This window comes from Parafrankia sp. Ea1.12, assembly GCF_900465275.1.
In the GTDB taxonomy this organism is placed as follows: domain Bacteria; phylum Actinomycetota; class Actinomycetes; order Frankiales; family Frankiaceae; genus Parafrankia; species Parafrankia soli.
Map to the genome: position 1 here is coordinate 1 of NZ_UBIZ01000188.1, position 55,543 is coordinate 55,543.

General features: G+C 73.8%; 48 protein-coding genes. 38 read left to right on the top strand and 10 right to left on the bottom strand.

Features of this window, described 5'->3' with window-relative positions; translation table 11 throughout:
* Together FMEAI12_RS06015 and FMEAI12_RS06020 are read right to left on the bottom strand one after the other, a co-directional pair.
* A partial coding sequence (locus FMEAI12_RS06015; RefSeq protein ID WP_146776644.1) for a serine/threonine-protein kinase occupies window positions 1–2,190 on the bottom strand: 2,190 nt, incomplete at its 3' end.
* Window positions 2,191–2,571: 381 nt separating this feature from the next.
* Window positions 2,572–3,384 carry an IclR family transcriptional regulator gene (locus FMEAI12_RS06020; protein ID WP_112105283.1) on the bottom strand — a complete coding sequence of 271 codons (813 nt, stop codon included), beginning with the start codon at window positions 3,382–3,384 and terminating at the stop codon, window positions 2,572–2,574.
* Window positions 3,385–3,550: 166 nt separating this feature from the next.
* Here FMEAI12_RS06020 and leuC point away from each other — a divergent pair, with 166 nt between their 5' ends.
* The 3 genes from leuC (at window position 3,551) to FMEAI12_RS06035 (ending at window position 6,456) form a co-directional block, all read left to right on the top strand.
* Window positions 3,551–4,948: a 3-isopropylmalate dehydratase large subunit gene (gene leuC, locus FMEAI12_RS06025; protein WP_112105284.1), complete on the top strand. Its 1,398-nt coding sequence runs from the start codon at window positions 3,551–3,553 to the stop codon at window positions 4,946–4,948.
* Between the two features lie 99 nt (window positions 4,949–5,047).
* Window positions 5,048–5,635, top strand: coding sequence for a 3-isopropylmalate dehydratase small subunit (gene leuD, locus FMEAI12_RS06030; RefSeq protein WP_020458749.1), 588 nt, complete (start codon window positions 5,048–5,050; stop codon window positions 5,633–5,635).
* 536 nt (window positions 5,636–6,171) lie between these two features.
* A complete protein-coding gene (locus FMEAI12_RS06035) occupies window positions 6,172–6,456 on the top strand; it encodes an HU family DNA-binding protein (protein WP_006541029.1) in 285 nt (94 codons plus the stop codon).
* Between the two features lie 118 nt (window positions 6,457–6,574).
* Here the strand turns inward: FMEAI12_RS06035 and FMEAI12_RS06040 are convergent, their stop codons facing one another.
* A complete protein-coding gene (locus tag FMEAI12_RS06040) occupies window positions 6,575–8,791 on the bottom strand; it encodes an RNA degradosome polyphosphate kinase (RefSeq protein ID WP_112105285.1) in 2,217 nt (738 codons plus the stop codon).
* Window positions 8,792–8,983: 192 nt separating this feature from the next.
* Between FMEAI12_RS06040 and FMEAI12_RS06045 the strand changes: the two genes are divergently transcribed.
* Window positions 8,984–9,970: a transglutaminase family protein gene (locus tag FMEAI12_RS06045; RefSeq protein ID WP_112105308.1), complete on the top strand. Its 987-nt coding sequence runs from the start codon at window positions 8,984–8,986 to the stop codon at window positions 9,968–9,970.
* A 552-nt stretch (window positions 9,971–10,522) separates the two neighbouring features.
* The gene (locus tag FMEAI12_RS06050; RefSeq protein WP_235013753.1) at window positions 10,523–13,096 is read left to right on the top strand and encodes a bifunctional diguanylate cyclase/phosphodiesterase; all 2,574 of its coding nucleotides are present in this window, start codon (window positions 10,523–10,525) and stop codon (window positions 13,094–13,096) included.
* Here the strand turns inward: FMEAI12_RS06050 and FMEAI12_RS06055 are convergent.
* Together FMEAI12_RS06055 and cofC are read right to left on the bottom strand one after the other, a co-directional pair.
* Entirely contained in the window at window positions 13,054–13,827 is a 774-nt protein-coding gene (locus FMEAI12_RS06055; protein WP_368672057.1) for a cyclase family protein, read from the bottom strand. The genes FMEAI12_RS06050 and FMEAI12_RS06055 overlap by 43 nt on opposite strands.
* A gap of 59 nt (window positions 13,828–13,886) precedes the next feature.
* Window positions 13,887–14,666, bottom strand: a complete 780-nt coding sequence (cofC, locus tag FMEAI12_RS06060) for a 2-phospho-L-lactate guanylyltransferase (protein WP_112105288.1) — start codon at window positions 14,664–14,666, stop codon at window positions 13,887–13,889.
* A gap of 160 nt (window positions 14,667–14,826) precedes the next feature.
* Here cofC and FMEAI12_RS06065 point away from each other — a divergent pair, with 160 nt between their 5' ends.
* The 4 genes from FMEAI12_RS06065 to FMEAI12_RS06080 all read left to right on the top strand — a co-directional run bounded on the left by FMEAI12_RS06065 (window position 14,827) and on the right by FMEAI12_RS06080 (window position 20,170).
* Entirely contained in the window at window positions 14,827–15,690 is an 864-nt protein-coding gene (locus FMEAI12_RS06065; RefSeq protein WP_071060635.1) for a 1-acyl-sn-glycerol-3-phosphate acyltransferase, read from the top strand.
* Window positions 15,687–16,691, top strand: a complete 1,005-nt coding sequence (locus FMEAI12_RS06070) for an NAD(P)H-dependent glycerol-3-phosphate dehydrogenase (protein WP_112105289.1) — start codon at window positions 15,687–15,689, stop codon at window positions 16,689–16,691. Before FMEAI12_RS06065 ends, FMEAI12_RS06070 begins: the two co-directional genes overlap by 4 nt.
* 157 nt (window positions 16,692–16,848) lie before the next feature.
* Entirely contained in the window at window positions 16,849–17,892 is a 1,044-nt protein-coding gene (locus tag FMEAI12_RS06075) for a hypothetical protein (protein WP_235013754.1), read from the top strand.
* 208 nt (window positions 17,893–18,100) lie between these two features.
* Window positions 18,101–20,170: a WD40 repeat domain-containing serine/threonine protein kinase gene (locus FMEAI12_RS06080; RefSeq protein ID WP_112105291.1), complete on the top strand. Its 2,070-nt coding sequence runs from the start codon at window positions 18,101–18,103 to the stop codon at window positions 20,168–20,170.
* Between the two features lie 13 nt (window positions 20,171–20,183).
* Here FMEAI12_RS06080 and murA read toward each other — a convergent pair whose 3' ends face one another.
* Together murA and thiD are read right to left on the bottom strand one after the other, a co-directional pair.
* Window positions 20,184–21,590 (bottom strand): UDP-N-acetylglucosamine 1-carboxyvinyltransferase, encoded by a 1,407-nt coding sequence (gene murA, locus FMEAI12_RS06085; RefSeq protein WP_071060631.1) that lies wholly within the window; start codon window positions 21,588–21,590, stop codon window positions 20,184–20,186.
* Between the two features lie 239 nt (window positions 21,591–21,829).
* Window positions 21,830–22,651, bottom strand: a complete 822-nt coding sequence (thiD, locus tag FMEAI12_RS06090) for a bifunctional hydroxymethylpyrimidine kinase/phosphomethylpyrimidine kinase (RefSeq protein ID WP_112105292.1) — start codon at window positions 22,649–22,651, stop codon at window positions 21,830–21,832.
* A gap of 211 nt (window positions 22,652–22,862) precedes the next feature.
* Between thiD and FMEAI12_RS06095 the strand changes: the two genes are divergently transcribed.
* Together FMEAI12_RS06095 and FMEAI12_RS06100 are read left to right on the top strand one after the other, a co-directional pair.
* On the top strand, window positions 22,863–23,096 hold the full coding sequence (locus tag FMEAI12_RS06095) for an Lrp/AsnC family transcriptional regulator (RefSeq protein WP_018504536.1): 234 nt from the start codon (window positions 22,863–22,865) through the stop codon (window positions 23,094–23,096).
* Window positions 23,097–23,188: 92 nt separating this feature from the next.
* Window positions 23,189–23,617, top strand: a complete 429-nt coding sequence (locus tag FMEAI12_RS06100) for a DUF3515 family protein (RefSeq protein ID WP_255565663.1) — start codon at window positions 23,189–23,191, stop codon at window positions 23,615–23,617.
* 102 nt (window positions 23,618–23,719) lie between these two features.
* On the opposite strand, the gene FMEAI12_RS06105 is transcribed toward FMEAI12_RS06100, so the two are convergent.
* Entirely contained in the window at window positions 23,720–24,823 is a 1,104-nt protein-coding gene (locus FMEAI12_RS06105) for a D-alanine--D-alanine ligase family protein (protein WP_112105309.1), read from the bottom strand.
* A gap of 127 nt (window positions 24,824–24,950) precedes the next feature.
* Window positions 24,951–25,139 (bottom strand): 50S ribosomal protein L28, encoded by a 189-nt coding sequence (gene rpmB / locus FMEAI12_RS06110; protein WP_006545176.1) that lies wholly within the window; start codon window positions 25,137–25,139, stop codon window positions 24,951–24,953.
* 270 nt (window positions 25,140–25,409) lie between these two features.
* Between rpmB and FMEAI12_RS06115 the strand changes: the two genes are divergently transcribed.
* From FMEAI12_RS06115 to FMEAI12_RS06255, 27 genes are all read left to right on the top strand, one after another.
* Window positions 25,410–27,749, top strand: a complete 2,340-nt coding sequence (locus FMEAI12_RS06115) for an ATP-dependent DNA helicase RecG (RefSeq protein WP_112105294.1) — start codon at window positions 25,410–25,412, stop codon at window positions 27,747–27,749.
* A gap of 7 nt (window positions 27,750–27,756) precedes the next feature.
* Window positions 27,757–28,314 carry a 16S rRNA (guanine(966)-N(2))-methyltransferase RsmD gene (gene rsmD, locus FMEAI12_RS06120; RefSeq protein ID WP_071060623.1) on the top strand — a complete coding sequence of 186 codons (558 nt, stop codon included), beginning with the start codon at window positions 27,757–27,759 and terminating at the stop codon, window positions 28,312–28,314.
* The gene (coaD, locus tag FMEAI12_RS06125; protein WP_020458767.1) at window positions 28,311–28,799 is read left to right on the top strand and encodes a pantetheine-phosphate adenylyltransferase; all 489 of its coding nucleotides are present in this window, start codon (window positions 28,311–28,313) and stop codon (window positions 28,797–28,799) included. The genes rsmD and coaD overlap by 4 nt, the downstream gene beginning before the upstream one ends.
* 223 nt (window positions 28,800–29,022) lie before the next feature.
* On the top strand, window positions 29,023–29,913 hold the full coding sequence (locus FMEAI12_RS06130; protein ID WP_112105295.1) for a hypothetical protein: 891 nt from the start codon (window positions 29,023–29,025) through the stop codon (window positions 29,911–29,913).
* A gap of 237 nt (window positions 29,914–30,150) precedes the next feature.
* A complete protein-coding gene (locus FMEAI12_RS06135; RefSeq protein WP_020458769.1) occupies window positions 30,151–30,735 on the top strand; it encodes a DUF177 domain-containing protein in 585 nt (194 codons plus the stop codon).
* Window positions 30,735–30,905, top strand: a complete 171-nt coding sequence (gene rpmF, locus FMEAI12_RS06140; protein ID WP_020458770.1) for a 50S ribosomal protein L32 — start codon at window positions 30,735–30,737, stop codon at window positions 30,903–30,905. The genes FMEAI12_RS06135 and rpmF overlap by 1 nt, the downstream gene beginning before the upstream one ends.
* Before the next feature lie 7 nt (window positions 30,906–30,912).
* Window positions 30,913–31,899, top strand: a complete 987-nt coding sequence (locus FMEAI12_RS06145) for a phosphate starvation-inducible protein PhoH (protein WP_112105296.1) — start codon at window positions 30,913–30,915, stop codon at window positions 31,897–31,899.
* A complete protein-coding gene (gene rnc, locus FMEAI12_RS06150) occupies window positions 31,896–32,894 on the top strand; it encodes a ribonuclease III (protein WP_112105297.1) in 999 nt (332 codons plus the stop codon). The genes FMEAI12_RS06145 and rnc overlap by 4 nt, the downstream gene beginning before the upstream one ends.
* 15 nt (window positions 32,895–32,909) lie before the next feature.
* On the top strand, window positions 32,910–33,839 hold the full coding sequence (mutM, locus tag FMEAI12_RS06155) for a bifunctional DNA-formamidopyrimidine glycosylase/DNA-(apurinic or apyrimidinic site) lyase (RefSeq protein ID WP_112105298.1): 930 nt from the start codon (window positions 32,910–32,912) through the stop codon (window positions 33,837–33,839).
* 287 nt (window positions 33,840–34,126) lie between these two features.
* Window positions 34,127–34,903 (top strand): DUF2786 domain-containing protein, encoded by a 777-nt coding sequence (locus FMEAI12_RS06165; RefSeq protein ID WP_112105300.1) that lies wholly within the window; start codon window positions 34,127–34,129, stop codon window positions 34,901–34,903.
* 517 nt (window positions 34,904–35,420) lie between these two features.
* Window positions 35,421–35,732, top strand: a complete 312-nt coding sequence (locus FMEAI12_RS06175; RefSeq protein WP_071060615.1) for an acylphosphatase — start codon at window positions 35,421–35,423, stop codon at window positions 35,730–35,732.
* 518 nt (window positions 35,733–36,250) lie between these two features.
* A complete protein-coding gene (locus FMEAI12_RS06180; RefSeq protein WP_018504552.1) occupies window positions 36,251–36,448 on the top strand; it encodes a hypothetical protein in 198 nt (65 codons plus the stop codon).
* Between the two features lie 544 nt (window positions 36,449–36,992).
* On the top strand, window positions 36,993–40,784 hold the full coding sequence (locus tag FMEAI12_RS06185) for a chromosome segregation SMC family protein (protein WP_112105301.1): 3,792 nt from the start codon (window positions 36,993–36,995) through the stop codon (window positions 40,782–40,784).
* Window positions 40,785–40,980: 196 nt separating this feature from the next.
* Window positions 40,981–42,276, top strand: a complete 1,296-nt coding sequence (gene ftsY, locus FMEAI12_RS06190; protein WP_071060611.1) for a signal recognition particle-docking protein FtsY — start codon at window positions 40,981–40,983, stop codon at window positions 42,274–42,276.
* A gap of 452 nt (window positions 42,277–42,728) precedes the next feature.
* Window positions 42,729–44,294 carry a signal recognition particle protein gene (gene ffh / locus FMEAI12_RS06195; protein ID WP_071060714.1) on the top strand — a complete coding sequence of 522 codons (1,566 nt, stop codon included), beginning with the start codon at window positions 42,729–42,731 and terminating at the stop codon, window positions 44,292–44,294.
* A 256-nt stretch (window positions 44,295–44,550) separates the two neighbouring features.
* Window positions 44,551–44,991 (top strand): 30S ribosomal protein S16, encoded by a 441-nt coding sequence (gene rpsP, locus FMEAI12_RS06200; protein WP_026240110.1) that lies wholly within the window; start codon window positions 44,551–44,553, stop codon window positions 44,989–44,991.
* Window positions 44,992–45,225 carry an RNA-binding protein gene (locus tag FMEAI12_RS06205; protein ID WP_006544182.1) on the top strand — a complete coding sequence of 78 codons (234 nt, stop codon included), beginning with the start codon at window positions 44,992–44,994 and terminating at the stop codon, window positions 45,223–45,225.
* Window positions 45,226–45,282: 57 nt separating this feature from the next.
* A complete protein-coding gene (gene rimM / locus FMEAI12_RS06210; protein ID WP_112105310.1) occupies window positions 45,283–45,975 on the top strand; it encodes a ribosome maturation factor RimM in 693 nt (230 codons plus the stop codon).
* Window positions 45,976–46,076: 101 nt separating this feature from the next.
* Window positions 46,077–46,928 (top strand): tRNA (guanosine(37)-N1)-methyltransferase TrmD, encoded by an 852-nt coding sequence (gene trmD / locus FMEAI12_RS06215; protein ID WP_112105302.1) that lies wholly within the window; start codon window positions 46,077–46,079, stop codon window positions 46,926–46,928.
* Between the two features lie 563 nt (window positions 46,929–47,491).
* Window positions 47,492–47,848, top strand: coding sequence for a 50S ribosomal protein L19 (gene rplS / locus FMEAI12_RS06220; RefSeq protein ID WP_020458783.1), 357 nt, complete (start codon window positions 47,492–47,494; stop codon window positions 47,846–47,848).
* 192 nt (window positions 47,849–48,040) lie between these two features.
* Window positions 48,041–49,342, top strand: a complete 1,302-nt coding sequence (lepB, locus tag FMEAI12_RS06225) for a signal peptidase I (RefSeq protein WP_112105303.1) — start codon at window positions 48,041–48,043, stop codon at window positions 49,340–49,342.
* 5 nt (window positions 49,343–49,347) lie between these two features.
* A complete protein-coding gene (locus FMEAI12_RS06230) occupies window positions 49,348–50,070 on the top strand; it encodes a ribonuclease HII (RefSeq protein WP_071060710.1) in 723 nt (240 codons plus the stop codon).
* Complete coding sequence (locus FMEAI12_RS06235; protein WP_011606858.1) at window positions 50,067–50,363, top strand: DUF2469 domain-containing protein; 297 nt, start codon at window positions 50,067–50,069, stop codon at window positions 50,361–50,363. The genes FMEAI12_RS06230 and FMEAI12_RS06235 overlap by 4 nt, the downstream gene beginning before the upstream one ends.
* A 197-nt stretch (window positions 50,364–50,560) precedes the next feature.
* Window positions 50,561–50,917 (top strand): YraN family protein, encoded by a 357-nt coding sequence (locus FMEAI12_RS06240; protein ID WP_112105304.1) that lies wholly within the window; start codon window positions 50,561–50,563, stop codon window positions 50,915–50,917.
* Window positions 50,917–52,509 carry a YifB family Mg chelatase-like AAA ATPase gene (locus tag FMEAI12_RS06245; RefSeq protein WP_112105305.1) on the top strand — a complete coding sequence of 531 codons (1,593 nt, stop codon included), beginning with the start codon at window positions 50,917–50,919 and terminating at the stop codon, window positions 52,507–52,509. The genes FMEAI12_RS06240 and FMEAI12_RS06245 overlap by 1 nt, the downstream gene beginning before the upstream one ends.
* Window positions 52,506–53,732 (top strand): DNA-processing protein DprA, encoded by a 1,227-nt coding sequence (gene dprA, locus FMEAI12_RS06250; protein ID WP_112105306.1) that lies wholly within the window; start codon window positions 52,506–52,508, stop codon window positions 53,730–53,732. Before FMEAI12_RS06245 ends, dprA begins: the two co-directional genes overlap by 4 nt.
* Window positions 53,733–53,914: 182 nt before the next feature.
* Entirely contained in the window at window positions 53,915–54,799 is an 885-nt protein-coding gene (locus FMEAI12_RS06255; protein WP_368672056.1) for a tyrosine recombinase XerC, read from the top strand.
* 128 nt (window positions 54,800–54,927) lie between these two features.
* Here the strand turns inward: FMEAI12_RS06255 and FMEAI12_RS06260 are convergent.
* Window positions 54,928–55,543: M23 family metallopeptidase (locus FMEAI12_RS06260; protein ID WP_112105311.1), on the bottom strand; the 616-nt coding region annotated here is incomplete at its 5' end.

The following is a 55,543-nucleotide window of genomic DNA, read 5'->3' on the forward strand; positions in this document are numbered from 1 at the left end:
GGGGGGCGGCTTCGCGCAGGTGGGCTCGAGCCAGACGCTGTCGCCCTTGCGCATCATGGTCCCGGCGGCGGGGTTCGTTCCCGCCGCGGTGGTGCCGGGACCGTTCTGGCAGCCGCCGTTGCCGTCCAGGACACCCAGGCCGGCGCCGATCAGCATGTTGCGGGCGGCGGCGAGCGTCTCCCCCGCGACGGCGGGGACCTCGACGCAGTTCGTTGCCTGGACCGTGAGCGTTACCTTCGTGGTGACCGGGACGACGCTGCCCGCGTTCGGGCCCTGGTCGAGCACGACGCCGCCGTTCTTGCCCTTCTGGCAGACCTCGGTCGCCGTGACGTTCGTGAAGCCCTTGCCCGTCAAGGTGTTGGTGGCCGCCGTCTGGCTCTGGCCCACCACGTTGGGGACCGTCGCTTCCTTGGCCGTCGGTGTCGGCGTCGGTGCGGCGCTGGCGTCCGGCGGGGCCGTGGTCTGACCCGGCTGGGTGGGGGTGGCCGGCCCGGGCGTGGCGCTCTGGCCAGGCTTCGGGGAGGTACTTGGATGCGGCGTCGTTCCTGCTATGGAGCTTGTGGGGACAGTGCCCGGGTCCATCCCCGGGGGCATCGGGGCGCCGCCGGGCAGCGTCGCGGTGATCGACGGGTCGGCGACGACCTGCGAGCCGCCGTCCGCGGTGAGCGCGCTCTCGCTGTCACCGGCCGCGGCCAGGGCCCAACCACCGGCGCCGGCGACCAGCGCGACGACCAGGCCGGCTCCGGCCGCGATGCGGCTGCGGCGGCGGCGGTCGCCGGCAGAACGCCCGCCTGGTCCGCCCGGTCCGCCCGACGAGCCCGAGCTGCCCGGGGCCGGCTGCTTGTTCGCCGGGATCGCGGAGATCACCGTGTTGCGGTCGGACGCGGAGCCCGTGGAGCGGGCCGGGACGCGGACCGCCGGCCGGCCACCGGTGTCGTCGTCGCTCCAGTCGGCGCGGACGGGTGGCATCCCGGCGATCTGGGTGTGCTCGGCGTCGTTCCAGTCCGGCCGGACGGGTGGCATCCCGGCGATCTGGGTGTGCTCGGCGTCGTTCCAGTCGCCGGTCGGGCCACCCGCACCCGCGACGCTGGTCGCCGCGACCGCGGCGCCGGCGCCGGCGAGGCGGCGCCCCGCCGCGGCCGGCTGGCGGCCGCGCTCGTCCTCCGCCCAGTCGGCGGCCGAGCCGATCCGGGTCTGCGCCGCGTCGAAGGCCGCTTCCCGTTTCCCGGGCGCGTCGCGGCGAGGTTCGGGGACGGCGCCGCGCCCACGCTGACCTGCGGACCGGTCGTCGAACTCGCGGTCCCGGTTGTCGGGACGGCGGTTGTCGAGGTCCAGCTGGTCGTCGGAGTCGAAGTCCGGGTCGTCGCGGTCGCGGTCGTTCTCGAGCGCCTCGATCAGGTCCTCCGCGGCGTCCGCGGCGGAGGCGGGCCGCTGGCGCGGCGACTTCGCGAGCATCGACGACAGGACGTCCCACAGAGCCGGCGGGACGCCCTGGATGGGCAGTGGCTGGTCCTCGCGGTGCGCCCGCACCATGTCGGCCGGGTGCGCCTCGTCGAAAGGCGGGCTGCCGGCGATGAGCTCGTAGAGCACGATCCCGGCGGCGTAGATGTCGACGGCCGGCGTCGGAGGGGCGTCGGTCGTCAGCTCCGGCGCCATGTAGAGCGGGGTGCCGATCGGGCCGGTCAGCGAGGCGCGGGTGGGGGTGTGCACCATCCGCGCCACGCCGAAGTCGGTCAGCCGGACGTAGGGGCGGCGCGGGTCCGAGGTGTCGATGAGGACGTTCTCGGGCTTGACGTCGCGGTGGATGATCCCGGCCGCGTGCACGCTGTCCAGCGCCCAGAGGAGCCCGACGACGAGGTTGACCGCCTCGGTCACCGGTCGTGGCCCGCTCTGGTCGAGGTGTGCCCGGAGGTCGATGCCCTCGACGAGGTCCATCACGATCGCCAGGGGCGTGTCGGGCTCTCTGATCAGGTCACGAACCCGCACCAGGTCAGGGCTGTCGAGCTCGACGAGCAGGTCCCACTCGCGCAGGAACCGGTCGACGATCTCGGGGTCATGAGCGAGCTCCGGCCGAAGTACCTTGATGGCGACGGGCTCTCCGTCGGGGACATGGGCCCCGCGCCAGACCTGGCCGGCCGTTCCCTGCCCGAGCAATTCGTGCAGGACGTACCGTGCACCCAGTTTGCGCACTGCGCCTTTCCCCCTTTGTGTGCCGTCCGGGAGCGGACGGCGCGAGCCTGTGACGCTGCCGCGGCGGGGGCTGCGGAAGCCTGAGGACTCCGGTGAACCCTCTCGCCTACCAGTGGCGAGAGCCCGTTGACGTAAAGTCCGACCGGGCCACCGGATCGACGCACAGCGACGGACGCCCCCTGTCCGGTCGGCATCCCACGGGCTGGCGGGCTGACCGGACTGCGCCATCACTGCTTGTGTGCAGAAACTGCTCAGTACGTCGATCCTGCTCTGTTGACAACACCAGAGGCTACGATGCCGGGCTCTCTCCGGGTGCGTCGGGGTGCCGGCGGGGCCGGCTGGTGCGGGAGCATTGTGTTTCCGGACATCGAATATCGGCTTTCACGGTGGAGCGGCGGTGGTTTTCGCTGTGCCCGGTGGGGTTCTTGGCGCATTCGTCGTGATCTGAGACACGATTCCCGTTTCGGGTGTGGGGATTCGGTCGGCACCCGTCGGAGCCTGGGGGCTGGACAGCTCCCGGGCCGCGGCGACCACCGCGGTACCGTGCCGCCGTCCCGGCGACCGGGTCAGCCGTTCGACCGGGCCGGACAGCGACAGCGCGGCGACCACGCCGGACGTGCCGTACACCGGGGCCGACACCGAGGCCAGGCCCGGCTCGCGCTCGCCGAGGCTCTCCGCCCAGCCACGCCGGCGCACCTTCGGCAGGACGTCCGCCGCGAACGCCGCGCGCGCCAGCAGTTCGGGCTCGGCCGCGTCGTCGAAGGCGAGCAGGACCTGCGCGCCGGAGCCCGCGGTCATCGGCAGGGCCGCGCCGACGGGCACGGTGTCGCGCAGCCCGGTGGACCGCTCGGAGGCGGCGACGCAGACCCGGACCGGCCCGCGCCGGACGTAGAGCTGGGTGCTCTCGCCGGTGGCCTCGCACAGGGCGGTGAGCACCCGGCCGGCCGCGTCGATCATCTCCCAGGGCAGGGGGGTCGGGCCGCCGGCGGCCAGTCGTGGGCCGGGCACGAACCGGCCGTCGGAGTCGCGGGTGAGCAGGCGGTGGGTCTCCAGGGCCAGGGCGAGCCGGTGGGCCGTCGCTCTGGTCAGGCCGGTGCGAACGACCAGGTCGGCGAGCCCGGCCGGCCCGTGCTCAACGGCGCTCAGGACCAGGGCGGCCTTGTCCAGCACGCCGACGCCGCTACTATGTTCCATAGTCTGATATTGCCATCTCATTCTCTGAGATGCACGACCGCGAGACGGTGACCGCGAGACGCATGCCCCGTGGGAGGCACGGCACGGCCATGGGGCGCGCGGTCCCGTCATGACAGCGAAGTCCGAGCAGCGTGGGCCCGCCCACGCGAGAGAGGGAGTGGGGCCAATGGGTCGCACACTCGCGGAGAAGGTCTGGGACGCACACGTCGTCCGCCGCGCGGACGGAGAGCCCGACCTGCTCTACATCGATCTGCACCTCGTCCACGAGGTCACCTCGCCGCAGGCGTTCGAGGCGCTGCGGCTGGCCGGGCGACCGGTCCGCCGTCCCGACCTGACGCTGGCGACCGAGGACCACAACGTCCCGACGACCGACACGCTGCTGCCGATCGCCGACCCGGTCTCGCGGGCGCAGGTCGACGCGCTGCGCAAGAACTGCGCCGAGTTCGGGGTCCGCCTGTTCCCGATGAACGACCCGGGCCAGGGCATCGTCCACGTGGTCGGCCCGCAGCTCGGCCTGTCCGAGCCGGGCATGACGATCGTCTGCGGCGACAGCCACACCTCGACGCACGGCGCCTTCGGGGCGCTCGCCTTCGGGATCGGCACCAGCCAGGTCGAGCACGTGCTGGCCACCCAGACGCTGCCGCAGCGCCGTCCGAAGACGATGGCGGTCACCGTCCAGGGTGAGCTGCCCGCCGGGGTCACCGCGAAGGATCTGATCCTCGCCGTGATCGCCCGGATCGGCACGGGTGGCGGCGCCGGCTACGTCATCGAGTACCGCGGCGAAGCCGTCCGCGGGCTGTCGATGGAGGGCCGGATGACGGTCTGCAACATGTCGATCGAGGCGGGCGCGCGCGCCGGGATGATCGCCCCGGACGAGACCACGTTCGAGTACCTCAAGGGACGTCCGAACGCCCCGACCGGGGCCGACTGGGACGCCGCGGTCGAGTACTGGCGCACCCTGGCCACCGACCCCGACGCCACGTTCGACCACGAGGTCGTCATCGACGGGCCCAGCCTGAGCCCGTACGTCACCTGGGGGACCAACCCGGGCCAGGCTGCGCCGTTGAGCTCGCCCGTGCCCGACCCGGCCGCCTACGCCGACCCGGCCGCGCGCGGCTCGGTGGAACGCGCCCTGGCCTACATGGATCTCGTGCCGGGCACCCCGCTGTCCGACGTCGCCGTCGACACCGTCTTCATCGGATCCTGCACCAACGGCCGGATCTCCGACCTGCGTGCCGCCGCCGACGTGCTGCGCGGGCGCCAGGTGGCGGACGGCCTTCGGGTCCTGGTCGTCCCCGGCTCGATGGCGGTCAAGGCCGAGGCGGAGGCGGAGGGCCTCGACGAGGTGTTCCGCGCCGCGGGCGCCGACTGGCGCAGCGCCGGCTGCTCGATGTGCCTGGGCATGAACCCGGACACCCTGCGGCCGGGGGAGCGCAGCGCGTCGACGTCCAACCGCAACTTCGAGGGCCGGCAGGGCCCCGGCGGGCGGACCCACCTCGTCTCGCCGGCGGTCGCCGCCGCCACCGCGGTGACCGGCCGCCTCACGGCGCCCGCCGACCTGTAGGGCGCCCCGGCCCGGTCGAACTCCGGGCTCCCGGACCCCGGGCCACCGGACTCCCAGACTTCCGAAACTTCCGAACGGACTCGAAGGGAACGTGCCGTCATGGAGGCGTTCACCATCCACACCGGTCGGGCGGTGCCGCTGCGGCGCAGCGACGTCGACACCGACCAGATCATCCCGAGCGAATGGCTCAAGCGCATCGAGCGGACGGGCTTCGGCGCCGGGCTGTTCTCCGAATGGCGGGCGGACCCGTCGTTCGTGCTGAACGACCCCGCCCACGCCGGTGCGTCGATCCTGCTCGCCGGCCCGGACTTCGGCACCGGCTCGTCGCGTGAGCACGCGGTCTGGGCGCTGCAGGACTACGGCTTCCGCGCGGTGCTCTCGCCCCGCTTCGCCGACATCTTCCGCGGCAACGCGCTGGGCAACGGCCTGCTCCCGGTGGTGCTGCCGGCCGACACGGTCGAGGCGCTGACCGCGGCGGTGGAGGCCGACCCGACCACGGAGATCACCGTCGACCTGGTGGCCCGGGAGGTCCGCGGCGCCGGTCAGGTCGCCGGCTTCGAGCTCGACGACTTCACCCGCTGGCGGCTGATGGAGGGCCTGGACGACGTCGGCCTGACGCTGCGCCACGAGCAGGACATCACCGTGTTCGAGGCCAGCCGGCCCGGGTGGCTCCCGACCACGGCCTGAGCCTCCCGCGTCACCTGAGGATTTTCCCCGGGCCGAGCTGGGACGTCCCCGCTCGGCCCGGGGATTTCCGGCCCACTGACGGGCTCCCGGGCCGCCCTCGCGGATGTTGCGTTGATCACGTTCCAACCCCTTGCGGCGCCCCAGGTGGTGGGTGGTCCGCGCGCCGCCGGCCGGCCTGCCGCCCGGTGTTCGTCGCAACGCTGAGGGTGATCTCACATCCGCATGGGGTAGTTCCATGGTGTGTTGCTGTGAGGACCTTCTCTGGCTGGCGTCTGCCGGCTACCAATTCGTGACTTTCGGCTTGAATTCGCCCCCGTCAAAAGTTACTGAAGGTGACCAAGCTGCAGGATGTGGCGGGCTCGTAGGACAGCGCGCAACCTGTAGCCACCCGACGCGAACCCGCTGACGTGCGGGTTTGTGTGACGCGACACGCTCATGGGAATTGCCCTCGACAGTGGAGATGCCTACGGTGCAGCGCAGTGTGATGCCCGATCTGCTCCCCACCCCGCACCGTGCGGGGGCGTCCGGAGGTTGTTGTGAACAAGTCCCAGTTGGTTGACCGCATCGCCCAGCAGATCGAGGGTGGGCGGTCGAACGCCACCAAGGCGGTCGACGCGGTGTTCGACGCGATCCAGGAGGCCGTGGCCGGCGGCGAGAAGGTCACGATCACCGGGTTCGGTGTGTTCGAGCGGGTGGAGCGCGCCGCGCGCACGGGCCGCAACCCCGCGACCGGCGAGCCCGTCCACGTCGCCGCGTCCGTGGTGCCGAAGTTCCGTCCCGGCTCGGAGTTCAAGGCCAGCGTCTCGGCCAGCAGCGACTGAGCGGCTGACGGCCGTGCCCTCACGCGGCCGCGCTCCGGAGCGAGCGTGGACACCCACGACGCTCCGGAGCGCGGCCGCGGCGGACGCAGAGCCCGCCGCCGCCCGTCTGCCCTGCTAGCTAGCGGCGCCCGCGCTCGTACGCCTGCGCCATCAGGTCGGCCTGGTAGTCCGAGAGACGCTCGTCGTCCGCCGAGGTCGTCTGGCGCTCCCAGCGGCCGTCCGCGGCCAGGGTCCAGGCCTCCACCTGGTCGGAGAAGGCGTGGTCGAGCATCCCCCGCACCGTGGCCTGCCGCTCGGTGTGCGGGACCCGCACCAGCGCCTCGATCCGGCGGTCCAGGTTGCGGTGCATCATGTCGGCGCTGCCGATCCAGAACTCGCCGACCGAGGCGAACTCCAGCACCCGGCTGTGCTCCAGGAACCGCCCGAGGATCGACCGGACGTGCACCGTCTCGGACAGCCCCGGCACCCCCGGCCGCAGCGCGCAGATGCCGCGCACCAGGCAGTGCACCGGCACCCCGTCGCGGGACGCCCGGTAGAGCGCGTCGATGATCTTCTCGTCCACCAGGCTGTTGACCTTGACCCGGATGCCGCACTCGCGGCCCTCCCGGGCGGCCGCGGCCTCGGCCTCGATCCGCTGGATGATGCCGTCCCGCATGTGCTGCGGGGCGACCAGCAGCGAGCGGTACTCGGTCTGCCGGCTGTAGCCGGTCAGCACGTTGAACAGGTCGGTCAGGTCGGCGCCGACGTCCGGGTCGGCGGTGAGCAGGCCCAGGTCCTCGTAGAGGCGCGCGGTCTTGGGGTTGTAGTTGCCGGTGCCGACGTGGCAGTAGCGGCGTAGCCCGCCGCGCTCCTGGCGCACCACCAGACAGATCTTGCAGTGCGTCTTGAGTCCGATCAGCCCGTAGACGACGTGGCAGCCCGCCCGCTCCAGCTCGCGCGCCCAGCGGATGTTCGCGCTCTCGTCGAACCTGGCCTTGATCTCCACCAGGACGACGACCTGCTTGCCGGCCTCGGCGGCCGCGACGAGCGCGTCGACGATCGGTGAGTCGCCGGAGGTCCGGTAGAGCGTCTGCTTGATCGCCAGGACGTTCGGGTCGGCCGCGGCCTGCTCGATGAACCGCTGCACCGAGGTCGTGAACGAGTCGTACGGGTGGTGGACGAGGACGTCCACCTCGCGCAGCACGCTGAAGAAGTCCGGCGGCTCGCCCTCGTCGGTGAGCAGCCGCGGATGCGTGATCGGCACCCGCGGCGGGTCCTTCAGCTCCGGCCGGTCGAGGTCGTAGAGGGCCCAGAGCACCGACATGTCGAGCGGGCCACGGACCCGGTGGACCTCGCGGTCGCTGATCTCCAGCTCGCGCATCAGCAGGCTGAGCAGGTCGTCGTCGATGTCGTCGTCGACCTCGAGGCGGACCGCCGGGCCGAACCGGCGCCGGGCCAGCTCGCGCTCCAGTGCCTGGAGCAGGTCCTCCGCCTCGTCCTCCTCGACCTCCAGGTCGGCGTTGCGGGTGACCCGGAACAGGTGCGAGTCGGCGACCTCCATCCCGGGGAAGAGCTGCCCGAGATGGGCGGCGATGACCTCCTCGAGCGGGACGAAGCACGCGGTGGTGTCGTCCTGGGCGCGCCGGGGGGCGGCCTCCGTGCCGGCCCGGTCCCCGGCCGGCTCGTCGACGTCCACCCGGATCAGCCGCGGGACGTTCTGCGGCACCTTGACCCGCGCGAAGCGCTGCGCGTCGCCGCCAGGCTCGCGCACCGCCACGGCCAGGTTCAGCGACAGGCCGCTGATGTAGGGGAACGGGTGCGCCGGGTCGACCGCCAGCGGGGTGAGCACCGGGAAGATCTGCTCGTGGAAGTAGTCCCGCAGCCGCTCCCGCTGCGGGTCGCCGAGCTCCTGCCACAGCTTGACCGTGATCCCCGCGTGCGCGAGGGAGGGCGCCACCTCGTCGGTGAAGCAGCGCGAGTGGCGGGCGGTGAGCTCGGCGGTGGTGCGGCTGATCAGGTCGAGCTGCTCGCGGGCGGTCAGCCCGTCGGCCGAGCGGACGGCCAGCCTCGTGGCGTGCCGGCGCATCAGGCCGGCCACCCGGACCATGTAGAACTCGTCGAGATTGCTCGCGAAGATGGCCAGGAACTTCGCCCGTTCCAGCAATGGGGTCGAGACGTCCTCGGCGAGTGCGAGGACACGGCTGTTGAAATCAAGCCAGGACTTCTCGCGGTTGATGTAGCGGTCCGGCGGGAGGTCCGAAGGGGTCGGCGTGCGGGGCGCCTCCAGGGGCTCCAGCAGCGCGCTTCGGGCCTTCCGCTGCGGCTGATCCGGGCGGGTCGCCACCAGCTCGCTCATGCTTGTCCATGCTGCCAGGCTTGAGTGAACGCGGCAGCCTCGAAGTATGACGATGTGAGGTAATCATGAGGATTGGTTGTGCCGTCCGGGCTGCTGAGATGTCCTGTGCCGCTGCCGTTCGGTGACAGTCGTGCCGCGATGTGGCATTTGTTAACGGACGGGAAACAGGCCAGAGTGACGATCGGTGGCGTGGTGGAGACTCCTGGGGCACCCGGTGGCCGGCTCACGCCCGCCGGGCCGGCGTCTGCCGTGCCCGACATCGCGGGCGCGCAGCGGGTCACCTACCGGGTGAGCCAGCGGTTCCGGTACACCTACGACGGCAGCGCGACGAACCTCGACCACCGGCTTGTCGCGGTGCCCCCGGCGCGGCACGGCGGCCAGTTCCGCCGGTCCGTCGACCTGCGGGTCTCCGCCCCGGAGGCGCGCACGACCTGGCAGCGCGGGCCGGACGGCCTTCAGATCGCCAACATCCGGATCGACGTCGTGCCGCCGACGCTGGACTTCGATGTCACCGTCGTCGTCGAGCGGATCGCCCGGGCCGGGTGGCCGACGCTGCCGGCGTCCGCGCTGAGCAGCCGGCGCCTGCTGACCGCCACCGCTCTCACCGCCCCCACCCCGGCGATGATCGACGCGGCGCGCTCGATGGCCGGGCCCGACCCGGTCGCCACGGCCCGCCGGGTGTGCGGATGGGTCCACGAGCGCATCGCCTACGTCTCGGGCAGCACCGACGTCGGGACGACCGCCGCCCAGGCGCTCGCCGGCGGGCGCGGCGTCTGCCAGGACCAGGCCCACGTGATGATCGCGATGTGCCGCGCGGCCGGTATCCCCGCCCGGTACGCACAGGGGCACATGCTGGGTGAGGGCGCCTCGCATGCCTGGGTGGAGGTGCTGGTGCCCGCGGCCCTCGCTCCGCCCGTCGGCGGGGCCTCGCCCGTCGGCGGGGCTGACGCGCTCGCCGGGGCGGGGGCGGTCGATCCGGGGCCGGCCGAGGCGTTCACCCCCGGCGGTGTCGGCGCGGCCGCGGTGGCCTTCGACCCCTGCCACGACCGGCTCGCCGACCTGCGGTACGTCACGGTGGCGGTCGGTCGCGACTACCAGGACGTCGCACCGACCTCGGGTCGCTACGTCGGCGCGGGCCGCGGCGTCCTGGTCGCCACCGCGCGGGTCGACGTCGTCTAGAGGGCCGAGCTACTTCCGACTCAGGACCAGCCCGCCCCGCCACCGCCACACCGACCGGCCGACCGGCACTACCACTGTCGCCGGCCCGGTCGGCGCCGGCGCGACTGCCGGCGCCGGCGCCGATGCCGGTGTCGCGGCGAACCGGCGCTCGTCCGGTTTGGCCGTCCGCGACGTCTCGTCTGACGCCATAGGGTGCCCGACGCGCCGCGCGCACCACAGGTGGACACTCTTTGTGTTTGCCTGATCACAAGATACGGTGACCCGAGGGGCTCTCCGACGAGCTGGTCTCTCGGCGTCGATTGATCGAACACGCACGAGCTGTCCTGGTTCGCGGGAGTTCCCGACGAGCGTGCCGCGGCCTGCGCCGCGGTCAGTGACCCCTCGCGAGTGATCAGGCCCAGCGGGTCCTGATCACCCGCGACGCACCGTCATCCGCGAAAGCCGTCATAACCCTCGGTCGCCGCCGGCTGACCCCACGGACGTCGGTGCGCAGAGAACCGGCCCAGGTGCCGGTGGGGCGGACCACCGGACCACAGGGGGAGGAGGGTGGGCGTGCCTCTACTGCTCGACGGCGTCGGGATCGCGGCGGGTCTCACCGCGGCCGCCGGCTGCGTGTGGACAGGCCGCCGGCTCGGGCGGGCCCACGGCAGATGGCTGATCTGGGTCGCCGCGGCGCTGGTGGCGTGGACGGCCAGCCAGTCGGCGTGGGTCGCCGACGGGCGTGACGGCCAGCGGCCCCGCCGGCCGTCCCTGGCGGACGTCGGCTACCTGGCGATGCCCGTCCTGGCACTCGCGGCGCTCGCCGCGACCCCGACCGCGCGGGCGCGCCGGCCGGTGAACCAGCCGGATCTGCCGCCCCTGCCGGCGGGTGTGCCGATCGCGGGCGGGCCGGGGACCTCAGGTGGCTTCGGCGGTTCCGGTGGCTTCGGTGGTTCCGACCGGGTCCGCCGGTCGCGGGCGGAGCGCACCGGTGACGGCGTCGCGGGCCTGGTGGACCGGCTGCTGCTTGCCTGCTCGGTGATTCTCGTCGGCTGGGGGCTCGGGGTGCGCCCCGCGCTCGCCGCCGCCGGCACGGACGGGTGGAGCCGTGCCGTGGCGGCCGTCTATCCCGCCGGGGCGGTGCTGCTCGTCGTCGCCGCGCTGCACGCCACGGCGTTCCGGCGGCCTCCGGACCGGGTCCGGATCCTCGCGGCCGCCGTGGGCCTGTTCCTGATCGTCGCCTCGACCTCATGGCTTCGCGGGCCGACCGACGCCGCCGCCTTCCCGGCGGTGGTCGGGGTCGTGCCGATCGCCGGCTGCGCGTTCGTTCTGCTGGCCGTGCTGCGCGCGGCCGGCGGCGCCCGGATCGGGACGGCGGGCTTCGTACTCCCGGCGGCCGCGCACGCCGCGGGTCCAGAGCACGCCGCGGGGCATGCGCACGCCATGGACTTCGGTCACGCCGCGCGGTTCGGCCATGCCGTCGGGTACGGACACGCCGTGTCGACACGCGCCGGCACCGGCGGCGGTCGCGGAGCCGGCGGCGCCGACGCGGGCGACGGGTCCGAGCGCTGGGGCTTTCTCCTGGTGCCCACGCTGGTCGCCGGCTGCGCGACGGCGACGGTGCTGGCCGGCCTCGCCGGCGGCCACCGCCTCGACGGCGTCGAGATCGGGCTGGCCGCGGTGGTAGTCGCCGGGATGGTGGCCGACCGCCTGGTGGCGGCCCGCGCGGGCCGGCGGCTCGCCCAGCGGGTCCACGCCGCCGAACGGGAGATCCACCACCGGGTCTTCCACGACCCGCTCACCGAGCTGGCGAACCGCGCGCTGTTCCAGCACCGGCTGCGCGGCGCCCTGACCGACCGCTGGCGCTCCGGCGACGACCGGTCCGGTGGCGGCATCGCCATCCTGTACTGCGATCTTGACGACTTCAGCGCCCTCAACGACAGCCTCGGCCCGGCGGCCGGTGACCATCTGCTGCGCACCGTCGCGCAGCGGCTGCGGCACTGCGTGCGCACCACCGACCTGGTCGCCCGGGTCGGCGCGGACGAGTTCGCGGTACTGCTGGCCGGCGGCGACGAGTCGCCCGAGGTGGTCGGGGAGCGGGTGCTGGCCGCGCTGCGCCACCCGATGGCGGTCGGCGGGCGGCCGCGCTCGATCCGCGCCAGTGTCGGGCTCGCCGTCGCCCGCCGCACCCACGAGACCGGGGAGTCGCTGCTTCGGCACGCCGAGACGGCCGTCCACGTGGCCAAGTGCTCGGGCAAGAACCGGCTGGTGACCTACCGGCCGGGGATGGCCTCGCCGGAGGCTGGCGCGCACCTGGCCGACGCGCTGGCCACGGCGCTGCGCCGCGGCGGGCGCTCGGCGGGCTTCGACGTCCACTACCAGCCGATCGTGCGGCTGCGGGACGGGCACCCGGTGGCGCTCGAGGCCCTCGCCCGCTGGACCGACCCCGGGCGCGGGCCCGTCCCGCCCGGCACGTTCGTCGCCGCCGCCGAGAACGGGGGGATGGTCGGCCTGCTCGACGACCTGGTGCTCACCCGGGCGTGCACCGAGGTCGCGCTGGCCTACCCGGCCGGCTCGCGGCTGCGGCTGCACGTGAACGTCTCGGCGAGCCGGATCACCGACACCAGGCTGCGCGACAGCGTCGCCCGGGTGCTCGCCGCAAGCCGGCTCGACCCCCGCCGGCTCGTCGTGGAGGTCACCGAGACCAGCCGGATCGCGGACCTCTCCGCCGCGGCCGACGTGCTCTCGGGCGTGCGGGACCTGGGGGTGGCGATCGCGCTGGACGACGTCGGCGCGGGCAACACGAGCCTGGCCGTCCTGCACCGGCTGCCGGTGGACGTCGTCAAGCTGGACCGCACGCTCATCGAGTCCCCGATGGACGGCAGCCGGGTCTCGAACCTGCGTCGCTCGATGATCGACGTCGCCCACGCGCTCGGGGCGGTCGTGGTCGCCGAGGGCATCGAGCGGGAGTCGCAGCTGGTGGAGCTGGACCGTCTCGGCTGCGAGCTCGGCCAGGGTTTTCTCTTCGCGCGGCCCGGGCCGCTGTCGGGTCTGCCGCCCATCGGCGGCGGTCCCGGCGGCGGTCCCGGTGACGGCGAGGACGGCTATGGCTCCGGCGGGGGGGAAGGTGGGTCCCAGAAGTGGTGAGGCCCGGTCCAGCGGCGCCTCGTGCCCTGGCGGTGGGGCGGGATGAGCCCGAACACGGTGGCGGCCGAGCCGGAGCCGGCGCGGTTGACGGCGCCACCCGCCAGCACCCAGGCCCCGATGGGCGGGAGCGCCTCGAGGTGCGCCAGGTTCTCCAGGGAGACGCGGTGCTCGCGGTAGAGCGCCCTGGAGACCGCGTACGTGTCGTCCGAGCCCGGGTCGGGGCCGAAGGTGTCCGACCCCAGGGCACCCCGCCGCCCGAGCCGGCCGGTCTCGATCAGCCAGCGCACGGCGGCCAGCCCGAAGCCGGGCTGATGGATGCCTCCGTGCCCGTCCAGGTTCGGGTAGGCGGGCGTGCCCCAGCGGCGGTCCCATCCCGTCCACGCGATCACGGCGGCACCGGCGGGGATGCGCCCGTGCCGGCGCTCGAACGCCGCCAGGTCCGCCAGGCTCACCTGGTAGTCGGGATTCTCGGCCGCCGCGGCGCGGACGTCGATCCGCACCGCGGGCAGGAACAGGTCCGCCGGGTGCAGCTCGTCGGCGAGCGCCCCCGCGGGGTCGAAGTGGCCGGGCGCGCCCCAGTGGGTGCCGGTGTGCTCGCCGCGGCGCACCAGCTGGAGGTAGTAGCCGTCCCGCTCGATGGTCGCCGCGGTGGTCAGGGTGAACTCGGGATCGCCGGGGAACACCGGCGTCGTCGCCGGGTCGTGCACGTGCGCCAGGCTGACGACGGTCACCGCGCCGAGGCCGTCCCCCGCACCCCCCGCGCGGGCGGTGCGGGCCCAACGGGGCCGGTTCACGCAGCGGTGCGCGGGGACGGGTCGGCCGCGAGCGCTCGGGCGGTGGCCGGGCCCAGCCCGAGGGCGCGGGCCGTGTTGAGATCGGCGACGGTGTCGACGTCCCGGCGCAGTCCGGGAACCGTGTCGGCGAGCAGGGCGGTGAGGTCGACGGCCCCCGAATCGAGGTGCGCCTCGAAGCTGCCGGGGCCGAACGAGGGACACAGCGAGGCACCGGGAGCGGCGCTGAGTAGCACCGTGCCGGTGCCGACCGCGTCCGCGAGCACGCCCCTACCGGACGGCGGCGCGGCCGCCAGCGCCCGTCGCAGCTCGGTCGGGCGCAGCGCGGGGAGGTCGGCGGAGACCGCGGCGACGGCGCATCCCGGGTGTATCCGGCGGGCGAGCACGGCGCCGTGCGCGAGCGCCGGGTTGAGCCCCCGGTTCGGCTCGTCCGCGGCCACCAGCAGCCGGCCCGTCCGCGTGAGGCCGTACATGCCGCCCACACCGGTCGTGCCGCCCACGCCACCCGCGCTGCCGCTCCCTGTGCTGTCAGTGCCGGCCGGGATCTCGGACCGGTCCCGCGCGAGCTCGGTGAGGGCGCGCCGCGCGCGGGGGTCGTCTGTGACGACGACGAGGCCCACGACGCCCTCGCCGGCGTCGAGCACCGCCCTCGCGGTGTCCAGAGCCATGGCCAGCGCGAGCGCGCCGCGGTCCGGCCGGTCGAGCCGGGACTTCGCGGCGGTCAGCGGCTTCAGCGGGACCAGGACGACCCAGGGCGGGGCGGTCTCGGTGGTCAGCACAGCGCCGACGATAGGACATCCGACCCGCCGCGGGCGGTCCCCGCGGCGTCCGGCATCCGCCCGCGAGGCGCCGGGCGACGGGCCCGCCGGCGGTGCCCGGGTCCTCCCGTCATGGCACGAACTCGACAGTCTTCCCGGCGCTGAGCAAGACTGCCCACTCATGGGACGACCATGGCGGGGCGGGTTCTGGATCGCGCTCGCCGCGGCCGTCATCCGTCCGCTGTCCTGCCTGCTGACCCGCCGGCGCTGGTCGGGGCAGGGGAACATCCCCGCGTCGGGGGGCGTCATCCTGGTCGCCAACCATCTCTCGACGGTGGACCCGCCCCTGCTCGCGCACTATGTGTACGCCGCCGGGCGCAGTCCCCGGTTCATGGCGAAGAGCGACCTGTGGGAGGTTCCGATCCTGCGGCGTGTGCTGGCGGGCGCCGGGCAGATCCCGGTCTACCGCCGGGATCCCAGCGCGGGCGGCGCGCTGCGTGACGCGGTCGCGGCGCTGCGCGCGGGGCGCGCGCTGGTCATCTACCCGGAGGGCGGCATCACCACCGATCCCGACTACTGGCCGATGCGCGCCCGCACGGGCGTGGCCCGGCTCGCTCTCGCGACGGGCGCGCCGGTGATCCCGGTGGCCCAGTGGGGCGCGCAGCGCATCTGGGGGCGCGACCGGCGGCCGCACCTGTTCGCCCGCCCGGAGATCCGCGTCCACGCGGGCCGTCCCGTCGACCTGAGCCGTTTCGCCGCCCGGTCCGGTGCGCCGACCGACCCGTCCGGTGTGGCTGACCCGTCCGGTGCGTGGCTGCTGCGTGCGGTGACCGACGTGGTGATGGCCGATCTCACCGCGGTGGTGGAGCTGGTCCGGGGCGAGCCGGCGCCGCCGCCGGCCGGTTCCGCGGTGCCGGCTGATCCTGTGCCGCCGGCCGGTTCCGCGGAACCGGGTCCGGAGATTCCCTGTCAGCCGGAGGCGGCGGCGTCGCCCGGGGCCCGCCCGCCCGACCCGGACGCGCCGCGGGCCGGGAGCGCGCGGTGAGGCGCGCGGCGGTCCTCACCGCCGGCTCCTGGGGGACGGTCTTCGCCAAGGTGCTGGCCGACGCGGGCGCGCGCGTCACGCTGTTCGCCCGAGACCGGGCGATCGCGGACGCGATCAACGGCCGGCACGTCAACCCTCGCTACCTGGCGGACGTCCGCCTGCCGGACCTGGTCCGCGCCACCTCGAGCCCGGAGCGGGCACTGTGCGAGGCCGACCTGGTGGTGCTCGCCGTCCCGTCGCAGGCGCTGCGCTCCTGCCTCGTCGAGTGGGCGCCACTGGTGGGGCCCGGCGCCGTCTACGTGAGCCTGATGAAGGGCATGGAGGCCGGGAGCAGCCGGCGGATGAGCGAGGTGATCGCGCAGGCAGCCGGGGTCGGCCCGGAGCGCATCGCGGTGGTGAGTGGCCCGAACCTGGCCCGCGAGATCGCCGTCGAGCACCCCGCGGCCACCGTGGTGGCCAGTGCGTCCGCGGCCACGGCGCACGCCGTCCAGGCCGCCTGCTGGACGCCGTACCTACGGCCCTACACGAACGCGGACGTCCTGGGCTGCGAGCTCGGCGGGGCGGTGAAGAACGTGATCGCGCTCGCCGCCGGGATGCTGGAGGGCATGGGCTTCGGCACCAACAGCCTGGCCTCGCTGATCACCCGCGGGCTCGCCGAGACCGCGCGGCTCGGCACGGCGCTCGGCGCGGACCCGATGACGTTCGCCGGGCTGGCCGGTCTCGGGGATCTGGTGGCCACCTGCGGATCACCGCTGTCGAGGAACCGGAGCTTCGGCGAGAAGCTCGGCCGCGGCATGACCCTCGACCAGGTGCTCGCCGAGCAGCGCCAGGTGGCCGAGGGGGTGCGCTCCTGCCGGCCGCTGCTGGCGCTGGCCGACGGGCTCGGGGTCTCCATGCCGATCACCCGCCAGGTCGAGCGGGTGCTGTACGAGGGGCTGCCGCCGCTGGAGGCGGTCAAGGACCTGATGAGCCGCGAGCCCGGCCCCGAGTACCACCTTTGACGCGGCGCGGAGCGCGGCGGCGGTGCCGGGAATCCGATGGACGGCAAGTCACGGGTCTGTCACGATGCGGCGCATTATGGGATTCTTCGAGGATGTCCCGCAGCCCGTGCCGGCGGCGCCCCTGCCGGTCTCACTGACGGCCTCACTGACGGGGCCCGTGCGCGCTCCCTGGCTGGCGCCGCCGGACCACCAGCTCGGCGGGGTCGTCGCGGCGCCACCCTCGCTCGGGGTCACCGGGGACACCGCCGTCTCGATCGGTGGTGTCGTCGCCTACCCGAGCGGGGTGGAGATCACTCTGGAGGTCCGCCTGCGGCCGGGGACGGCGGCCGGCGCCGATCCGCGGCTGTCCGTGGCCTGGGCACGGGAGGCGCAGCGGATGGTCCGGTTCGGCGTCGTGCTCCCCGGCGGGGCCCGGGTGATCGCGGCCGATCCCGGCGTGCCCCTCGCCGCCCGGCTCGACGCCACCGCGGACACCTCGGGCACGCAGGACGACCCGTTGCTGACCGTCGTGGACTCCTGGGGCCCGGTGGAGGACTGGGCTGGCCCCGGCTTCGTCCAGCCGCCGCAGCCGGCCTACGGGTACGGGTACGGGCCCGGCCTCGCGTATCGCACGTTCACGGCCGGGTTCGCCGGTGGGCGGGCGCCGGACGTCCACCGGCTGCGGTACTGGCTGTGGCCGCTGCCGCCGGCCGGGCCGCTCACGCTGGTCGTCGACTTCCCCGCCCGCGGGCTGGCCGAGTCGCGCGTCACCGTGGACGGCTCCGCGTTGCGCGCGGCTGCCGAGCGGGCCGTGACGCTGTGGCCCGCGGGGGACGGGCTCGACGAGCCCGGCACGCCGCCGGTGGACGTCCCGACCGAGGCCGCGCGGGTGCGGGCGGCCTTCCGGCGCGCCTTCACCGGCGGGCAGGGTGAGGACCACGCCCTGAGCGCCGTCGAGGGCGGGCCGGGGCTGCGGGACGTCCTGGAACGGGTGCGGGAGCGGTTCCCGAGGCAGACCACGGGCGCGCGGGTACTGGTCGGCGAGCCCGTCTTCGTCGATCCCGGGCACGCGCGGGTGCTGTTCGAGGTCGTGGTGCCGGGAGCCTCGCTGGGCGGGGTCTCCGTCGGCGCCGCGGTGCTCGTCGCCGGGGACTGGAAGGTGACGACGCAGACCTACACCGGGGTGCTCGCCCGGTCCGGGATCGGGGTGTTCGCCGGCTGACTCGACCAGGCCGGCCGGCCTGGTCGAGTCAGCCGGCCTGTCGGGTTGTCCTCCGCTCCGGTGGTCAGATGTTCACCGTGCGGATGCGACTCCCGCCAGTCGGGGCGGTGTGGCCCGCCCGTAGGATCACGGCTCGTGGTTGGGCTGCTGGGGCTCACGTCCCTGGTTCGAGGCTTTTCCTGTTCGCCCCTGACCCGGCGGTGCGTCGATGAACGAGGTTGACCTGGCGCGGCTTGCCGCCGTCCTGCCGGACTACACGCTCGGCGACCCGTTGGGGAAGGGCGCGTCCGGCCTGGTGCTGGCCGGGTGGCACCGCGGCATGCATCGTGACGTCGCGGTCAAGGTGATGGCGCGCGGCTACGGCCGGGCGGACGACGGGTTCGCCGCCGAGGCGCGCATCGCGGCCCGCTTCGACCATCCGCACGTCATCCGCGTCTATGACTACGTCGAGCGGGACGGGCTGCGCGTGCTCGTCATGGAGATGCTCGCCGGCGGCACGCTGACCCGGCGCCGCGCCAGGATGAGCCCGCAGGCGGCCTGCGCGGTCGGCCTCGCGGCGGCGTCGGCGCTGACCTACGTCCACGGCCGCGGCGTGCTGCACCGCGACATCAAGCCCGACAACATCCTGTTCGACGCCGCCGGGCAGCTCAAGGTGGCCGACTTCGGGATCGCGAAGATCGTCGACGGGACGAGCCCGGGCGCGAGCACGGTGATCGGGACCCCCCGCTACATGGCGCCCGAACAGCTCGCGGGCGGTCGGCTGATGCCCGCCAGCGACCTCTACTCGTTGGGAGTCGTGCTTCTCGAGCTGCTGACCGGTGCGGAGGCGTTCGACCCGGCGACCTTCGTGCGGCCGGCGGGCGGGCTCGACCGGCCGGCGGGCGGGTTCGGCCCGCACCATGTCGCGACGCCGGCGGCGGACATCGCCGGCCCGGTCGCGGCGGTGGTCGCGAGCACGCTGGCCCGGGACCCGCAGGCGCGGCCGGAATCGGCGAAGGCGTTCGCGCTCTCCCTGGCCCGGGCCGCCGCCGCGGCGTACGGACCGGACTGGTTGGACCGCTGCGGCCTGCCGCTGCACCTCGACGCGGACGTCCGCTCCGAGGCCAATCGCCGCCTGCCGGCGGGGGCCGGGCCGCGGGCGTGGCGCCAGGGGCCGGCGCCGGCCCCAGCCATCGCCGCGGCTCCGGCCCGGACCCCACCTCCGGCCGTGGGGTCCGCACCCGCCGAGGCGGGGTCCGGGGCGCGCGGCCGGACTCCCACGGTGGCCGGGAACCCGACCGTCCGGGGCACGGGGAGCCGCTTCGGCATCGGGCGGCGGGTGGCTCCGCGTCCGGCCGGCCCGCCGCTGGCGGGTCACGCCGGCTGGGTCCTGGCGGCGGACTTCTCCTCGGACGGAGCGATCATGGCCACCAGCGCCAAGGACGGCGAGGTGCTGCTGTGGGACGTCGCCGAACCGGCCGCGCCCCGGTCGATCGGGCGCCTGCCGGACGGCCCCGACGACGGCGTCACGTCGGTCGTGTTCTCGCCTGACGGGCGCACCCTCGCCGGCACCAGCTGGGACGGCTCGCTGCGGCTGTGGGACGTCACCCGGCCCGGTGCTCCCCATCTGCTGGGCAGGCCGCTGAGGGCCCACGCGGGGCCCGTGCGCTCGGCGGCGTTCGCCACCGACGGCCGCATGCTCGCCACCGGAAGCGACGACCGGTCGGTCCAGCTGTGGGACATGGCCGACCGTGGCGCGCCCCGTCCGCTGGGCGGGCCGGTGACCGGCGCGACCTCGTTCGTGACCTCGGTGGCGTTCGCCCCGGACGACCACCTGCTCGTCGCCGCCGGCTACGACCGGGACGTGCTGTTCTGGGACATCACGAACCGGCACGCGCCGCGCCGGCTGGCACGCACCGTCGCCGGGCCCACGTCCGCGCTCGTGGCCGCGTTCGCGCCGGACGGACGGACCCTCGCGACCGGCGGCGTCGACGGTGTGATCCGGCTGTGGGACGTCACCGTCCCGGACCGCCCGACCGCGCTGGGCCGTCCGCTGGCAGGGCACGACAACCGTGTCTGGGCGCTCGCCTTCGCCCCGGACGGCCGCACCCTGGCCAGCGGTGGCTTCGACAATGTGGTCCGGCTGTGGGACACCTCCGAGCGGACCCGCGCGCGGCCGCGTGGCCGGCCGCTGGCGGGCCACGCGGACTGGGTGATGTCGGTCCGGTTCGCCCCGCACGGCCGGATCCTGGCCAGCACCGGCAAGGACCAGACCATCCGGTTGTGGTCCCTGCCGTGAGCCGTTCGCCGGCTCAGCCGGTGGCGCGGCTCCCCGCGGCGCCGGTGCTGTCGGTGCTGTCGGGCGGAACGTCCGCGGGCACGGTCTCGATCAGCGCGCCGATCGAGCGGAGCTTGCCCACCGGGTCCTCGTATCCGCGCTCGAGGAACCGGGTGCCGCTGATCAGGCTGGACCCCTCGGCGACCAGGGCCGCCATCACATAGGCGAACCCGGCACGTAGATCGGGGATCTCCAGGTCGGTGCCGCGCAGCCGGGTGGGACCGCTGACGACCGCCGAGTGCTCGAAGTCCCGGGACGCGAACCGGCACGCCTTGCCGCCCAGGCAGAACGTCGACAGGGCGATGTCCGCGCCCATCTCGTTGAGCTGGCGGGTGTAGCCGAAGCGGTCCTCGTAGATCGTCTCGTGGATCACCGAGGCGCCCTTGGCCTGGGTCAGCAGCACGGCCAGCGGCTGCTGCCAGTCGGTCATGTACCCGGGGTGGACGTCGGTCTGCACGTGCGTCGCGGTGAGCTCGCGCGCCCGGTGGAAGGTCAGCCCGTGCGGGCTCACCTGGAACTCCCCGCCGAGGCGGCGCAGGTGGTTCAGGAAGGTCGCCACGTGCTCCTGGCGGGCCCCGACGACGTCCACCCGGCCGTTGGTCGCGACGGCCGCAGCGGCGAACGAGGCGACCTCGATGCGGTCGGGGATGGCCTCGTGCGTCGCCCCGCGCAGCGCCTCGACGCCCTGCACGACGATCGTGCGGTCGACCTCGACGTCGACCAGCGCGCCCATCTGCTGCAGGAAGAGGATGAGGTCGATGATCTCAGGCTCCACCGCGGCGTTCGAGATCACCGTGGTGCCCTTGGCCCGCACGGCGGCCAGCAGCAGGTTCTCGGTGGCCCCGACGCTCGGGAACGGCAGCGTCACGTGCGCCCCGTGCAGGCCCAGGGTCTTGACCTCGACCGAGCGGAGCTGCTCGATGATCTCCGCGCCCATGGCGCGCAGCCCGCGCAGGTGGAAGTCGACCGGCCGCTTGCCGATCCGGCAGCCGCCGGGCAGCGGGACGACGGCCTCACCGACCCGGTGCAGCAGCGGGCCCATCATCAGGATGGGGATGCGGTTGACCCCGGAGTAGGCCTCGGCGAGCGAGGCGTCCTCGATGCGCGGGGTCGTCACCCGCACCGTGTGCGAGTCGAGCCACTCGACCTGCGTTCCCAGCTCGGCGAGCATGCCGAGGACGACGTCCACCTCGACGATGCGCGGCACCCGGCTCAGCGTGCAGGGCTCGGGGGTCAGCAGGGTGGCGACGAGCAGCTTGGTGACCGAGTTCTTGGCGCCGGAGACCTCGACGGACCCGGTGAGCGGCGCACCGCCGACGATCCTGTACCAGTGGCGGTCCGAACCCGCGGGTGTGGTCGTACCGGAACTGGGTTCCCTCACGGGCTGCCTCCACGGCGATGAGTCGGATGCGCCAGGTTTTCGGTGCGTCAGCTCCTGGCTGAAGCCGGGGAGATTCAATCAGACCGAGTGACCGGCGCCACGGGGCGTCCGGGCACGTGCCGCGGTGGCGCGATGGGCGAACATGTGTTCGAATACGTTCCGTGCGGATGATCGCGGAGAGCTACCGGCCCGGACCACTGCCGCCGGCGACGCCCCGCCGTGGGTGGCGGAGGTCCGGATCAGACGGTGCCGGCCCGGGTCAGATGGCCGTGGTCGACGGGCCCGATCCCGGCGCCGAGCGGGAAGCCGGCGGCGAGCGCTCCGGTCACATATGTCTTGGCCGCCCGCACCGCGGTCGGGACGTCGTCGCCCCGCGCCAGGTGCGCGGCGATCGCGGAGGCGAGCGTGCAGCCCGTCCCGTGGGTGTGCTCGCGCGGCAGCCGTTCGGCGCGCAGCAGGATGTCGGTCGACCCGTCGGTCAGCAGGTCGACGGCGTCGCCCGGCAGGTGGCCCCCCTTGACCAGCACCCACGCCGGGCCCAGGGCGAGCAGGGCCGCCGCGGCGCGATGCAGGTCGGTCTCGTCGGTGACCTCGATGCCGGTCAGCAGTCGCACCTCGTCCAGGTTCGGGGTGACGACGGTCGCGCGGGGGAGGAGCTCGGTGCGCAGCACGTCCACCGCGTCGGCGGCCAGCAGCGGGTCGCCGTGCTTGGAGACCCCCACCGGGTCGACCACGCACGGTGCCCCCAGCCCGGCGAGCTCCCGCGCCACCACCCCGACGAGGGGCGCGGAGGAGAGCATCCCGGTCTTCACCGCGTCCACGCCGATGTCGTCGGCGACGGCGCGGATCTGTGCGCGCACCGCCTCCGGGGGGAGGTCCCAGACGCCCTGCACGCCGAGGGAGTTCTGCGCCGTCACCGAGGTGATCGCGCTCATCCCGTGCACACCGAGCGCCAGCATCGTTTTGAGATCCGCCTGGATGCCGGCGCCGCCCCCGGAGTCCGATCCGGCGATGGTCAACACCCGGGGCGGGGCCGGGTTCGGTGGTATCGCTGGCGTCATGGCGTGTGGATCCTCACAGTGAGGTCTGGAGCGGGCCTGGCGGGCCTGAAACGGCCGAGTTCACCGGCTGAGGGGCGCGGTTCCTCCGTGCCAGTCGGGCGATCAGAGCAAATTCCTCGCCGCAGACCCTCTCATCCGGCCCGTTTGCCTGTTACCTTCTGTCAGCCCGTGTCTGCTCGACGGGCTGTCGACGTCCGACGAGGGAGCGTCTGTGGTCCACGCGTATATCCTTATCCAGACCGAGGTCGGCAAGTCGGCATCGGTGGCCAAGGAGATCGAGCAGATCCCGGGGGTCACCCAGGCCGAGGATGTGACCGGTCCCTATGACGTCATTGTGCGCGCGCAGGCGGCCAGCGTCGATGACCTGGGAAAACTCGTGATGTCACGAGTCCAGTCGGTTGACGGCATCACTCGTACCCTGACGTGCCCCGTCGTCCATTTCTGACTCGGCACGACCCGTCCGCCGGCTCGTGCCCCAGGGCACGGGCTGCGCGGCGGGTCCGGCTTCTCCCGCTCTGTATCGCGGGTCTGACGGGTCTGGCGGGTCCGCTCACCGCGTGTGGTGGGCCCGGGCCTGTGGCGATCACCGGCGCGCCCGCGCCGGCCGGTGCGGACCGGGCGTCCTGCGAGGCACTGACCGCCGCTCTGCCCGACTCGCTGGGTGACGGTCTCGACCGCCGTGAGGTGGAGCCTCCCGTTCCGACCACGGCGGCGTTCGGGTCCGACCCGGTCGTTCTCACCTGTGGAGCCTCCGGCGTCGCGGCGACCTACCGGCCTGACTCGACCCTCTCCGAGGTCGACCAGGTCGCCTGGTTCACCGAGGACGTCGGTTCCCAGGTCCGCTACTCCACCCCGACCAGGACCCCTCAGGTGGTGCTGACCCTGCCGGCGGACCGGCAGGCGTTCGAGGTCCTGGTGGCCCTGGCGCCGGCGGTTCGCGCGCACACCAGGTCCACGACCGCCTGACGCCGGGTCCGGGGCGGGCCAGGCTCTGGGCTCAGGCCGCCGGGCCCCGGGTTCGGGTCCGGGTGGCGTCGGGCCTCGCCTCACGGTGGCGTCAGGCCGGCGTCAGCGAAGGCCCGCGCCGTCGCGCAGGGCGAGCTGGACGAGGCGGTCCACCAGGGCCGCGTAGTCGATCCCGGAGGCCGCCCACATCCGCGGGTACATCGACATCGGGGTGAACCCGGGCATCGTGTTGACCTCGTTGAGGACGATCTCGCCCGAGGGCGTGACGAACATGTCGACCCGCGCCAGCCCGGCGCAGTCCAACGCCTCGAACGCGGCGACCGCGGTCGCGCGGACCCGCTCGGTCAGCTCACCCGGCAGGCGCGCGGGCACGTCGAAGACGGCTCCGTCCGAGAGGTACTTTGCCTCGAAATCGTAGAAGCCGGCCGACGAGGTGATGGTGACCTCGGCCGGCACGCTCGCCTGTGGGCCGGAGCCGTCGAGGCTGTCGAGAACGCCGCACTCGATCTCGCGGCCGACGACCGCCGCCTCGACGAGTGTCTTCGGGTCGCTGGCCCGGGCTGTCTTCAGCGCCGTGTCGAGGTCGGCCCAGGCGTCCACCCGGCTGATGCCGATGCTGGAGCCGCCGCGCGCGGGCTTGACGAAGACGGGGAGCCCGAGCCGCTCGCGGTCGGGCTCCGACAGCGAGCGGCCGGGCCGCAGGACGGCGTAGGGGCCGACGGGCAGGCCGGCTGCGGCGAGCATGCTCTTCATGTGCTGCTTGTCCATGGCCGCGGCGCTGGCGAACACTCCGGAGCCCACGTAGGGCAGCCCGGCCATCTCGAGCAGGCCCTGGATCGTGCCGTCCTCGCCGAACGGCCCGTGCAGCAACGGGAAGACCACGTCAACGGGGCCCAGGTCGCGCAGCGCCGCGGACGGGTCGTGCACCACCACCGGCGCCGCGGACGGGCTCGGGGGCAGCGTGACGGCCAGGCCGGTCGACGCGTCGACGACGGGGAGATCCGTGCCCACCGGGGCGAGCGCCGGACTGTCGTCGGGCAGCACCGCCCAGCGGCCCTCGGTGTCGATGCCGACCGGGATCACGTCGTAACGGGACCGGTCGAGCGCCCGCAGCACCCCGCCGGCGGACACGCACGAGATCGAATGCTCCGTGCTACGGCCGCCGAACAGAAGGACGAGCCGAACCCTGCGCGTGGAGGCTCCCATGCCGGGACAGTAGCCGATGCCCATGGAGCCCTGGCCGAAGCCCTCCAGAGGGCCGCCCGGCCTGTCTACAGGCCGCCGCGGTGCCGCCCGGTCAGGTCGCTGTGGCGGGATCCGGGCGCCGGCCGGGTCAGCCGCGGGTGACCTTGCCCGCCTTCAGGCACGAGGTGCAGACGTTGAGCCGCTTGGGCGTACGGCCGACCATCGCCCGGACGGTCTGGATGTTGGGGTTCCAACGACGGCGGGTGCGCCGGTGGGAGTGGGAGACCGACATGCCGAAGCCCGGCCCCTTGCCGCAGACGTCACACACCGAAGACACGAGAACACTCCGTCAATCGCGATGGCCGGGAACTGCCGGCCGCTCTAGCCTGTAGTCGACTGCGAGGCTACCCCAGTCGTGGCGATCGAGGTCGCCGCGGCCTGCGCCGGTGGGTGAGAGACCCGCGCCGATGGGCGGAAGAGGCGATCGGCCTGCCCGGGCGTCCGTGGCGGGGACGAGCCGGCTGTCGAGAGTGGCCGGCCCCCCGACGTCCGAGACCGGGACGAGCCGGCCACCGAGAGTGTCGGTGGTGCGGTGCAGTATCGAAGAGTGCTCGACCTTGACACCCCGCTGAAGGGCCCGCTGGGAACGCGCACCGCCGCGCTGCTCGCCGACGGCCTGGAACTCGACACCGTCGGGGATCTCCTCGACCACCTCCCGCGGCGCTACCACGAGCGCGGCGAGCTCACCGATCTCCACGAGCTCGCCGTCGGCGAGATCGCCACCGTGCAGGCCCGGGTGACGAAGGTCGTCCGGCACCAGGGCCGGCCCGGGTCGGGCGGCGGGCCCCGCCGGCGCGGCGGTGGTGGCCGCACGGAGATCACGGTCACCGACGGCCGCGGTGAGCTCTCGCTGGTGTTCTTCAACCAGCAGTGGCGGGCGAAGGAGCTCGTCCCCGGCACGACCGCGCTGTTCGCCGGCAAGGTGGCCGAGTTCCGCGGCCGGCGCCAGCTCATCCATCCCGAGGTCCATCTCCTCGACGCGCCAGACCCCGAAGACGACGCCGACGGGGCCGACGGCATCGACGGAGCCAGCGGTGCCGATGGAGTCGGCGTCGTCGAAGGAGCCGGCGGTGCCGGGAGCGGCGCCGCGGCGGCGGGCGAGCCGGCCCCGGTGGCCGCCGGATTCGCCGGCTCCCTCGTCCCGATCTACCCGGCCACGGCGAAGATCACGAGCTGGACGCTGGCGCGCTGCCTGCGGCTGGTGCTCGACTCGCTCGGCGAGCTGGACGATCCACTTCCGGCGGTGCTGCGGTCCCGGCATCGCCTCGCCAGCCTGCGCAGAGCCTACGAACTGGCCCACCGCCCGACCTCGCGGGCCGACATCGCCGTCGCCCGCACCCGGCTGAAGTGGGACGAGGCGCTCGTCGTGCAGGTCGCCCTCGCCCAGCGGCGCCGGCGCGCGGAGCTGGCCGCCACGGTGTCCCGGCCGGGGTGCGCCGGCGGCCTGCTCGACGCGTTCGACGCCGCGCTGCCGTTCGCGCTGACCGACGGCCAGCGCGAGGTGGGGGAGACCATCGCGGCCGAGATGGCCAGGGCGTTCCCGATGCACCGGCTGCTGCAGGGCGAGGTCGGCTCGGGCAAGACGGTGGTCGCCGTGCGGGCCATGCTCACCGCCGTCGACTCGGGCGGCCAGGCCGTCATGCTGGCACCCACCGAGACGCTGGCGGCCCAGCATCACCGCAGCCTGCTCAAACTGCTCGGCGACCAGGCCCGGGCCGGTGAGCTCGGGGTGGACGGCCCCGCGACCAGGGTGGCGCTGCTGACCGGCTCGATGCCGGCCCGGGCCCGGCGCGAGGTGCTCGCTGCCGTCGCCGACGGCAGCGTCGGCCTCGTCGTCGGCACCCACGCGCTGCTCGGCGCGGACGTCGCCTTCGCCGACCTGGCCCTGGTCGTCGTCGACGAGCAGCACCGGTTCGGCGTGGAACAGCGCGACGAGTTGCGCTCGCGGGGCCGGCGCCCGCCGCACCTGCTCGTCATGACCGCGACGCCCATCCCGCGCACCGTGGCCATGACGGTGTTCGGTGATCTCGAGGTCTCCACGCTGAACCAGCTCCCGGCGGGGCGCTCGCCGATCTCGACCTTCGTCGTCCCCGCGGCGAAGAGTCACTTCATGGACCGGATGTGGGGCCGGGTGCGCGACGAGGTCGCCGCCGGGCACCAGGCGTACGTGGTGTGCCCCCGGGTCGGCGACGGCGAGGGCGGCGAAGGCGGAGACGGCGGCGAGGAGCCGTCCGGGCCGCCCGCGAGCGGGGCCGGCCCGCGGGAAGGGGAGCGCGTCGGCGCGACGGTCACCGAGGTGCTGCCCCGGCTCGCCACGGGCGAGCTCGCCGGCCTGCGCGTCGAGGGCCTGCACGGGCGGCTGCCCTCCCCGGTCCGGGACGAGATCATGACCCGCTTCGCCGCCGGCGAGGTGGACGTCCTGGTGGCCACCACAGTGATCGAGGTCGGCGTGGACGTCCCGAACGCCACCGTCATGATCATCATGGATGCCGACTGGTTCGGGGTGTCCCAGCTGCACCAGCTGCGCGGCCGGGTGGGGCGGGGCAGTGCGCCCGGGGTGTGCCTGCTGCACACCTCCGTCGACGGCGCCGCGCCGGCCGCCGAGCGCCTGCTGGCCGTCGCCGCGACGTCGGACGGCGCCGAGCTGGCCCGGCTCGACCTCGCCCAGCGGCGGGAGGGCGACGTCCTCGGTGCGGCCCAGTCCGGCGGGCGCCGGTCGCTGCGCCTGCTCGAGCTGCTGCGGGACGAGGACCTCATCCGCGCCGCACGCGAGGAGGCCGGGGCGCTCGTGGCGGCGGACCCCGAGCTCGAGGGCCAGCCGGCCCTGCAGCGCCGGCTCACGGCCGCGTTGGACGAGGCCAGCGCGGCCTTCCTGGAGAAGGGCTGACCTGGCGATGACGCGGATCGTGGGCGGGCACGCCGGGGGGCGGCGGCTGGTGGTGCCGCCGGGCGGCGCGACCAGGCCCACCTCCGAACGGACGAGGGAGGGCTTGTTCAACACACTCGCGACGCTGGTGGATCTCGCTGGAGCAAGGGTCGCGGACCTGTACGCGGGCTCCGGCGCGGTCGGGTTCGAGGCGTTGTCCCGCGGCGCGGTGCACGCCCTGCTCGTCGACCGGGACGCGACGGCGGTGCGCACCCTGCGCCGCAACGCGGAGGCCCTCGGCCTGGCGGGCGCCGAGGTGGTGCGCTCGGCGGTGGAACGGGTCCTGTCCGCCACCCCGGCCGAGGCCTACGACGTGGTCTTCCTCGATCCGCCCTACGCCCTGCCCGGCGCCGAGCTCGACGGCGTGCTCGGGCAGCTGGTCGGCGGCGGCTGGCTGGCCCCGGGCGCGGTCTGTGTGGTCGAGCGCGCGTACCGGAGCGGTCCCGTGACCTGGCCGGACGGCCTCATAGCACTGCGTGAGCGCAGGTACGGAGAGGGGGTCCTCTGGTACGGTAATCGATCATGAGGAGGGCAGTCTGTCCCGGATCGTTCGACCCCATCACCAACGGTCACCTCGACATCATCGTCAGAGCGAGCAAGCTCTTCGACGAGGTCGTCGTCGCCGTTCTGATCAATAAATCGAAGGCACATCTGTTCACGATCGAAGAACGGATCGACCTCATCCGGGATGCGGTGCGCAGCCATCCCGACGCACCCACCAACGTCGTAGTGGACTCGTCGCACGGCCTGCTGGTCGACTTCTGCCGGGTGCGCGGCATCCAGTCCATTGTCAAGGGCCTGCGGGCCGTCAGTGATTTCGACTACGAGCTGCAGATGGCGCAGATGAACCACTCGCTGGCCGGAGTGGAGACCCTGTTCATGAGTACGAACCCGCAGTACGCGTTCCTCTCCTCGAGCCTTGTCAAGGAAGTCGCCCGCTACGGCGGCGACGTCTCCGGGCTGGTGCCGGACGTCGTCCTCAAGGGCCTGCGGGACCGCTCCGCGCCCTAGTCGCCCGAGTGTGGACCGATCGCCGGCGGCACCCCTGTGGGTGCCGCCGGCGGGAGTCTGCCATCAAGTAGTCGTTGTGTTTCTGTTGTGATGGCGTGTGCGTGGCGGGGTCGTATCGTCGCGTCGCGTCGATATCGGGCTTCCGGGTCCTCCTGGCGGGTCCGTGTCGGTTAGCGGAGTGTCGCTGCCGGGTGCTCCGTCGGCCGGTCGTAACCTACCGGTCATGGATGATCTCGCTGAGCGCCTCGACCTGATCATCGCTGTGGTCGAGGGGGCGCGGGCGATGCCGCTGACGACGTCCTGCGTGCTCAACCGCGCCGAGATGCTCGAGGCGCTGGAGGACCTGCGGGCGCGGCTGCCCGAGCGGCTGGCCGACGCCGACCGGGTACTGGCGGACAGCGAGGCGATCATCGACGACGCGCACCGGCGGGCCGCCGCGATCGTGGCCGACGGCCGGCGCGAGGGCGTCCGACTGGCCTCGGGCAGCGCGGTGGTCGCCCAGGCGGAGGCCGACGCCGCGGCGATCATCGCGGCCGCCCGCCAGGCGTCGGACGACATGCGCAGCCAGATCGACTCCTACGTCGACGGCAAGCTGGCCGGGTTCGAGGAGGTCCTCGACCGCACGCTCGCCTCGGTCGCCCGGGGCCGTGAGCGGCTGGCCTCCCGTGGCGCTGTGGCGGGCGGGGCCGGCGCCCACGGCGGGGCCGGCGGTCCGGCCGGCCCGCACCAGTTCGGGGGAGTGGGACCGGCGGCGGCCGCACCGGTGGGCTCGTGGTCGGCGGCGGTCGGCGCCGGCGGAACGGACCTCCACCCGGCGGTCTCCGGCGGCCAGGCGGGCCCGGAGGCGGCTTTCTCCGGCGCTGGCGGTCCGCACGCTGGCGGTCCGCACGCCGACGGGATGCACGGCGGTGGGATCGATCCGGCTGGCGTCAACGCCGCCGGCGCCGGCCCGGCCGGTCTCGGTGGGCCGCTGAACGCCGCCGCCGCGCCCGGGCAGCGGATGGACCCCGACCGGCCGGAGGACGGCGAGCGGTGGGCCGGTGTGCCCGCCGCGCGCGGTGGCATGACGGGCCATGTCCGGCTGACCTCCGGCGCGGGAGCACCGATCGGATAGTCTGGTGGTCCGTGCCCGGTGACGTGGGCGCGTCCTCTCGACACATCCAGGTCGTCACCCAGGTCGTTCGGCCTCCGGGCCGGGCCGGCCGGCGTCCACGCCGATCGGTTCACGGCCGGCCGGGTGGCGGCGATTCGGGAGGCTCGGGGCGGGTGTATTCCGGGTCCGTACGACCGGTGCCCGTCCCCAGGTCACTCCGACACCGACCGCGACGTGAGAACATCTGCTGTGACAGCCATGACCACACAACGAGCCCGTCGGCGCGCCCCCAGGGGGCCCTACGTCCTCGACACCCGAGAGCTCGGCCGCCGGCCGGGCTCGCTGCGGCGTGTCGAGACGACGATCATCCAGCCGTCGGATTTCGGCACCGAGCTGGTGCGCGTGCCCACCGGTGCCGCCGTCGAGCTCGACCTGCGGCTCGAGTCCGTCATGGAGGGCGTCCTCGTGAGCGGGGTGGTCACCGTCCCCCTCGTCGGCGAGTGCGGCCGCTGCCTCGACGAGGTCTCCGACTCGGCGTCCGTGGAGATCCTCGAGCTGTTCTACTACCCGGAGCGGGCCGTCGAGACCGAGGACGAGGACGACACCAGCGTCCTCGTGGACGATCACGTCGATCTCGAGCCGGTGGTGCGTGACGCCGTCGTGCTCAGCCTCCCGCTGTCGCCGGTCTGCCGTCCCGACTGTGCCGGCCTGTGCGTCGACTGCGGTGGGCGGCTCGACGATCTCGGGCCGGACCATTCCCACACCCAGCAGGACCCGAGGTGGGCGGCTCTGTCCGGCCTTGCCGAGGCCCCTGCCACCACCGATAACAAGGAGAAGGACTAGTGGCAGTCCCGAAGCGGCGCACCTCGCGCAGCAACACCCGGTCCCGTCGGGCGCAGTGGAAGGCCAAGGCGCCGGCGCTGGCCAAGTGCTCGCGCGGGCACACGATCCGGCCGCACACCATGTGCCCGACCTGCGGCCGTTACAACGATCGCCAGGTGCTCGACGTCTGACCACGGTATGGCACGTGTCGCTGTCGACCTGATCGGAGCGGGCTCCCCGCCGGGCGACCTGCTCGGCGAGATCACCGCCGTCCTCGATGCCGATCCGCGGGTGACCCTGACCGTGGTGGCGCCCACGGACACGGTCGCCCCCGTGCTCGCCGAGTACGGTGTGCTCGAGGGCGGCCGCGTCCGGCTGGTGAACGCGTCACGTGGCGTGGCGCCGGGCCCCGAGGCGCTGCGTGAGGTACGTGCGCTGCGTGAGGCCGGGGTCCGCGTCGCGGCCCGTCTCGTCCGGGACGGCCACGCCGACGCGATGGTCTCCGTGGCCCCGCTCGAAGCGGTCATCGCGGCGGCCGGGTTCACGTTCGGGCTGGTGCCCGGCGCGACCCGGGCCGCCGCGGCCGCGGTCGTCGGGCCGGCCGAGTCCCCGGTGATCCTCTGCGACGCGGGCGGCTCGGTCGACGTGACCGCCGACGAGCTGGCCCAGTTCGCCCTCGCGGGCGCATGCCTGGCGCGCGTCCGGCACGGTGTCGGCGCTCCGGCGGTCGGGCTGCTGTCGGCGCGGCCAGCCCTCCTGGACCCGCTGCGCCGCTCGGCCGGTGACCTGCTCGCGTCGCTGGGCCTCGACCTCGTCGGTCCGGTAACCGCCGACAGGCTCCGGACCGGAACCGGCGTCGACGTCGTCGTCACTGACGGATACACCGGTGACGTGGTGCTCTCCGCGCTGTACCCCAGCGCGCGCCGGGCACGGCCCGAGACGGACCCGGCCTGCTGGCAGGCGAACAGTTCGGACCTTCAGGGGGGAATCATCGTGCTGGGAGTGGACGGTACGGCCGTCCGAGCGGGTGGGCCGGCCGCGACGGCCCCGGTGGGGCCGGGAGCGCTGCCGGAGGCTGTCCGCGCCGCCGTGGGCGCCGCGCGCGCCGGGCTTTCCGGGGCGGTGCGGCAGGCCATGGCGACGCTCGTCGACCGCCGCCGGGAACTGGCGGGGCTGTCCCGATGAGCCGGTCGCAGTCGGTTCCCCCGCCGCGGGACGGATTGGTCGAGGCGCTCGACGTCCACATCGACCCCGAGCTGCTCGACCGCGCGCTGACCCACCGCTCGTACGCGTACGAGAACGGCGGGCTGCCCACGAACGAGCGGCTGGAGTTCCTCGGCGACGCGGTGCTCGGTCTGATCGTCACGGCCGCGCTGTTCCGCCGGCATCCCGACCTCCCCGAGGGGCAGCTCGCCAAGCAGCGTGCCTCGGTGGTGAACATGCGGGCACTGGCCGACGTCGCGCGGCTGATCGGTACGGCGGGTATCGGGCCGTACCTGCTCCTCGGTCGCGGCGAGGAGGCGACCGGCGGGCGGGACAAGCCCAGCATCCTGGCCGACACGCTGGAGGCGGTGATCGGGGCCGTCTACCTTTCGAACAGCCTCGACGTGGCCTCCGGGTTCGTCCACCGGCTCTTCGACCCACTCCTCGACGAGGCGGCCGGGCGCGGCGCCGGGCTGGACTGGAAGACCTCGCTGCAGGAGCAGACGGCTCTGCTGGGCCTCGGCCCGCCCGACTACGCCGTCACCGAGGCCGGCCCCGATCACGCGAAGCGGTTCACCGCGTTCGCGCGGGTCGCCGGCGAGGTGCTCGGCGAGGGTGAGGGCGGTAGCAAGAAGGAGGCCGAGCAGCGCGCCGCGGCCGCCGCCTTCGCGGTGCTCGAGAAGCGCTCGGCGGTGAACGCCGAGGACGAGCTGACGGCCGGCGCGGCCGCCGATCCGGGCGATACCGCCACCGCTTCCGGCAAAGGCGCCTCCGCTCCGGGTAACGGCGCCGCCGGACCGGGTGGCACCGCCGCCGGTTCGGGTAACGGAGCTGCCGCTTCGGTCAACGGCGCCGCGTCGGGCCGGGCGTCCGCGGTGGACGGAACGGGGCCGGCGAGCGGTGCGGACGTGGACGTGGCGGTGAGGGCCGGCGCCGCCCAGGGCGACTCGACGCCGGCAGCGCGGGACTCCCGATGACTCTCGCCATTGGTGATGCCTGAGCTGCCCGAGGTCGAGGTCGTCCGCCGGGGCCTCGAGCGCGGGGTGGTCGGCCGCACTGTCGCCGAGGTGGAGGTCCATCACCCGCGGGCGGTCCGCCGCCATCTCGCCGGGGCCGACCACTTCGCCGCCTCGCTTGTCGGGCAGACGGTGGCCACGGCGCGCCGGCGCGGCAAGTACCTGTGGCTCGGGTTCACGCCGTCTGAACCGCCCAGGCCTCCCGAGGCGCTCAAGCCGTCTGAACCGGCCGAGCTGTCCGAACCGGGCGGCCCGGCGGTCGGTGACGCGCTGCTCGGTCATCTCGGGATGAGCGGCCAGCTCCTCGTGGTTCCGGCGGACAGCCCGGACCAGGTACACCTGCGGGTCCGTTTCCGGTTCACCGACGAGGGCCGCGAGCTGCGCTTCGTGGACCAGCGGACGTTCGGTGGTCTTGCTGTGGTCTCGGGCGGGGCGGAGCTGCCTGCCCCGATCGCCCACATCGCGCCCGACCCGCTCTCCGTCGACTTCGACCCGGAGCGTTTCGTCGACGCGCTGCGCCGCCGGCGCACCGGCCTCAAGCGCGCCCTGCTCGACCAGACGCTGATCAGCGGCGTGGGCAACATCTACGCGGACGAGGGCCTGTGGGCCGCGCGCCTGCACTACGCCCGCCCGACCGAGACGGTGACCCGCGCCGAGGCGCTGCGGCTGCTTGACGCGGTCCGCACGGTGATGACGGCGGCGCTGGCCGCCGGCGGTACCTCCTTCGACCGGCTCTACGTCTCGACCGAGGGCGTCAGCGGGCTGTTCGAACGCTCGCTGGAGGTCTACGGACGCGGCGGCCAGGCGTGCTCCCGCTGTGCCTCGACCATCCGCCGGGACGCGTTCATGAACCGCTCGAGCTTCAGCTGCCCGGCGTGCCAGCCCCGGCCCCGTCGGGTCCGGTGATATTCTTCGAACACACGTTCGAATCGCTTCGCGTCGGATCGCTTCGCGTCGGATCGGGAGCAAGCCGGTCCAGCACAGGTCGGTCCGGCACAGGTCGGTCCGGCACAGGTCGGTCCGGCACGCGGCGGTCGGGCGGGAAGCAGGATCCCGCAGGTATTCGACTCAGCCTCGTCGGTGGCCGTGACCGGGGGCGCTGGCGACGACAGCCATGCCCGGTCCGGCGGGGCCTCACAGACTGTGTTCTCTTCTGGTATCCACTCCGGAGGAGGACCGTGGACGGAGGCGCCATGAACCCCGACGCTCTGCTCGGCCGCGTGCGCAAGCTGCTGGCGATGGCGGAGGCCGAGGGCCTGCCTGACGCGGCCCGGGAGAGCTACAACGCCAAGGCGGCGGAGCTCATCGCCCAGTACGGCATCGACCGGGCACTGATCGAGGACGGTTCTCCCACCGGCCCGGCCGCCGGCGACGTCGTGATGGGCATCGACGCGCCGTACGCGCGGGACAAGATCTCTCTGCTCGCCAGCGTCGCCGACCCCCTGGGCTGCCGGCTCGTGCACCGCACGGCGCCGTCTCCGGCGGGCAGCGGCGGAGCAACCCTGCACTCCGCGCATCTGTTCGGCATGGCGGTCGACATCGAGCGGGTGCAGATGATCTACACCTCGCTGCTCGTCCAGCAGGCGCACGGCCTCGCGGCGGCCCGTCCGCCGGCCTGGGAGGATCCGCGAGCTTTCCGCCGGTCCTGGATGGCGGGCTTCGCCGTCGCCGTCCGGGACAGGCTCGCCCAGGCCGAGGAGGCGGCGCGCCGCAGAGCGGAGGAGAGCCGGGCGGCCGGCCCGGCCGCCGCCGGGCCGGCCGCCCGGCGTTCGGTCGCGGTCGTGCTGGCCGGTCGGGAGGGCCTGGTCGAGGCACATCTCGCCCGCGTCTATCCGCGTTTGCGTACGACCCGAACGAGGCAGCTCTCCGGATCCGGCGGTCGGGACGGCTATCAGGCCGGCCAGCGGGCAGACCTCGGGGAGGGCAGGCGGGTGCCGTCGCAGCGGCGGGCGCGGCGGCAGATCAGTTGACCGGATGACGGGGCCGTGCGCAGATCCGCCCGAGGGCTGACCTGGAGTCGGTGTGGCGCCAGGAGTCGGTGCGACCAGGACCCGGCCGCACCGACTCGTCAGATACCTACAGCTTGCCGCCGGGCAGGTTGGGCACCGCGGTCTGAGTCGGCCGCTCGCCGCGAGGCGGCGCGTAGCCCGGCCCGATCACCTCCTCGGAGGGTGCCGGGGCCGGCGTCACGGTGCGGACGCCCTCGGTGCTGGCGTGCGGAACCGGGGTGACCCCACCGTCCTGATGAAAGTCCTGACCACAACCGGAGAGGAGGAGTGCGGCACCTATCGAGCCCGCGGCGGCGGCACACGCGAGAGATCGCCGAATCGCAGATCGCCTCGGCGTGTGCACGCGGTCACCAACGGTGGTCTCGCTTGACGGCGTCCCACGTCGCGGCCCGGCCTGAACGGTGGCCTGGGCGTCCCTGTTGAGCTGCGCGCTCTCGATGCACATGGTGTCCACAATGGCTAGTACCCTACCGCCCCGATGAACGAGGTTCGCGCGACGAAGGACGCCTCCGGCGGGGACGTGGTCCGCCTCACCGCCCGGGTCGAAGGTCTTGTCCAGGGAGTCGGGTTCCGTGACTACGTGCGCACCAAGGGCCGTCGTCTCGGGCTGGTCGGCTCTGCCACCAATCTGCCCGACGGTGCCGTAGCGGTGATCGCGGAGGGTGAGCGGGGCGCCTGCGAGGCGCTGCTCGAGCTGTTGGTGACCGGTCACACCCCGGGGCACACCGAGCGGGTCGATCATGTCTGGGGCGAGCCGCGGGGCGGATTGGCTGGCTTCCTGCGGCGCTGAAGCGCGTCGGACGAAGGGCGCGAACGCGTCGATTGAACAGACGCGCAATCTGCGGCGACGCGTGTACGAACGGCGGCGAACTTCGCGGAGAAGCCTTCGGCGGCGTGAGTGCGTTTTTGCCCGGTGGGACCACGCCGTCACCGCGTCGATTGTTGATCAATGCTGTCCGCTGTCACTTCGCGCCGCCCTGCTTCCCTTGCGGCATCGCATGATCGTGGCTGGTGGCAGGCCCGAACGTGGGAGGAAGGGGATGAGGAACAAGCCACCTGTCGAACTCGCCACATGGCGGAGCGGGGGTGAACGTGCTGCAACTGGTCCCGGGTCATGTGTCCCGTCGGGTGTACGCCGGCGAGGATTTTCCGATGTTCGGCGGACCGGGCAGGGGCCTTGTGGCATGCTCTTGACTTTCGGTCGCCTGACGTGGGATTCTTAGGTCATTCTCTGGGCCGCGCTCCGATCTTTCTGGTCCCGTCGCGCCCAACATCCCGCTAGGTCACTCATCGTGGAGGACCATCACCATGGCGAAGGCCCTTTTCGGCCACGTCGGTTCCGGCAGCGACATGCGTCTCTCGTACGAGGTACGCCGTCTTCGCGCCCGAGTAGCTGAGCTCGAGTCAGAGCTTGCACGCGTCCGGGCGGTGAACGAGGCACTCGTGGACGGTGTCGACGTCCCTGCCGACGTGCGCGCGCTCGACGTGGAGCCTGCGCTCACCTGAGCCCCCGAGCCCCGACATCCGGGCACCCTGTGTGCCCCATATGCAGTGTCCAGCACGGCACGGACCCCCCTGGTTCATCAGCCGGGCAGGCTCCGTCGCGCCTGCGTGCGTCCCACTCGGGTGTGCCCTAGTGTCCCACGGGCACACCCAGGTGCGCCCGTGGGCGATCATGCCTAATTTCCATCGCTCAGGGTAGGCGTTATGTAGCCTTGAGTCTATTTGGTGTGCTCGGGTGCTGATCCACCGCTGGCTCCGCCTTTGTGGACGGTGCCCTCGCGGGCTGGCGTGCCGCCTTCGCGCACACGACAGCGGCCGTATGACTGCGGCCGCACATACGGATCGGGCTGCCGGTTCTCCGGTCGGCGCGGTCCCGCTCACGGTGCCGTGCGGTCCCGCGGCGACGTGCGGGGCAGGACGACGCTCGCCGGGGCGCCGGGCGTCCCTCGGTACCATGAGCGGGACGAATGTCGGTCGATCTTCGTCCGGGTCGGTGGTCGCCGGCCCGGTAGCGGGGGTTGCCGTTCCCTCCGCCGCCCGGAGCCCGGTGCATCTCAAGAGCCTTACCCTGCGGGGTTTCAAGTCGTTCGCGAGCTCGACCACCTTGCATCTCGAGCCCGGTATCACCTGTGTCGTGGGTCCCAACGGCTCGGGCAAGAGCAACGTCGTCGACGCGATCGCCTGGGTGCTGGGTGAGCAGGGCGCCAAAGCCCTGCGCGGCGGCACCATGTCGGACGTCATCTTCGCCGGCACGCCGTCGCGCCCCGCACTGGGCCGTGCCGAGGTCCTGCTGACGATCGACAACACCGACGGCGCGCTGCCGATCGAGTACTCCGAGGTCACCGTCGGGCGGTTGATGTTCCGCAGCGGTGAGAGCGAATACACCATCAATGGCACCACCTGCCGGCTCCTGGACATCCAGGAGCTGATGAGCGATTCCGGCATCGGTCGCGAGCTGCACGTGATCGTCGGCCAGGGCCAGCTCGACGCCGTCCTGCACGCCCGGCCCGAGGACCGCCGCGCGTTCATCGAGGAGGCGGCCGGTGTCCTGAAGCACCGCAAGCGCAAGGAGAAGGCGCTCCGCAAGCTCGAGGCGATGGCCGCGAACCTCACCCGCCTCACCGACCTGTCCGCCGAGCTGCGGCGTCAGCTCGGGCCGCTCGGTCGCCAGGCGGAGATCGCGCGCAAGGCGGGCGTGATCCAGGCGGCGCTGCGCGACTCCCGGCTCCGGCTGCTCGCGGACGATCTGGCCACCGCCCGCTGCGCGATCGCCTCCGACGCCGCCGACGAGGACGTGCTGCGGCTGCGGGTCGCCCAGACGGAGAAGGCGCTGGCCGACGGGCAGCGACGGGAGGCTGAGCTCGAGGCGCGGCTGGCCGCGGTCGTCCCCCGGGCGGCGGCGGCGGCCGAGACCTGGTACGGCCTGGCCTCGATCCGGGAACGGCTGCGGGGGAGCAGGTCGCTCGCCGCCGAGCGCTCCCGCCTGTTGGGCTCGGCGGAGGAGCACCGCGGCGGTCGCGACCCGGAGGAGCTGGAGCAGGAGGCGACGGCCGTCCGAGAGCAGGAGCTCGCGCTCACCGAGCGTCTCGAGCTGGACCGGGAGACCCTCGAGGAGGTCGTCGCCCGCCGGGGCTCGCTGGAAGAGGAGCTTGCGCGGGAGGAGAAGGTGCTTCTCGCCGCGGCGAAGGCGGCTTCGGACCGCAGGGAGGGAATCGCGCGGCTCGGCGGGCGGGTCGAGGCCGCCAGGTCCCGTGCGGGGGCCGCCGAGGCGGACATCGTGCGGATGACCGAGGCACTGGATGCCGCCCGCGCCCGGGACGCCGAGACTGCCGGGTCCCGCTCTGCGCTCGACACGGAGCTCGCGAGGATCGAGACCGCCCGCGACGAGGTCGCGCAGCGGCACAGCGAGGCCGTCGCCGTCCATGAGGCGGCGAGCGAGCGCCTGGAGGTCCTGCGCGACGCCGAGCGGGCGGCGGAGCGCGACCGTGCCTCCTGGCAGGCGCGCCGCGACGCGCTGGAGCTCTCCCTCGAGCCGGCGGACGGGGCCAGCGCCCTGCTGCGCGCGGCGGCAGGGGAGACGACACCGGCCGACGCTGGTACCGGCGCCGCCGGCGATGGCGGCAACAGCGCGGGAGAGGGGGCTGGGGGCGGTGGCCGCAAGCGCCGGCCGGGCCGTGGCGGGCGGAACGACCCGCGGCAGGCGGTTCCCGCGCAGCTTCCGCCGCTGGAGCCCTCCGTCCAGGTCATCGGCCGGCTCGCCAGCTTCGTCACCGTCGCGCCGGGTGCGCAGGCGGCGATCGCGGCGGCGCTGGGCCCCGCCGCCGACGCGCTGCTCGTCGGTACGCCCGCCGACGCGCTGGCCGCCCTGCGCTGGCTGCGTACCGCCGACGCCGGCCGAGCCGCCCTCGTCCCGGCCGACCGCGTGGACCAGCCCCACCGGGCTGATCAAACGGATGGGGTCGACCCGGCCGATCAGGCGGACGGGGCCGACCGGGCCGAAGCGGGCGGTGGTTCCCCGCAGGGACGTCCCGCGGACCGGAAGCCGGACCTGCCGGCCGGCGCCGTGTACGCGTTCGACCTGGTCACGGTGGTCGACGCCCGGTACGCCCCGGCCCTGCGGGAGCTGCTCGCCGACACGGTCGTCGTCGACGACCTCGACGTCGCCGGGCGGGTGATCGAGCACAGTCCGGAGGCCAGGGTCGTCACCCGGGACGGGGACGTCGTCGGGCCCCGGTCGGCGGTTGGCGGCAGCGCCACGCCACCGTCGGTGCTCGAGATCCAGACCGCCGCGGACGAGGCCGACCGCGGCGCGACCGAGGCGTCCGCCCGCCGCGAGGCGGCCCGTGAGGAGATGGGCCCTGCGCGGGCCGAGGTCGAGCGGGCCCGCGCCGCGATCGACGCCGCGCTCGCCGAGCGCCATGCCGCCGACGCGCGCCACCGGGCCCTGTCCGAGCACCTCGCTCAGATCGAGCGGACCAGGGGCTCCGCCGCCGGGGAGATCAGCCGGCTCGAGCGGTCCAGGCTCGCCGCGGAGACGGCCCGCGACCAGGCCTACGGGGCGCTCACCGAGCTGGAGTCGCAGCTGGCGGCCAGCTCGTCCGAACCGGACGTCGGGGAGCGCTCGCCCGCGGAACGCGACCGGCTGGTCGCGGCGACCTCCGCGGTCCGCGCGGCGGAGGTCGAGGCGAGGCTGTCCGTGCGGACCAGTGAGGAGCGCGCCCGCAGCCTGCACGGTCGGGCCGACGCACTCATGCGTTCGGCGGCCAACGAGCGGGCGGCCCGGGCCGCCGCGGCCCGGCGCCGGGAGGTCCGCGAGCGCCAGTCCGCGACCGCGGCCGCGTTGGCCGACGCGGCGGGCGTCGCGCTGGAGGCACTCGAGAGGTCGCTCGCCGCCGCCGCGACCGAGCGGGAGACGGCCGAGACGGCGCGGCGGGACACCGAGGCCGAGCTCGGCACGGTGCGTGAGCAGGTCCGCGGCCAGGCGACCGAGCTCGCCGCGCTGCGCGACGCCGCGCACCGCGACGAGCTGGCGCGGGCCGAGAAGCGCCTGCGGGTCGAGACCCTGGAGGCGAAGACCCTCGAGGAGCACGGCGTCGCGGCGGACGACCTGATCGCCGAGTTCGGCCCGGACGTCCCGGTGCCGCCCGACGAGCCGGACGGCGTGCCGACGCCGTTCGACCGGGCCGAGCAGGTGGCGCGGGCGGGCCGGGCGGAGAAGCAGCTCGCCCGGCTCGGGAAGATCAACCCGCTGGCCCTGGAGGAGTTCGCCGCGCTGCAGGAGCGCGCAGCCTTCCTCTCCACCCAGCTGGACGACCTGAAGAGCACCCGGCGTGATCTTCTGCTCGTGGTCGACGAGGTCGACGCGCGGGTCCGGGAAGTGTTCGAGACAGCGTTCGCCGACACCGCGCGTGAATTCGAGGTGGTCTTCGCCACGCTCTTCCCGGGCGGTGAGGGACGGCTCGTCCTGACCGATCCGGACGACATGCTGACCACCGGGATCGAGGTCGAGGCGCGTCCACCGGGGAAGAAGGTCAAGCGGCTGTCACTGCTCTCCGGCGGCGAGCGCTCGCTCACCGCCCTCGCGCTGCTGCTCGCGATCTTCCGGGCCCGGCCCTCGCCGTTCTACGTCCTGGACGAGGTCGAGGCGGCCCTGGACGACCGGAACCTGGGCCGCCTGCTCAACGCCGTGGAGGGGCTGCGGCAGAAGTCGCAGCTGATCATCATCACGCACCAGAAGCGCACGATGGAGATCGCTGACGCCCTCTACGGTGTGTCGATGCGCGGTGACGGCGTCACCACGGTGATCAGTCAGCGGCTGCGCCAGCGCGCCTCCGCCTGACAGTCGGTGACGGCTGGTAGTGGCCGCCGAGTCGGGGGCTGTGCCCTGTCGCCGGCCCCGCTGCGGGCCGCCGGACGGCCAAACCACACCGCGAGCCGGTAACGAGGGCGCGTGACCACTCCTCCGGGCCGCCCCGCTTGCGGTGGTCACGGGGTGGGCGAGCGATGGTTGCCCGGCGATCTGTAAGGATCGTGTCGTGGAGCTGGTCATCCTCATCGTTGTGATCGCCGTGGTCCTGGTCGGCATGGTCGGCCTCGTGGCCGGCACCGCCCTGCGCTCACGCTCCCGTCGGGGCGGGTCGCGGGACGCGGACCGGCCGGACGCGGGCGCCGCGCCGTCCGCTCGGTCGGGTGTCGCCACACCGACGATCCCGCCGACATCCCCGCAGACCGGTGCGGCCCCACCCGGCCGGTCGGGCCTGCCCGGCGAGACGGCGGACTCGCCGGCCGGGCTGGTCGGGCAGGGCGGGCCGGCCCCCGCCGGCGCGGCGGGCACGGCGGGCGCGGACAGCGTGCCGGTCACCGGGCCCGAGATCGTCGCCCCGCGGGCCCCGATCGAAGTGCCCGCGCCCGCGACGGGCCGGATGGTACGGCTGCGCGCCCGGCTCGCCCGTTCGCAGAACGCGCTCGGCCGCGGTCTGCTGGCGCTGCTGTCCGGGGACAACCTGGACGAGGAGGCGTGGGAGGACGTCGAGGCGACACTGCTCGTCGCCGACGTCGGAGTCACGGCCACGGCCGAGATGGTCGAGGCGCTGCGCGAGCGCACCAGGGTGCTCGGGGCGCGCACGGCGGCCGACGCCCGGCTGATGCTGCGCGACGAACTGCTCGCCCAGGTCGGCACGACCACCGACCGGTCGCTGCGGACGTCCGCGCCGGACCGGCCCGCCGTGGTCCTTGTCGTCGGCGTCAACGGCACCGGAAAGACCACAACCTGCGGCAAGATCGCTCGGCTGCTCGTCGCGGACGGCCGCTCGGTCGTGCTGGGCGCGGCGGACACCTTCCGCGCGGCCGCCGCCGACCAGCTGGAGACCTGGGGCGGCCGGGTCGGGGCGACGACCGTGCGCGGCGCGGAGGGGGCGGACCCGGCGTCGGTCGCCTTCGAGGCCGTCAAGCGCGGGATCGACGACGGTGCTGACACCGTGCTCGTCGACACGGCCGGGCGGCTGCACACGAAGGTCGGCCTGATGGACGAGCTGACGAAGATCAAGAGGGTCGTCGGCAAGCAGAGCCCGGTGGACGAGGTCCTCCTGGTCCTGGACTCCACCACGGGGCAGAACGCCCTCGTCCAGGCCCGGGTGTTCACCGAGGCGGTGGACATCACCGGCGTCGTGCTGACCAAGCTGGACGGCACCGCCAAGGGCGGGATCGTCATCGCTGTGCAGCGGGAGCTCGGTGTCCCGGTCAAGCTGATCGGCCTCGGTGAGGGCCCGGACGACCTGGCGCCCTTCGAGCCGGAGGCGTTCGTCGACGCGCTGCTGGGCGAGCCGGCCTGACGGCCGCGCGACCGTCAGGCCGCGCCTTTACGTGGCCTCCGCGGTGCGGCCGCGGTTCCGCGGAACCGCGGCCGCACCGCGGCGCGCCTGCTCACTGCGAGGGGGCACCGGAGGACCACAGCTCCGGCCGCTCGAGCCACTTCCGCTCGGACCTGGGTTGATCTAGTCTTTCCGCCTGTGCGGATCCATCGGGATCCGCGGACAGCCGCGCCCCAGGCCGCGACCGGGTCTTGATCGGTCGGGCATGTGAGCCTCCGGCGAGGTGTCTCGCCCTCCTCAGCGCAGAGGGCGGAGCCGGCCGGCGTCGTGCCGGGATCCGTGCGGGCACGCCTCGCCGGGCCGGGCGTCCCGTCCACGGCGGGCCTCACGTCGTCCCGGGTCCCGGTTCCGGATCGGCGCGGGGTGCGTACGCTGGTGCCTGCGGTCCGTCTGCGATCTCGGAGTGTGTGCGCGTGTTCGACACCCTTTCCAGCCGCCTCGACAAGGTCTTCACGTCGCTGCGTGGCAGGGGGCGGCTGACCGACGCCGACATCGACGCCACCGCCCGTGAGATCAGGGTGGCGCTGCTGGAGGCCGACGTCGCGCTGCCGGTCGTCCGCGGTTTCGTCGCCGCCATCCGCGAGCGGGCCCGCGGGGCCGAGGTGAGCACCTCGCTCAACCCGGCGCAGCAGGTCATCAAGATCGTCAACGAGGAGCTCGTCGCCATTCTCGGCGGCGGCACGACCACGTTGCGCTTCGCCAAGACGCCGCCGACCGTGATCCTGCTCGCCGGCCTGCAGGGAACCGGCAAGACGACCCTCGCCGGCAAGCTCGGCCGCTGGCTGCGAGCCCAGGGGCACACGCCGCTGCTCGTCGCCGCCGACCTGCAGCGCCCGAACGCGGTGAACCAGCTCCAGGTCGTCGGCCAGCGGGCCGGGGTCGAGGTCTTCGCCCCGGAGCCCGGCAACGGTGTCGGTGACCCGGTGCGGGTCGCCCGCGACGCGCTCGCCCACGCCCGTCGCCACGTCTTCGACGTGGTGGTCGTCGACACGGCCGGCCGCCTCGGTGTCGACGAGGAGCTGATGCGCCAGGCCGCCGACATCCGCGACGCCGTCTCGCCGGACGAGATCCTCTTCGTCCTCGACGCGATGATCGGCCAGGACGCCGTCTCCACGGCCCAGGCCTTCGCCGACGGAGTCGGCTTCACCGGTGTCGTGCTGACCAAGCTTGACGGTGACGCGCGCGGTGGTGCCGCGCTGTCGGTGGCCCGGGTGACCGGGGCGCCGATCATGTTCGCCTCCACCGGCGAGACCCTCGACGACTTCGACGTCTTCCACCCCGAGCGGATGGCCTCGCGCATCCTCGGCATGGGCGACATGCTCACGCTCATCGAGCAGGCCGAGAAGGCGTTCGAGGTCGAGCAGGCCGAGGCGATGGCCGTCAAGATGGCCAACTCGGAGTTCACGCTCGAGGACTTTCTCGAGCAGATGCTCACCGTTCGCAAGATGGGCCCGATCGGCAACCTGCTCGGGATGCTGCCCGGAATGGGGCAGATCAAGGACCAGCTCGCCCAGGTTGACGACCGTGACCTCGACCGGGTCGTCGCCATCATCCGGTCCATGACGCCGGCCGAGCGGCGGGACCCGAAGATCCTCCAGGCATCCCGCAAGGCCCGGGTGGCGCGCGGGTCCGGCGTGACCGTCACCGAGGTCAACCAACTGCTGGACCGCTTCGGTGAGGCGCGCAAGATGATGCGGCAGATGGCCGGCGGCGCCGGCCTGCCGGCGGGAATGGCACGCGCGAAGGCGGCCCAGGCCCGCAAGGCCGCCAAGAAGGGCAAGGGCGCGCGGCGCAGCGGAAACCCGGCGGCACGCGCCGCGCAGGCGCAGGACCGCCGCAACGCGCCCCAGGACGGCCCGCCGGCGCTCGGCCTTGGGGGCGACGGCCTGCAGGGCATGCCTGACCTGTCCTCGCTCATCCAGCAGGGTGGCTTCGGGGGCGGCGACACCCCGCCGCGGCGTCCCCGCCCAGGCCGCTGACCCGCGCGAACCCACCCGCCCGGCGGGGGCCCTGGCGAAGACCCGGGTGCCCCGGGCGTTGCGTCGGCAGGTGATCTGGCAGACTGTAAGGTCATACAGGCCCTGCCTGCCGGCGTCGGCGTGGCCGCTCTCAGGTGAGTTCCCTCAGGGACCTCCGTGGTGGCTGGTCGTCGGCGGTGTTCTCCCGCCATCGGGGCGTCACGGCTAGTCCGTGTGTTCCGGTGGTCATCGATATGTCTGGAGCCGTACGACCACCGTGGCAACAAAGATCAAACTTCAGCGCCTCGGCAAGATGCGCGAGCCGCACTACCGCATCGTCGTCGCCGACGCCCGCACCAAGCGGGACGGCCGGGTCATCGAGGCCATCGGGCAGTACCACCCGAAGTCCGACCCGAGCATCATCAAGGTCGACCCGGACCGCGTCGGTCACTGGCTCTCCGTCGGCGCCCAGCCGACCGAGCCCGTGCTCGCGATCCTCAAGGTGACCGGCGACTGGCAGAAGTTCAAGGGCCTGCCCGCTCCCCCGCCGATGAAGGTCGCGGCTCCCAAGCCCGACAAGCGGGAGATCTTCGCGGAGGCGGCCCGCGCCGCGGCCGCGGCGGACGACAAGCCCGCCACCACTCCGAAGAAGGCGAAGAAGTCGGCCGCGGCCGACGGTGCCGAGTCGGCGCCCGCCGAGTCCGCCGCGGGGCAGTAAGTGCTCGAAGCGGCCCTCGAGCACCTCGTCCGAGGCATCGTCGACTATCCCGACGATGTCCGGGTGGATCTGTCGAGCAACCGGCGCGGCCGGACGCTGGAGGTCCGGGTGCACCCCGACGACCTCGGCAAGGTCATCGGCCGGCGCGGCCGGACGGCTCGGGCGTTGCGCACCGTGATGGGCGGTGTGGGCGGTCGCGGTCTGCGGATCGACGTCGTCGACGTGGACCGGTAGCCGTGTGCGCTCATCGTCTCCGTGCCCATCGCCTTCATGGGCACGTGGCCGCGTCCCATGGGTGAGCCTGTCGTCGTCGGGCGGGTCGGCCGTCCGCACGGCATTCGTGGCGACGTGACCGTCGACGTCCGCACCGACCTGCCGGAGCGCCGTTTCGCGCCGGGGGCCCGCCTGGTTCGCCAGGTGGCCGATGGGCCGGCCTCGCGGCCGGCCGCGGGCGCCGCCGGCCCGGCTGATGCCGCGGGTGCGGCGGACGCCGCGGGTGCGGCGGACGCCGTCGGCACGGCGGCTGGTCCTGGCTCGGCGGGCGATTCCGGCGCCGCCCGGGCCGCCGGGCCGCCGGGCGCGACGGTGCTGTCCGTCGTGGCGTCCCGGTGGCATTCCGGCCGTCTGCTGGTCCGCTTCGACGGGGTCACGGACCGTGACGCCGCCGAGGCGCTGCGGGGCAGCTTCCTCACCATCGACTCCGACGAGTGCGGCCCGGCGGTCGACCCCGACGACGAGGACGACGACGGCGAGCTGTGGTGGGATCGCGACCTGGTCGGCCTGCACGCGCGCACGCCTGCCGGGGACGTCCTCGGTGAGGTCGTCGACGTCATCCATTCCCCGGGCGGGGAGATCCTCGCGATCGGCCGTCCCGAGGGCGGGGAGTACCTGGTGCCGTTCGTCCGGGAGATCGTGCCCACCGTCGACCCAGCGGCGGGGCACATCGTGGTGGACCCGCCTCCCGGCCTGCTCGACCTCGACTGATTCGGCGCTCCCGCCCGGCCGGCGCTCCCGGCTCCGTCACCGCCCCGTTTCGAGGCGCCGCCCACCGGGTGCGGCCCACCTCCCTCTGACGAAGGCAGCGGATGCGCATCGACGTCGTGACGATCTTCCCGGACTATCTGCGCCCGTTGGAGCTGGCCCTGGTGGGCCGCGCCGCGTCCCGGGACCTCGTCGACATCCAGACCCACGACCTGCGCGCGTGGACGCACGACGTCCACCGCACCGTCGATGATTCCCCGTACGGCGGGGGGCCGGGCATGGTCATGCGCCCGGAGCCGTGGGACGCGGCGCTGCGCGACATCGTGGCCCGTGATCCGTCGCGTCGTCCCCGAGTCGTGGTGCCCACCCCGGCCGGTGTTCCGTTCACCCAGAGCTACGCCGCCGAGCTGGCGGAACAGGACTGGCTGATCTTCTGCTGCGGCCGCTACGAGGGCATCGACGGCCGGGTGGTGGACGCCTGGGCCGACGACGAGATCTCGATCGGCGACTACGTGCTCGCCGGCGGCGAGGTCGCCACACTCGTCATGGTCGAGGCGGTGACGCGGCTGCTTCCCGGCGTCGTCGGCAACGCGGAGTCGATCATCGATGACTCCTTCGCCCACGGGCTGCTCGAGGGGCCGGTCTACACCAGGCCCCCGGTGTGGGAGGGCCGCGCGGTGCCCGAGATCCTCCGCTCCGGCGACCACGCGGCGATCGCCCGGTGGCGGCGGGAGGAGGCGCTGCGCCGGACCCGCCGAAGGCGCCCGGAGCTGCTCGACCGGATCGAGCTGTCGGACGCCGACCGCGCGGTGGTGGCGAGCACCATCGTGGCCGCCCATGGCGGCGGGGACGACCCCCCTGTAACGGGTGTCGAGGACGCGGTGACGGTTGCCGGGAGAGGCACGATCGGTGACGGGCCGGCTCCGTCGGGTTGTGCGTCGAGCCACTGTTCCTGAGCTTCCTGAGTGCTCCGTCGCCTGACTTCTTCGCCGTCCTCCGCCATCGCCGAGCCGGGCGGCCGACATCGAGCCGCCGACCAGCCTGGCCGCGAGGTGTGGACGGGGCGGGGCGTGAGCCGGCCCGTGGTGGCCGGGTCGGCCGCGCCGCGCGTGGTACTGGGGAGGGGCCTGGCGACCGGACGTCGCGATCGTGTGGCACAGTAGGATGCGGTGTCCGCCGGTTCTCTGGCCGACGTTGTCGTGACTGATGCGGTCGTGACCGATGCTTTGATGATCGACATAGCTGTGACCGGCCCTGCCGCGATCGGAGTTGTCGTGAGCGGCGTCGTAGCGACACGCGATATCGTGATCGGCGCTGTCGGTCCGCCGATCCGGCGCCCCGGTCGGTTCGCCGACCCGGCGTAGCCGCTGTTCCGGTTTCCGCCGTCCCGGCGTGTGCTCGCCCGGCCCTGGGTCGGTGCGGTGCCCCGCGTCGAGTGGCGTGCCGGTCGACGCGGCCCGCCGGGCACGTTCCGGCGTTCATGCATTTGACTGTGACAACCTCTGAGGAAGCGACTGCCATGCACACCCTGGACAGCCTCGACGCCGAGTCGCGCAGGACCGACGTGCCGGAGTTCTGGCCGGGCGACACGCTCAAGGTCCACGTGCGTGTGGTCGAAGGTAACCGCCAGCGCATCCAGGTCTTCCAGGGCGTCGTGATCCGCCGCCAGGGGGGCGGCGTGCGCGAGACGTTCACCGTCCGCAAGGTGAGTTTCGGTGTCGGTGTGGAGCGGACCTTCCCCCTCCACAGCCCGATCGTCTCGCGGGTCGAGGTCGTGACGCGCGGTGACGTCCGCCGGGCGAAGCTCTACTACCTCCGCCAGCTCCGCGGCAAGGCCGCGAAGATCAAGGAGAAGCGCGAGCCGGTCGGCCGCTGATCCCGCGCGCGGGCCGGCAGCCCGGTGACCTCGTCGCAGGACTTCCGGCGACTGGCCGCTCACCAAACCACTTCGCCGCGTGAGCGGTGCAGCAGGATGGTCAGGTCGTGGGTCGAACCGGTCAGGCCACGGCCATGGGCGGGTGTCGACCCGTTCCGTGACGAATGACGGCCGACCTCGCGAGGTGGCGCAGTGAGTGGATCGGACCGGGGCACGCCCGAGCCGTTCGGTGGTCAGGCGCAGGGCGGTCTGCCGTCCGACGGCCCGGCCTCAGGCGCTGCGGCGGGTGGTCACGGGCAGCGCGGTGACGCGGCTCTCCCCTGGGACACCGGCACCGACGTCTCGGACTCCCGGCGCGCTGCGGATTCCGGCCTGGCCGATTCCGGGCTGGCCTCGGACACCCGCGGCCGGGATGAGCGCGGTGACCTGACGGGCGACGCCGTGCACCCGCCAAACGGGCCGGACGGGCCTACCGGAACGGCCGGGCACGAGGGCGCGGCCGGGGGCGGGGGCGGTGAGCCTGCGGCGACGGGCCGGCGGATCTCGCGCCCGCCGGCGGGGCGGGACCGCGGGCGCGGCTCCTTCCTGCGCGAGCTGCCGGTCCTGGTGCTGGTCGCGTTCCTGCTGGCGCTGCTGATCAAGACCGTGTTCGTCCAGGCGTTCTGGATTCCGTCCGAGTCGATGGAGCGGACGCTGCTCATCGACGACCGGGTCCTGGTGAACAAGGTCATCTACCATTTCCGGGACGTGCACCGGGGCGAGATCGTCGTGTTCAACGGCGAGGGCACCGGTTTCGAGCGGGAATCGATCGTGGCCCCGCCGGCCAACGGCCTGAGCAGGTTCATCCGCGGCGCACAGGAGCTGCTGGGCCTCGGCGCGCCGAGCGAGAAGGACTTCATCAAGCGGGTGATCGGCGTAGGCGGTGACGTCGTCGCGTGCTGCGACGCCGCCGGGCGGGTGACGGTGAACGGCAAGGCGCTGGACGAGCCGTACGTCTACGAGAACGACTTCCAGGCGTTCGGGCCGTTCACGGTCCCCGACGGGGACCTGTGGCTGATGGGCGATCACCGCTCTCGCTCGTCGGATTCCCGCCAGAACGGCCCGGTCCCGCAGGACAAGGTGATCGGCCGGGCGTTCGTGCGGGTGTGGCCGCTCGGCCGGTTCGGCCTGCTCACGGTGCCCGGCACGTTCTCCGGCATCCCATCGGCCTCCGCCGCGCCTGCTCGGACGCCCGCTCCGACGTCCGACGAGACGGCACCGAGTTCGCCGCCGGGCGCGGTCGGCGTGCCCGGAAGCACCGGATCCGCGGATCTGCTGATCGCCCCGGTCGGCGCACTCGCCCTCGCCGTTCCCGCGAGCCGGCGGCGGCACTCGGGCGGGCGGCGGTCGACCGGCGGGCGGTCCATCGGCTGGTCGACGCGGGCGAGCGGGGAGCGGCGCTGCGGCCCGCGCAGGCGGTGGGCGAGACGGCGCGGCATGGGCGGTTCACCCTGATCGCGATGGACGTGCGTGGCACGGCGATCCGCTCCGACGCCGGCCTCTTCGGCTACGAACGGGCGCTCGTCCGACGCGGGCTCGGGCCGGTCGCAGGTGTGGACGAGGCCGGCCGGGGAGCCTGCGCCGGGCCGATGGTGGTGGCCGCCGTCGTCCTGGATCAGCGTCGTCTGGGGCTGCTCAGGCGGCTGGCCGACTCGAAGCTCCTCACCGAGCGGGTCCGCGAGGAGGTCCACGCGGATGTTCTGGCAGCGGCGGCGGCGGTGTCGACCATCGTCATCCCCGCCGCCGAGATCGATCGGAACGGCGTGCACGTCGCCAACATCATGGGGATGCGGCGGGCGGTGGCGGCGCTCGACGTCCGGCCGAGGTATGTGCTCACCGACGGGTTCGCGGTCGCGGGTCTTGGGGCCGAGTCGCTGGCGGTGATCAAAGGCGACCTGATGGTCGGGTGCATCGCCGCGGCGTCGGTCGTGGCCAAGGTGACCAGGGACCGGATCATGCGTAGTTTGCACAAGCGGTATCCCGAGTACGATTTCGCGCAGCACAAGGGCTACGTCACAGCGGCGCACACCGCCGCGATGACGCGGTACGGGCCGTGCGAGCAGCACCGACTGTCATATGTCAACGTCGCCGCGCTGGCGGCGCCGGCAGGGGAAACACGATCGTTGCGGCTGGAGGACAGGGTTGCTATGACCAGCCTGCGTGGCGTCACGGAGACCGCATGAGCGCGGAGGATCTCGAAAAGTACGAGACCGAGATGGAGCTCCAGCTCTACCGCGAGTACCGCGACGTGGTCGGGTTGTTCTCGTACGTGATCGAGACGGAGCGTCGTTTCTATCTCGCGAACGATTATCAGATCGAGGTCCGGAACAGTACGGACGGCGAGGTCTTCTTCGAACTGACCCTGCGGGACGCCTGGGTGTGGGACATGTTCCGTCCCGCCCGATTCGTGAAGAACGTGCGAGTCGTCACCTTCAAGGACATCAACGTCGAGGAGCTCACCAAGGCCGAGCTCTGAGCGACGGCGCGCCACCGGTTCGCGTGCCGTCGCGGACGGTGGTGCCCCGTGGTGCCCGTCGCGCGGACCGCTCCGGGTGACCCTGTGGACGAGAAAACCTTGTCCACAGGTCTCCCTTCAGCGGCCACCGACGGCTCGCGCACGCGGAACCTGATCTCACCGGCGGGCGACCGACCCCCGGTGGGACGGAGCCTCGGATGCGGGTCAGTCAGCGGCTCGGCAAGTTCGGTGAGGACGTCGCCGCGCGCCACCTGAGCGCCGACGGTGCGGAGATCCTTGCCCGGAACTGGCGCTGCCGGGACGGCGAGATCGACATCGTCGCCCGCCACGGCGACACGCTCGTCTTCTGCGAGGTGAAGACGCGCAGCGGCGCGGACTACGGGAGCGGCCCGGACGCCGTGGTCGGCCGCAAGACGGCGAGAATCCGGCGGCTGGCCGTGCGGTGGCTGGCCGAGCACCCGCATCCACCGGCGATCATCCGTTTCGACGTGCTGTCGGTCTACCGGGAGCGGCAGGGGTCCGTCCGGGTGGAGCACCGGCGGGGTGCCTTCTGATGGCGCTTGCGCGGTCGCTGGCCGTCGCGGTCGTCGGTATCGAGGGCCATCTCGTCGAGGTGGAGGCCGACCTGGCCCGCGGCCTGCCCGGGCTGACGCTCATCGGCCTTCCGGACGCGGCACTCCACGAGGCCCGGGACCGGGTGCGGGCCGCTGTCGTCAACTCGCGTGAGCGCTGGCCGGACCACCGGATCACGGTCGGCCTGTTCCCGGCGACCCTGCCCAAATCCGGCAGCGGCTTCGACCTGGCCATGGCCGCCGCGATCCTGGGCGCCGCCGGCGTGGTCCCCGCAGCCGCCCTCGGTAGCAGGGTCCTGATCGGTGAGCTCGCGCTCGACGGCCGGCTTCGGCCGGTGCGCGGGGTGCTGCCAGCCGTTCTCGCTGCGGTCGAGGCCGGCCTGGCGAACATCGTCGTGCCCGAACCCAACGCGGGCGAGGCGTCGTTGGTCCCGGGCGCGGTCGTCGAGTCCATGCCCGACCTCGCCAGCGTGCTCGGCCTGCTACGCGGCCGCCCACGGCTCGGCCTGGCCCGGTTCCCCGCGGCATTGGCACCGGCACGGGTGTCGGAGCCCGCATCGGTGTCGGCATCGGCGGCGGCGCCGCCGGAGCGGGAGCCGGAGCCGATCGGGCCTGATCTCGCGGACGTCGCCGGCCAGAGCCGGGGGCGCCTGGCCGTGGAGGTGGCCGCCGCGGGCGGACACCACCTGTTCATGCAGGGCCCGCCCGGCTCGGGCAAGACCATGCTGGCCGAGCGGCTGCCCGGGCTGCTTCCGCCGCTGGACACCGCCGCCGCGCTGGAGGTCACCGCCGTGCACTCGGTGGCGGGCGTTCTTCCCGTCGGCCGCCCGCTGGTCACGCGGCCTCCCTTCCGTAGCCCGCATCACTCCGCCACGCCGGCGGCGCTTGTCGGCTCCGGCTCCGCGGTGATCCGCCCGGGGCTGGCCAGCCAGGCGCACCACGGCGTCCTGTTCCTCGACGAGGCACCGGAGTTCGGCCGAACCAGCCTGGACGTGCTGCGCCAGCCGCTCGAGAGCGGTGTCATCGAGGTGGCGCGGGCCCGGGCCACCACCCGGTTCCCCGCCCGCTTCCTGCTCGTGCTGGCCGCGAACCCGTGTCCCTGCTCGCGGGCCCGCGGCCCCCGTGACAACACCTGCGACTGCCCGAGCACGGTGCGCCGGCGCTACCTGGCGAGGCTGTCGGGGCCGCTACTCGACCGGATCGACATCCAGGTGGCGTTGACCGCGCCGAGCCGTGCCGAGCTGCGGGCCGATCGGGGGCTTGGCACCTCCTCGAGCGTCGTCGCCGAGCGCGTCGCTTCGGCCCGGGCCGCGATGCGGCGCCGACTCGCCGGCACGCCGTGGCGGCGTAACGCCGAGGTGCCCGGCCCGTCACTGCGCCGCCAGTGGCCGCTGCGGCCGGCTGCGACCCGGCTCGCCGACCGTGCCTTCGAGCGGGGCCTGCTCACCGCGCGTGGGCTGGATCGGGTGCTGCGCGTCGCCTGGACGGTGGCGGACCTCAAGGGCGAGGACCGGCCGGGCCCCGACGAGATCGGGCTCGCCCTGGACCTACGCCTTCCCGGGGGATCAGCGTGAGTGCCGGGGCGGGCGAGGTGTCGTCCCCGATTGGTGCTCCTGCGCCCGGCGGCGACGAGCCACGGCGCCTTGCGCGGATCGGGCTGAGTCGCATCGCCGGCCCGGATCTCTCCTCGCTTCCCGAACAGCTGCACGGGCTCGGAGATATCGCGCTGTGGGAGCGCCTGAGGCCGCAGCACCCCGGTGTCGACCCGCGCCAGGACGTCGAGACCGCCGCGCAGGTCGGCGCGCGTCCCATCTGCCCAGGTGACCCGGAGTGGCCCTCCTGTGTCGACGCCCTCGATGAGGCCCGTGGCGGCGGCCGGGAGGTCGGCGCCCCTCTCGTGCTGTGGGCTCGGGGGGCGGGCCGGCTCGATCACCTCAGCCAGCGGGCCGTGGCCGTCGTCGGCTGCCGCGCGGCCACGGCGTACGGCGTCCACCAGGCGGAGGAGCTCGGGTACGGGCTCGCCGGGCGCGGCTGGACGGTGGTCTCCGGCGCGGCGTTCGGAATCGACGCCGCCGCACACCGCGGCGCCCTCGCTGCCGCGGGGCCGACAATCGCGGTCCTCGCCGGGGGTGTGGACGTGCCCTACCCTGCCGCGCACGCCGACCTGCTCGACGAGATCGCCGCCTCCGGCCTGGTTCTCAGCGAGACCCCACCGGGCAGCCCGCCCTACCGGCGGCGGTTCCTCACCCGAAACCGGGTCATCGCCGCGCTGTGCGCGGGGACGGTGCTCGTTGAGGCCGGGCTCCGCAGCGGTGCGCTGAACACCATCCGCCATGCCCGGCGGCTCGGCCGCACCGTGATGGTGGTGCCCGGGCCGGTGACGAGCGCGATGAGCGCCGGCTGTCATCGCCTCCTGCGGGACCATCGCGAGGAGGCGGTGCTGGTCACCAGCGCCGGTGACATCTGCGAGGAGATCGGCCCGATCGGCGAGCTGGAGCCCCGCTCGACCGGCCCGGCCCGGGCGCGCGACGGTCTCGCGGATCTCGTGCTGGAACTGCTCGACGTGATGCCGGCCCGCTCCACGATCGGCGTCGCCGAGCTGGCCCGCCGCGTCGGCAGGCAGCCTGGGGCGATCCTCGCCCTGCTGGGCCCGCTCGCGGTCGAGGGGCTGGTGGAGGCGACCCACTCCGGGTATCGGCTGACCGCGCTCGGCCGCTCCTCCTCGTCCCCGCCCCGAGGCCAGCCAACCTCGCCCGAGGGCGCGCCGCCGGCGGCGTCCGGCTCCACGCCGCCTTGACGCCTCGCCATTCCGGCGGCCAAGGTCGCGCAATGGGGACGGGTGGCGATCCCGCGGCCACGGCCCGCGGTGGCCGTGGTGACAGCGCTGGTGGCGGCAACGGCGGTCGCGCTGGCGCAGGTCCTGGTGACGGTGATGGAGGCAGTGGCGGCGACGGCTGGGCGGGTGCCGTCGAGGTTTTCGTGCGCCATCTGGTCGCCGAACGGGATCGTTCGCCGGAAACCGTCCGGGCCTATCGCGCAGATCTCGCGGGCCTACGTGCGCACGCCGCCGCGGCCGGCCGTACGGATCTCCTGGACCTGGATCTCGCCGTGCTCCGCGGGTGGCTGGCCGGCATGCGTTCCGCCGGAGCGGCACCGGCCACCATCGCCCGCCGTGCGTCCCTCGCCAGGGTGTTCTCCGCCTTCGCCGCGCGGCGGGGATTCCTCCCCGATGACGTCGGGGCGCGGCTGGCGACCACCCGGGCGCCGCGGCGGATCCCCCAGGTACTCACCGCGGCACAGGCGGACCGGCTGCTGGAGACACGGCCTCGGGGCGATCGTGCGCAGGAGCCGCGCGACGTCGCGCTGAACCTGCGTGACGATCTGGTTCTGGAGATCCTCTACGGCAGCGCGGTGCGGGTCTCCGAGCTGTGCCGGCTCGACATCGGTGACGTCGACCACGAGCGGCGCCTCCTGCGCGTGCACGGCAAGGGCGGCCGCCAGCGCAGTGTGCCGTTCAGCGTGCCCGCGGCGGGCGCGCTCGACGTCTGGCTCACCAGGGGCCGGCCCTACCTCGCGACGCGCGTCGAGGCGGCGCTGCTGCTCGGTACCCGTGGCGGCCGGCTCGACCCGCGTTCCGTGCGCCGGCTCGTCCAGGCGCGTGGCGCCGCCGCGGGGGTTCCCACCGGTCTGACGCCGCACGGCCTGCGCCACGGCGCGGCCACCCACATGGTCGAAGGCGGCGCGGACCTGCGCTCCGTGCAGGAACTGCTGGGACACGCCAGCCTGTCGACCACGCAGATCTACACCCATGTCACCCCGGAGCGGCTGCGCGCCGCCTTCGACCAGGCCCATCCGCGGGCCTGACGTCCGCGCCACCGACCGATCCCCGTAGCGGACCGAGCCGCATGACGGAGTGCTCCCGTTCGGTGGCGTCCCCGAGTACCGGGCCGGCCTGCCATCGGCGGTTCAGGGGCATCGGCGGTTCAGGGGCATCAGCCATCCAGCGGCAGCAGCCGTGGCGGGACCCGGTGGAAGAAGGAGAGGGGATCGAGGTACTCGGAGCCGCGCAGCACGCCCCAGTGCAGGCAGGCGGCACCCGGGCAGCCCGGGTGGCCGGCCTCGAGAAGCCCGAGCTGATCGCCACCGCCAACCGTCTGGCCTTCGTGGACGAGGGGGCGTACCGGCTCGTAGGTGGTACGCAGCGCGCCGTGGACCACCGTCACGACCCACCTGTCACCGACCCATCCGGCGAACCCGACGACACCCGGCCGCGCTGCCCGGACACCGACACCGGGATCGGAACGAAGATCCACCCCACGGTGGCCCGGGCCGTAGGGATGCGTGGGAGCGCGGAAGATCCCGGCCACCGTGACCGGCTCCGGCAGCGGCCAACGCCACCTCTGGTCGCCGTCCCGCGCCCGCGCCGGGGCCGGGGCCTGCGCCGGGGACGAGGTTGGGGCGTCGGGCGTGGGTTCAGTCGGCGCCGCGGCTGTGAGCCCGCCTGGGGAGTCGTTGACCGCCGGAGCCGCGGTGGGCTCGGAGGAGGCCGTTCGGGGGATCGCCACCGTCGTCGCGGGTGTGTCCGCCGGTGACCTTGAGGTCGTGGCG

Excerpts from the sequence above, each read along its gene's own strand:
- leuC (WP_112105284.1), top strand. The coding sequence starts at position 3,551 with ATGGGTCGCACACTCGCGGAGAAGGTCTGGGACGCACACGTCGTCCGC.
- FMEAI12_RS06240 (WP_112105304.1), top strand. The coding sequence starts at position 50,561 with ATGCGGGTCAGTCAGCGGCTCGGCAAGTTCGGTGAGGACGTCGCCGCG.
- thiD (WP_112105292.1), bottom strand. The coding sequence starts at position 22,651 with ATGACGCCAGCGATACCACCGAACCCGGCCCCGCCCCGGGTGTTGACC.
- FMEAI12_RS06180 (WP_018504552.1), top strand. The coding sequence starts at position 36,251 with ATGGCGAAGGCCCTTTTCGGCCACGTCGGTTCCGGCAGCGACATGCGT.
- FMEAI12_RS06245 (WP_112105305.1), top strand. The coding sequence starts at position 50,917 with ATGGCGCTTGCGCGGTCGCTGGCCGTCGCGGTCGTCGGTATCGAGGGC.
- FMEAI12_RS06175 (WP_071060615.1), top strand. The coding sequence starts at position 35,421 with ATGAACGAGGTTCGCGCGACGAAGGACGCCTCCGGCGGGGACGTGGTC.
- FMEAI12_RS06165 (WP_112105300.1), top strand. The coding sequence starts at position 34,127 with ATGAACCCCGACGCTCTGCTCGGCCGCGTGCGCAAGCTGCTGGCGATG.
- coaD (WP_020458767.1), top strand. The coding sequence starts at position 28,311 with ATGAGGAGGGCAGTCTGTCCCGGATCGTTCGACCCCATCACCAACGGT.
- FMEAI12_RS06065 (WP_071060635.1), top strand. The coding sequence starts at position 14,827 with ATGGGACGACCATGGCGGGGCGGGTTCTGGATCGCGCTCGCCGCGGCC.
- trmD (WP_112105302.1), top strand. The coding sequence starts at position 46,077 with ATGCGCATCGACGTCGTGACGATCTTCCCGGACTATCTGCGCCCGTTG.
- rsmD (WP_071060623.1), top strand. The coding sequence starts at position 27,757 with ATGACGCGGATCGTGGGCGGGCACGCCGGGGGGCGGCGGCTGGTGGTG.
- FMEAI12_RS06080 (WP_112105291.1), top strand. The coding sequence starts at position 18,101 with ATGAACGAGGTTGACCTGGCGCGGCTTGCCGCCGTCCTGCCGGACTAC.
- rimM (WP_112105310.1), top strand. The coding sequence starts at position 45,283 with ATGGGTGAGCCTGTCGTCGTCGGGCGGGTCGGCCGTCCGCACGGCATT.
- FMEAI12_RS06145 (WP_112105296.1), top strand. The coding sequence starts at position 30,913 with ATGGCACGTGTCGCTGTCGACCTGATCGGAGCGGGCTCCCCGCCGGGC.
- FMEAI12_RS06040 (WP_112105285.1), bottom strand. The coding sequence starts at position 8,791 with ATGAGCGAGCTGGTGGCGACCCGCCCGGATCAGCCGCAGCGGAAGGCC.
- mutM (WP_112105298.1), top strand. The coding sequence starts at position 32,910 with ATGCCTGAGCTGCCCGAGGTCGAGGTCGTCCGCCGGGGCCTCGAGCGC.
- FMEAI12_RS06105 (WP_112105309.1), bottom strand. The coding sequence starts at position 24,823 with ATGGGAGCCTCCACGCGCAGGGTTCGGCTCGTCCTTCTGTTCGGCGGC.
- FMEAI12_RS06135 (WP_020458769.1), top strand. The coding sequence starts at position 30,151 with ATGACCACACAACGAGCCCGTCGGCGCGCCCCCAGGGGGCCCTACGTC.
- FMEAI12_RS06020 (WP_112105283.1), bottom strand. The coding sequence starts at position 3,384 with ATGGAACATAGTAGCGGCGTCGGCGTGCTGGACAAGGCCGCCCTGGTC.
- leuD (WP_020458749.1), top strand. The coding sequence starts at position 5,048 with ATGGAGGCGTTCACCATCCACACCGGTCGGGCGGTGCCGCTGCGGCGC.
- FMEAI12_RS06130 (WP_112105295.1), top strand. The coding sequence starts at position 29,023 with ATGGATGATCTCGCTGAGCGCCTCGACCTGATCATCGCTGTGGTCGAG.
- FMEAI12_RS06235 (WP_011606858.1), top strand. The coding sequence starts at position 50,067 with ATGAGCGCGGAGGATCTCGAAAAGTACGAGACCGAGATGGAGCTCCAG.
- rnc (WP_112105297.1), top strand. The coding sequence starts at position 31,896 with ATGAGCCGGTCGCAGTCGGTTCCCCCGCCGCGGGACGGATTGGTCGAG.
- rplS (WP_020458783.1), top strand. The coding sequence starts at position 47,492 with ATGCACACCCTGGACAGCCTCGACGCCGAGTCGCGCAGGACCGACGTG.
- FMEAI12_RS06230 (WP_071060710.1), top strand. The coding sequence starts at position 49,348 with ATGGACGTGCGTGGCACGGCGATCCGCTCCGACGCCGGCCTCTTCGGC.